At 49.9% G+C, this 57671-nt stretch carries 55 protein-coding genes and 1 pseudogene (2 of these 56 running past the window's edge); 28 read left to right on the plus strand and 28 right to left on the minus strand.

Translation table 11 applies throughout. The features are described from left to right. The 5 genes in view from AC6I8T_RS26125 to AC6I8T_RS26145 are tightly spaced (at most 42 nt apart) and all read left to right on the plus strand, a layout consistent with a single transcriptional unit that may run on beyond the window. Positions 1 to 50, plus strand: the 3' portion of a protein-coding gene (locus AC6I8T_RS26125) for a vWA domain-containing protein (protein WP_497834819.1). 1909 nt of this gene lie to the left of the window's left edge; 50 of the gene's 1959 nt are visible here — the last part of the coding sequence; the start codon falls outside the window, past its left edge; the stop codon is at positions 48 to 50. Next, complete coding sequence (locus AC6I8T_RS26130) at positions 50 to 778, plus strand: ABC transporter ATP-binding protein (protein ID WP_208726993.1); 729 nt, start codon at positions 50 to 52, stop codon at positions 776 to 778. The genes AC6I8T_RS26125 and AC6I8T_RS26130 overlap by 1 nt, the downstream gene beginning before the upstream one ends. Further along, entirely contained in the window at positions 768 to 1982 is a 1215-nt protein-coding gene (locus AC6I8T_RS26135) for an ABC transporter permease (protein ID WP_021184030.1), read from the plus strand. Before AC6I8T_RS26130 ends, AC6I8T_RS26135 begins: the two co-directional genes overlap by 11 nt. Positions 1983 to 2024: 42 nt before the next feature. Next, positions 2025 to 3608 carry an SUMF1/EgtB/PvdO family nonheme iron enzyme gene (locus AC6I8T_RS26140; protein WP_303464524.1) on the plus strand — a complete coding sequence of 528 codons (1584 nt, stop codon included), beginning with the start codon at positions 2025 to 2027 and terminating at the stop codon, positions 3606 to 3608. A 1-nt stretch (position 3609) separates the two neighbouring features. Further along, complete coding sequence (locus AC6I8T_RS26145) at positions 3610 to 4056, plus strand: IrmA family protein (protein WP_367617730.1); 447 nt, start codon at positions 3610 to 3612, stop codon at positions 4054 to 4056. Positions 4057 to 4175: 119 nt separating this feature from the next. On the opposite strand, the gene AC6I8T_RS26150 is transcribed toward AC6I8T_RS26145, so the two are convergent. From AC6I8T_RS26150 to AC6I8T_RS26170, 5 genes are all read right to left on the minus strand, one after another. Continuing rightward, entirely contained in the window at positions 4176 to 4526 is a 351-nt protein-coding gene (locus tag AC6I8T_RS26150; RefSeq protein WP_208726994.1) for a hypothetical protein, read from the minus strand. A gap of 350 nt (positions 4527 to 4876) precedes the next feature. After that, positions 4877 to 5653 carry a MipA/OmpV family protein gene (locus AC6I8T_RS26155; protein WP_021184033.1) on the minus strand — a complete coding sequence of 259 codons (777 nt, stop codon included), beginning with the start codon at positions 5651 to 5653 and terminating at the stop codon, positions 4877 to 4879. A gap of 81 nt (positions 5654 to 5734) precedes the next feature. Continuing rightward, positions 5735 to 7009, minus strand: coding sequence for a sensor histidine kinase (locus tag AC6I8T_RS26160; protein ID WP_208726995.1), 1275 nt, complete (start codon positions 7007 to 7009; stop codon positions 5735 to 5737). Between the two features lie 4 nt (positions 7010 to 7013). Next, on the minus strand, positions 7014 to 7718 hold the full coding sequence (locus AC6I8T_RS26165; RefSeq protein WP_208726996.1) for a response regulator: 705 nt from the start codon (positions 7716 to 7718) through the stop codon (positions 7014 to 7016). A gap of 135 nt (positions 7719 to 7853) precedes the next feature. After that, positions 7854 to 8195, minus strand: a complete 342-nt coding sequence (locus AC6I8T_RS26170) for a hypothetical protein (protein ID WP_208726997.1) — start codon at positions 8193 to 8195, stop codon at positions 7854 to 7856. A 342-nt stretch (positions 8196 to 8537) separates the two neighbouring features. On the opposite strand from AC6I8T_RS26170, the gene AC6I8T_RS26175 reads away from it, so the two are divergent. The 3 genes from AC6I8T_RS26175 to AC6I8T_RS26185 all read left to right on the plus strand — a co-directional run bounded on the left by AC6I8T_RS26175 (position 8538) and on the right by AC6I8T_RS26185 (position 16132). Next, the gene (locus AC6I8T_RS26175; RefSeq protein WP_497834857.1) at positions 8538 to 11750 is read left to right on the plus strand and encodes an autotransporter family protein; all 3213 of its coding nucleotides are present in this window, start codon (positions 8538 to 8540) and stop codon (positions 11748 to 11750) included. Between the two features lie 153 nt (positions 11751 to 11903). Then, positions 11904 to 14894 (plus strand): hypothetical protein, encoded by a 2991-nt coding sequence (locus tag AC6I8T_RS26180; RefSeq protein WP_497834820.1) that lies wholly within the window; start codon positions 11904 to 11906, stop codon positions 14892 to 14894. A 107-nt stretch (positions 14895 to 15001) separates the two neighbouring features. Next, complete coding sequence (locus tag AC6I8T_RS26185; protein ID WP_497834821.1) at positions 15002 to 16132, plus strand: hypothetical protein; 1131 nt, start codon at positions 15002 to 15004, stop codon at positions 16130 to 16132. A gap of 141 nt (positions 16133 to 16273) precedes the next feature. Here the strand turns inward: AC6I8T_RS26185 and AC6I8T_RS26190 are convergent, their stop codons facing one another. From AC6I8T_RS26190 to AC6I8T_RS26235, 10 genes are all read right to left on the minus strand, one after another. Next, positions 16274 to 16666, minus strand: a complete 393-nt coding sequence (locus tag AC6I8T_RS26190) for a nuclear transport factor 2 family protein (RefSeq protein ID WP_208727000.1) — start codon at positions 16664 to 16666, stop codon at positions 16274 to 16276. Between the two features lie 118 nt (positions 16667 to 16784). Next, positions 16785 to 18476: an ABC transporter ATP-binding protein/permease gene (locus tag AC6I8T_RS26195; RefSeq protein WP_497834822.1), complete on the minus strand. Its 1692-nt coding sequence runs from the start codon at positions 18474 to 18476 to the stop codon at positions 16785 to 16787. Continuing rightward, positions 18476 to 21247: a M16 family metallopeptidase gene (locus tag AC6I8T_RS26200; RefSeq protein ID WP_497834823.1), complete on the minus strand. Its 2772-nt coding sequence runs from the start codon at positions 21245 to 21247 to the stop codon at positions 18476 to 18478. The genes AC6I8T_RS26195 and AC6I8T_RS26200 overlap by 1 nt, the downstream gene beginning before the upstream one ends. A 93-nt stretch (positions 21248 to 21340) precedes the next feature. Further along, positions 21341 to 23863, minus strand: a complete 2523-nt coding sequence (locus AC6I8T_RS26205) for a TonB-dependent receptor plug domain-containing protein (protein WP_497834824.1) — start codon at positions 23861 to 23863, stop codon at positions 21341 to 21343. Between the two features lie 65 nt (positions 23864 to 23928). Beyond that, positions 23929 to 24741 carry a TonB family protein gene (locus tag AC6I8T_RS26210; RefSeq protein WP_497834825.1) on the minus strand — a complete coding sequence of 271 codons (813 nt, stop codon included), beginning with the start codon at positions 24739 to 24741 and terminating at the stop codon, positions 23929 to 23931. 533 nt (positions 24742 to 25274) lie between these two features. Beyond that, positions 25275 to 25490 (minus strand): YdgH/BhsA/McbA-like domain containing protein, encoded by a 216-nt coding sequence (locus AC6I8T_RS26215; protein WP_013508022.1) that lies wholly within the window; start codon positions 25488 to 25490, stop codon positions 25275 to 25277. A gap of 123 nt (positions 25491 to 25613) precedes the next feature. Then, positions 25614 to 25823 (minus strand): DUF1471 domain-containing protein, encoded by a 210-nt coding sequence (locus tag AC6I8T_RS26220; protein WP_497834826.1) that lies wholly within the window; start codon positions 25821 to 25823, stop codon positions 25614 to 25616. 520 nt (positions 25824 to 26343) lie between these two features. Beyond that, complete coding sequence (locus tag AC6I8T_RS26225) at positions 26344 to 27423, minus strand: Fic family protein (RefSeq protein ID WP_208727006.1); 1080 nt, start codon at positions 27421 to 27423, stop codon at positions 26344 to 26346. Between the two features lie 381 nt (positions 27424 to 27804). Then, positions 27805 to 28020, minus strand: coding sequence for a YdgH/BhsA/McbA-like domain containing protein (locus AC6I8T_RS26230; RefSeq protein ID WP_013508022.1), 216 nt, complete (start codon positions 28018 to 28020; stop codon positions 27805 to 27807). 123 nt (positions 28021 to 28143) lie between these two features. Beyond that, complete coding sequence (locus tag AC6I8T_RS26235) at positions 28144 to 28353, minus strand: DUF1471 domain-containing protein (RefSeq protein ID WP_497834827.1); 210 nt, start codon at positions 28351 to 28353, stop codon at positions 28144 to 28146. 538 nt (positions 28354 to 28891) lie between these two features. Between AC6I8T_RS26235 and AC6I8T_RS26240 the strand changes: the two genes are divergently transcribed. Further along, on the plus strand, positions 28892 to 31081 hold the full coding sequence (locus AC6I8T_RS26240; protein ID WP_497834828.1) for a hypothetical protein: 2190 nt from the start codon (positions 28892 to 28894) through the stop codon (positions 31079 to 31081). An 11-nt stretch (positions 31082 to 31092) separates the two neighbouring features. Beyond that, positions 31093 to 32799 (plus strand): LeoA/HP0731 family dynamin-like GTPase, encoded by a 1707-nt coding sequence (locus AC6I8T_RS26245; protein ID WP_497834829.1) that lies wholly within the window; start codon positions 31093 to 31095, stop codon positions 32797 to 32799. Between the two features lie 113 nt (positions 32800 to 32912). Here AC6I8T_RS26245 and AC6I8T_RS26250 read toward each other — a convergent pair whose 3' ends face one another. Continuing rightward, positions 32913 to 33809, minus strand: a complete 897-nt coding sequence (locus AC6I8T_RS26250; RefSeq protein WP_208727010.1) for a LysR family transcriptional regulator — start codon at positions 33807 to 33809, stop codon at positions 32913 to 32915. A 127-nt stretch (positions 33810 to 33936) separates the two neighbouring features. Between AC6I8T_RS26250 and AC6I8T_RS26255 the strand changes: the two genes are divergently transcribed. Together AC6I8T_RS26255 and AC6I8T_RS26260 are read left to right on the plus strand one after the other, a co-directional pair. Then, positions 33937 to 34689, plus strand: coding sequence for an SDR family NAD(P)-dependent oxidoreductase (locus tag AC6I8T_RS26255; protein WP_497834830.1), 753 nt, complete (start codon positions 33937 to 33939; stop codon positions 34687 to 34689). Between the two features lie 28 nt (positions 34690 to 34717). Next, entirely contained in the window at positions 34718 to 35182 is a 465-nt protein-coding gene (locus AC6I8T_RS26260) for an NUDIX hydrolase (protein WP_497834831.1), read from the plus strand. A 3-nt stretch (positions 35183 to 35185) separates the two neighbouring features. Here AC6I8T_RS26260 and AC6I8T_RS26265 read toward each other — a convergent pair whose 3' ends face one another. Continuing rightward, complete coding sequence (locus AC6I8T_RS26265; protein WP_497834832.1) at positions 35186 to 35668, minus strand: glutathione peroxidase; 483 nt, start codon at positions 35666 to 35668, stop codon at positions 35186 to 35188. 321 nt (positions 35669 to 35989) lie between these two features. Here AC6I8T_RS26265 and AC6I8T_RS26270 point away from each other — a divergent pair, with 321 nt between their 5' ends. The 4 genes from AC6I8T_RS26270 (at position 35990) to AC6I8T_RS26285 (ending at position 38847) form a co-directional block, all read left to right on the plus strand. Next, a complete protein-coding gene (locus tag AC6I8T_RS26270) occupies positions 35990 to 36427 on the plus strand; it encodes a VOC family protein (protein ID WP_208727070.1) in 438 nt (145 codons plus the stop codon). A gap of 725 nt (positions 36428 to 37152) precedes the next feature. Beyond that, positions 37153 to 37731, plus strand: coding sequence for an LOG family protein (locus AC6I8T_RS26275; RefSeq protein WP_497834833.1), 579 nt, complete (start codon positions 37153 to 37155; stop codon positions 37729 to 37731). Next, the gene (locus AC6I8T_RS26280) at positions 37628 to 37912 is read left to right on the plus strand and encodes an NUDIX domain-containing protein (RefSeq protein WP_208727014.1); all 285 of its coding nucleotides are present in this window, start codon (positions 37628 to 37630) and stop codon (positions 37910 to 37912) included. Before AC6I8T_RS26275 ends, AC6I8T_RS26280 begins: the two co-directional genes overlap by 104 nt. A 56-nt stretch (positions 37913 to 37968) precedes the next feature. Beyond that, a complete protein-coding gene (locus tag AC6I8T_RS26285) occupies positions 37969 to 38847 on the plus strand; it encodes an AEC family transporter (RefSeq protein ID WP_497834834.1) in 879 nt (292 codons plus the stop codon). A gap of 174 nt (positions 38848 to 39021) precedes the next feature. Here the strand turns inward: AC6I8T_RS26285 and rtcR are convergent, their stop codons facing one another. Then, positions 39022 to 40602 carry an RNA repair transcriptional activator RtcR gene (rtcR, locus tag AC6I8T_RS26290; RefSeq protein ID WP_497834835.1) on the minus strand — a complete coding sequence of 527 codons (1581 nt, stop codon included), beginning with the start codon at positions 40600 to 40602 and terminating at the stop codon, positions 39022 to 39024. Between the two features lie 186 nt (positions 40603 to 40788). On the opposite strand from rtcR, the gene AC6I8T_RS26295 reads away from it, so the two are divergent. The 3 genes and pseudogenes from AC6I8T_RS26295 (at position 40789) to AC6I8T_RS26305 (ending at position 44406) form a co-directional block, all read left to right on the plus strand. Continuing rightward, a complete protein-coding gene (locus AC6I8T_RS26295) occupies positions 40789 to 42012 on the plus strand; it encodes an RtcB family protein (protein ID WP_208727017.1) in 1224 nt (407 codons plus the stop codon). Positions 42013 to 42023: 11 nt separating this feature from the next. Further along, positions 42024 to 42829: pseudogene (locus AC6I8T_RS26300) on the plus strand (nucleotidyltransferase domain-containing protein). Further along, on the plus strand, positions 42826 to 44406 hold the full coding sequence (locus AC6I8T_RS26305; RefSeq protein WP_497834836.1) for a hypothetical protein: 1581 nt from the start codon (positions 42826 to 42828) through the stop codon (positions 44404 to 44406). The pseudogene AC6I8T_RS26300 and the gene AC6I8T_RS26305 overlap by 4 nt, the downstream one beginning before the upstream one ends. Positions 44407 to 44409: 3 nt before the next feature. Here AC6I8T_RS26305 and AC6I8T_RS26310 read toward each other — a convergent pair whose 3' ends face one another. Both AC6I8T_RS26310 and AC6I8T_RS26315 read right to left on the minus strand, forming a co-directional pair. Next, complete coding sequence (locus tag AC6I8T_RS26310; protein WP_036627874.1) at positions 44410 to 44760, minus strand: hypothetical protein; 351 nt, start codon at positions 44758 to 44760, stop codon at positions 44410 to 44412. 209 nt (positions 44761 to 44969) lie between these two features. Beyond that, positions 44970 to 45671 (minus strand): NADPH-dependent F420 reductase, encoded by a 702-nt coding sequence (locus tag AC6I8T_RS26315; RefSeq protein WP_208727019.1) that lies wholly within the window; start codon positions 45669 to 45671, stop codon positions 44970 to 44972. Positions 45672 to 45812: 141 nt separating this feature from the next. On the opposite strand from AC6I8T_RS26315, the gene AC6I8T_RS26320 reads away from it, so the two are divergent. The 5 genes from AC6I8T_RS26320 to AC6I8T_RS26340 all read left to right on the plus strand — a co-directional run bounded on the left by AC6I8T_RS26320 (position 45813) and on the right by AC6I8T_RS26340 (position 49444). After that, positions 45813 to 46493, plus strand: coding sequence for an O-methyltransferase (locus tag AC6I8T_RS26320; protein ID WP_497834837.1), 681 nt, complete (start codon positions 45813 to 45815; stop codon positions 46491 to 46493). A gap of 104 nt (positions 46494 to 46597) precedes the next feature. Next, positions 46598 to 47020 (plus strand): Rrf2 family transcriptional regulator, encoded by a 423-nt coding sequence (locus tag AC6I8T_RS26325; RefSeq protein WP_208727021.1) that lies wholly within the window; start codon positions 46598 to 46600, stop codon positions 47018 to 47020. A gap of 146 nt (positions 47021 to 47166) precedes the next feature. Further along, complete coding sequence (locus AC6I8T_RS26330; RefSeq protein ID WP_208727022.1) at positions 47167 to 47556, plus strand: DUF1360 domain-containing protein; 390 nt, start codon at positions 47167 to 47169, stop codon at positions 47554 to 47556. 211 nt (positions 47557 to 47767) lie between these two features. Continuing rightward, positions 47768 to 48886 (plus strand): aspartate-semialdehyde dehydrogenase, encoded by a 1119-nt coding sequence (gene asd / locus AC6I8T_RS26335; protein ID WP_497834838.1) that lies wholly within the window; start codon positions 47768 to 47770, stop codon positions 48884 to 48886. A 147-nt stretch (positions 48887 to 49033) separates the two neighbouring features. Continuing rightward, complete coding sequence (locus AC6I8T_RS26340) at positions 49034 to 49444, plus strand: ester cyclase (protein ID WP_497834839.1); 411 nt, start codon at positions 49034 to 49036, stop codon at positions 49442 to 49444. On the opposite strand, the gene AC6I8T_RS26345 is transcribed toward AC6I8T_RS26340, so the two are convergent. From AC6I8T_RS26345 to AC6I8T_RS26355, 3 genes are read right to left on the minus strand one after another with little or no spacing between them, the layout of a single operon-like run. Continuing rightward, positions 49441 to 49857 (minus strand): MarR family winged helix-turn-helix transcriptional regulator, encoded by a 417-nt coding sequence (locus AC6I8T_RS26345; protein WP_208727025.1) that lies wholly within the window; start codon positions 49855 to 49857, stop codon positions 49441 to 49443. The genes AC6I8T_RS26340 and AC6I8T_RS26345 overlap by 4 nt on opposite strands. 47 nt (positions 49858 to 49904) lie before the next feature. After that, positions 49905 to 50762, minus strand: coding sequence for an alpha/beta fold hydrolase (locus AC6I8T_RS26350; RefSeq protein ID WP_497834840.1), 858 nt, complete (start codon positions 50760 to 50762; stop codon positions 49905 to 49907). Positions 50763 to 50811: 49 nt separating this feature from the next. Beyond that, positions 50812 to 51792 carry an MBL fold metallo-hydrolase gene (locus AC6I8T_RS26355; RefSeq protein WP_497834841.1) on the minus strand — a complete coding sequence of 327 codons (981 nt, stop codon included), beginning with the start codon at positions 51790 to 51792 and terminating at the stop codon, positions 50812 to 50814. Positions 51793 to 51988: 196 nt separating this feature from the next. Between AC6I8T_RS26355 and AC6I8T_RS26360 the strand changes: the two genes are divergently transcribed. Further along, on the plus strand, positions 51989 to 52861 hold the full coding sequence (locus AC6I8T_RS26360) for a LysR family transcriptional regulator (protein ID WP_497834842.1): 873 nt from the start codon (positions 51989 to 51991) through the stop codon (positions 52859 to 52861). Between the two features lie 41 nt (positions 52862 to 52902). Here the strand turns inward: AC6I8T_RS26360 and AC6I8T_RS26365 are convergent, their stop codons facing one another. The 3 genes from AC6I8T_RS26365 to AC6I8T_RS26375 all read right to left on the minus strand — a co-directional run bounded on the left by AC6I8T_RS26365 (position 52903) and on the right by AC6I8T_RS26375 (position 54529). Beyond that, positions 52903 to 53235, minus strand: coding sequence for a hypothetical protein (locus AC6I8T_RS26365; protein ID WP_208727029.1), 333 nt, complete (start codon positions 53233 to 53235; stop codon positions 52903 to 52905). A gap of 125 nt (positions 53236 to 53360) precedes the next feature. Beyond that, the gene (locus AC6I8T_RS26370) at positions 53361 to 53849 is read right to left on the minus strand and encodes a thioredoxin domain-containing protein (RefSeq protein ID WP_208727030.1); all 489 of its coding nucleotides are present in this window, start codon (positions 53847 to 53849) and stop codon (positions 53361 to 53363) included. A gap of 176 nt (positions 53850 to 54025) precedes the next feature. Then, a complete protein-coding gene (locus AC6I8T_RS26375; protein ID WP_208727031.1) occupies positions 54026 to 54529 on the minus strand; it encodes a DUF2569 family protein in 504 nt (167 codons plus the stop codon). A 352-nt stretch (positions 54530 to 54881) separates the two neighbouring features. On the opposite strand from AC6I8T_RS26375, the gene AC6I8T_RS26380 reads away from it, so the two are divergent. Further along, positions 54882 to 55628, plus strand: coding sequence for a hypothetical protein (locus tag AC6I8T_RS26380; RefSeq protein WP_497834843.1), 747 nt, complete (start codon positions 54882 to 54884; stop codon positions 55626 to 55628). Next, entirely contained in the window at positions 55610 to 55894 is a 285-nt protein-coding gene (locus AC6I8T_RS26385) for a hypothetical protein (protein WP_244634105.1), read from the plus strand. The genes AC6I8T_RS26380 and AC6I8T_RS26385 overlap by 19 nt, the downstream gene beginning before the upstream one ends. 212 nt (positions 55895 to 56106) lie before the next feature. Here AC6I8T_RS26385 and AC6I8T_RS26390 read toward each other — a convergent pair whose 3' ends face one another. Next, positions 56107 to 56718, minus strand: a complete 612-nt coding sequence (locus AC6I8T_RS26390) for a hypothetical protein (RefSeq protein WP_497834844.1) — start codon at positions 56716 to 56718, stop codon at positions 56107 to 56109. A 31-nt stretch (positions 56719 to 56749) separates the two neighbouring features. Beyond that, positions 56750 to 57445, minus strand: a complete 696-nt coding sequence (locus AC6I8T_RS26395; RefSeq protein ID WP_497834845.1) for a helix-turn-helix transcriptional regulator — start codon at positions 57443 to 57445, stop codon at positions 56750 to 56752. Positions 57446 to 57535: 90 nt separating this feature from the next. On the opposite strand from AC6I8T_RS26395, the gene AC6I8T_RS26400 reads away from it, so the two are divergent. Then, a protein-coding gene (locus AC6I8T_RS26400) for a VOC family protein (protein ID WP_208727034.1) crosses the window boundary here: on the plus strand, positions 57536 to 57671 show its 5' portion. The gene runs 263 nt beyond the window's last position; the window shows 136 of its 399 coding nt (coding positions 1-136); the start codon lies at positions 57536 to 57538; the stop codon falls past the right edge of the window.

The following is a 57671-nucleotide window of genomic DNA, read 5'->3' on the forward strand; positions in this document are numbered from 1 at the left end:
GCGATCCGCGCGATCGCGTCTATCCGGTCCCACTGGAAATGATGCCCTGATGCTACACATAGACAACTTGTGTGTGGTGCGTGGTGAAGGGGATCACGCGCATCCTGTCTACCTGCCGCAGTTGAGGCTACGGCCAGGCCAGGTCATGGCGGTAACCGGCGAAAGTGGCTGTGGCAAAAGCACCCTTCTGGAAGCGATCGGCTTGTTGTTACGCCCGGCCAGCATTGGGCGTTTTATGCTGGATGGCGAAACGCCGCTGGATGTGGCTTCCTTACTTACTCACAACCAGCAAGCCGAACTGGCTGAGATACGCGCGCGCCATCTGGGCTTTGTGCTGCAAAATGGCGGGCTGCTTCCCTTTCTCAGCGTGCAGGACAACATCCAGCTTCCGTGCCAGTTGCTTGGCAAGTCAGCGGATAAAGCGATGTTGAACAGGGTCGTTGATGCGCTGAAACTTGGACCTCTGCTACATAAACAGCCAGCGCAATTGTCATTTGGTGAAAGGCAGCGCACCGCCTTTGCTCGTGCCATTCTGCATCGTCCTGCATTGGTGCTGGCCGATGAGCCTACCGCGGCACTGGATCCCCACAATGCACAGCAACTTTTTCGCCTGTTTATCGACCTGGTTGCTCAGGAAGGCATGATGGCATTGGTTGTCTGCCATGACTGGCCACTGGTGCAACGTTTCAATTTACCCTGTTTAGTTGCCCGGCCTGGTTCTGGTGCATCTGACCTGTCAGGGGAACAATCCCAAAGGGGAAGCCACTTTGTCCTGTAACCGTATCCTGTTGCTGGGACGCCTGGCACTGAAAGACCTGTGGCACGACCGCATCATCTCTTTCTGTATTACGTCATCTCTGGTTGCGGTAATCGCCCCACTCCTGCTGCTGTTCGGCTTAAGGTTTGGCATTGTCAGCCAATTGCAGGACGAGCTTGCCAATGATCCGCGCAATCTCGAAATCAGAATGTTGAGCAGCGGCAGCTATGACCCGGAATGGATAGCGCAGCTACGCCAACGTCCCGACGTGGGGTTTGCTATTGGGCAGACGCGGTCGCTCAATACGCTGACCGACTTACAAGTGGACAGCACCCATTTCATTGAAAATGCCGAAGTGATTCCGACCGATATCGGTGATCCGCTATTGGGTCATCTCAAAATCCAGCAGGAAAATGAGGTGGTGTTAACCCAGGAAGCCGCACGAAAACTGGCGGTTAAGGTCGGTGATAACGTGACTCTGCGTGTCAGCCGTCAACTGGATCAACGCCAGGAATGGGGGCGACGGAGCCTGGTGGTGGTCGGCATTTTACCCGCCATCTATTTCAACCGCGCAGCAATCTTTACCCAATCCTCCCTGCTGCTGATGCTTGAACATTTCAGAGACGGTTACGCGATCCCGGCCCTTGGCGTGAGCAGTGGGCAACCATTAAGTGACAAACCCACCCGCTATGCGCGTGCCAGATTATATGCACGGAGCATCGATGACGTTGCCAGCCTTGAACGCGATCTGCGCGCACAACGCATCGAAACCTCGAGTCGTCTCGCCGACATTGAAAACGTGAAAAGCATCAACCGCGTGCTGGGGCTAATCTTCAATACCATTGCCGCCACCGCCCTGATTGGCTGTATCGCCTCTCTTATTGGCTCATTTATCGCCAACGTCGATCGCAAACGCAAACATATTGCCGTGCTGCGGCTTTTGGGGTTTACCGGCCCTGCCGTGGGAGCCTATGTCATTGTGCAAGGATGCCTGCTCAGCCTGCTGGCCTATATCGGGGGCTACGGCATCTATCTGATCGCCAGTCAGATTTTTAACCGGGCGCTTGCCGGTAGCCAGGCGACCGATCAGATGTTATGCCGAATCACCTGGGCGCATAGCTTGCTGGCCATGACAATAACCGTTGTCGTGGCGGTAGTGGTTGCCAGTATCGGCGCTTATCGCGCCATTAATATTGAACCTGCGCAGAGTCTGCGTGAGGTGTGAATCCCCCCCTTTGAGTTATTTGATGATTAGCGGAGATTGTTTGTGACCTTAACGCCTTCCTCACTGCCTTACTGGTTAGTTCTTGGCTTGCTCGCCAATGTCTCTTCTGCGCTGGCGGAGCCCTGGACAGAAAATAGCTGGAACCCGAAACCGGATAGCGAAGATATTATTCTGCCCATGCCCTGCGAAGGCTCAATGGCGTTTCGTCGCGTCGAAATCCCGATGACAGGGCCACTCGATGACCTGCCGATTACGCTGGGCCAGGACAATGGGGATTGGGGGGTGATCGAACACAGTTATCCCGCTTTTATTGCGGGCAGTTTTACCGACAAAAAAGCCAGGGGGCGCTATTACCTGATGGCGAAGTATGAACTGACCACCCTGCAATATCAGGCGTTGACCGAAGGCACCTGCCCTGTGCCATCCCGCAAGCTTAGTTTGCCGGTGACAGGGATCAGTTGGTTCGATGCCGTGAGTACGGCTGATAAATACAATCAGTGGTTGCGCAGCCATGCTATGGATAAGTTGCCGCAGGAAGACGGTGATGCAGGCTTTTTACGCCTGCCGACAGAAGTAGAGTGGGAATTTGCCGCACGCGGCGGTCTGAAAGTGAATAGCGCTGAATTCCGCGACCAGCACTACCCGATGGACGATATGAAGAATTATGAGTGGTTCTCAGGTGCGCAATCTTCCAATGGCAGAGTGCAGCTTATTGGCCTGCTACAGCCCAATCCGCTGGGTTTGTATGACATGCTGGGCAATGTGTCAGAGATGATGTTCAATCCCTTTTACCTCAATAAGCTCAATCGTTTGCACGGCCAGGCTGGCGGCTTTGTGGTGCGGGGCGGTAACTTCCTCTCTGGCCCAACAGAAATTCGCAGCGCGACGCGTAAAGAGGTGAATTACTACGACCAGGCCACCCCTGCAAGTAGCAAAACGACCGGTCTGCGTCTGGTTCTGGTGGCACCAACCATCACCTCAACCGATAAAGTGAAACAGCTGGAAAAAAGCTGGGAAACACTTGGCGCGGACAGTCAGGCTAACGCTAAAAAAGACGATGACGCTAAAGACACGGTCAAAGCGCTGGGCAGCCTCGCATCAAAGGTTGATGACTCTGCCCTGAAGCAGAAATTGAAAGACCTGGAAAACCAGTTGCGAGCCAGCAACCAGAAACAGCAGGAAGAGCGTGACCAGTCGATTCGCGCCAGCCTGAATTTGGGTTCCTTCCTCTGTACCAAATTGCAGGATGATGGCCGTTTCCTCGACTTCTTAAACCATAACTACGAACTGCTGTGTAAAAATAAAGACGCCAGCGACGCCAACTGCGCCATTCGCAAAACCAAGCTGGGCGAGCAGTCCGACAGACTCCAGCAGCTGACAGGCTATTACGCCAGTAGCCTGGTTGATGCCGCCACCCTGTATGGTAAAGAGGGCCTGCAACATGAAGTCACGGTGTTTGATCAAATGCTCACGCTGAACAAGCGGCTTTCCGGGCTGAAGCCCTTCCTGGCCGCACACTGGCAGAATCAGCAGGCGTATCTGGCAAACGGCAAAATAGATACTGCGGGCTGGCTGGAAACCTGTAAACAGATCAACGCCCCTAAAGCTACCGCACAGGAGAAGTAACATGAACATGGGACGCTCAAGCAGACTTTTATTGGCAGCGGTATTACTCGGGTTGGGCTGGCAGTCGACCAGCCTTGCCGAAACACAGCGCTATATTAGTATTCGAAATACCGATAACGTGTGGATTCAAGGTGTTTGTTCGCTGGTATTCAGGCTGGATAATGGAGGTGCCGGAGAATTTAACGCACTGGCGCTAACCATCCAGCTGAAAGATAAAACAGGTCATCCCCTTGGCGAAGGCACGTTAAACGTGCCACCTTTTGGTGACAGTGACGCTACTCGCTCTGTAGACACCTCAACAGAGTTTGACTGCGAAGCTGTGCAAAACGCTGACTCAGTGAGCATTACTCAGGCCGAGGAATTATTGGGTAACAACACTAAAAAGCCTTTGCCCCTGTCCACGTTCGACCCGCAATACTATCAACCACTGAAAATAAGTATCAATTAGCCCTGAAGACCACGGGTGACAATGACGCTAACTGAAATCAGCACTAAAACACCTTGCGTCACCGCAAGGTGTTTTAGTGCAAGAATATGCTGTTGATTGCGTTGTCGCTGATACTGACGTTAAGGGGCGACAGTACTGCAATTGTTGCTGTTGAGCTTCAGACCAAGGCGTCCAGCAGCCAGCTCATTTTCGGTGTGCGTGGCAGCAAAAATAAACCCTTTTTTCAGCAACCCGGTTGTATAGTATTTATTGTACATAAAAGACCATATCAACATCATAAAGAAAGGCGCGATACCCATAGTAAGAAAGGCTAAAATAACCCAAACCACAAACACACCAATGAAAGTTATAAAATCTTTGCGAAATAAAGCTGGAAATGCACCGAATAAAAGCGTTGTCCATGAATATCCATAGAAACCAAAAACACTTTCACCCGTCTGAGGATTTTCCATCTTAATTTTAGTTGCCATGTGTAATCTCCATTTTTAAATAATTGATCTGACCAGATTTGACCAAATTTATCCTTTCCCAACCCAGAAAGTACGCATTGGTTGCCCTATTCACATCCATACAGGAACATGAGGATGCAGGATTTGCCTTACTTTGCGAATGGCAATCAACGCCTGGACTGTTATCGGCAACGATGAGTTTTTCTTTAGCTTTAATGACCAATCAGTTTGATAAAAACACCGCCGGTCATTCGCGTTACCTGGCAAGGCTGAGGAGAAAGACGCTGGCGTTCTCAGGGTGAGTGGAGCTGCATGGTAAGGGATTCGGTTATCAGATGACCTCAGTAAGTCGGTGTCACCCGCCAGGCTTATCAGAAACGCCAGGCCAATAATAAGGCATAACTCAGTTGCTGCTTCTCCTGAGTCAGCGGGCTGTCTGCGGCGTCACCTTCCAGACGTTGTGCCATGACACGGGCCGATACCCGCCAGGATGAGGTCAGGTCATAATCGGCCCCGACTTCCCATCCCATCTTCTCCAGCCCTGCGCCTGCGTCATAACGGGCTAAACCACTACGTGATGATTGTTGCGCGGAGACACCATGTTGTGTCTGCATATAATCGCTATCCGCCCAGCTCAGGCTTGGGCCAGTAAAGAGTCGCAGATCCTGCCAGGGACGCCACGACAGATTGGCGTAAGTTGTCAGCAGAAACCCCTGCTGATTTCCCCCCACATCCTGTGAAAGGATCAATCCGGCGTTGAGGATATCATTGCGGTAAATTGCTGAAGTAAATGCACGCGGCGAAGTTTTAATATCGCCCATGCCACGCAGATATTCGTCATCTGACTCATGGCGTGGCGAAAGATCTGCACCTGCTCCCAGGGCGAATGTCCAGTGTTCGGTTTTGGCAAACTGCCAACCGAACGCCGTCAGGGTATCGACGCCACCGATAAAAAACGGGCCGTAGTTCACTCTCACCGCAGGAAGAAAGGTTGTATCGTTCTTTTTGGCTCCTGAGTACTTCGGTTTTACACCGACGCCTCCACCAATAAATCCGCTGAAGGCGTTATCTGACTCCTCAGCGAGGGCGGGTAAAGCTGCCGACAGAATTAACAACAGCAGAGCAGACTTCACGGGAATGGAAAGCATGGTACTTCATCCTTTTCGTTACAGGGCTGGCGCAAGTGTTGGTCTCCATTACATCAGCCGCCTGTAACGCCTCTTTTTACCTCAGGTAAAGTTATGTAACAGCGGTATGCGTACTCTGAAGCTGGCACCTCCGCCACCGCGATTAATGACACTTACCTCGCCATCGTGATATTCGCTAATCGAACGCACCAGTGCTAACCCTAAACCTGTGCCATTTTCATTGCGACTCAGGCGGAAGAACGGCTCAAAAATGCGTGCCATTTCTGATGTAGGAATGCCTGGACCACGATCATCGACAGTCAGCAACAAATTATCCGGATCGCTACGGTATAAACGCATAACCACTTCTTGACCGGCATAGCGCAAGGCGTTTTCAATCAGATTGCGCATTAAACGGCGTATCAGGCGGGCATCAACCTGAGCAACAATATGTTCAGCAACCAAATCGATTTCAGCCCTGGCACACTCTTCCGCAGCCAGTGCCGTGACATCGGTGGCGGTAAATTCACCTGCGATGACCTTTTGCGCCATTTCCAGCCGACTCAGGGTAAGTATCTCTTCAACCAACGTGTCCAGTTCAGACACGCTGCGTTGCAATTCATGTTGCGCCTGAGCAGGTTCCCCCGCCAGGAGTGCTGAGGCCATTTGGATACGCATTAACGGTGAACGTAGTTCGTGTGACGCATTAGCCAACATGGTTTTCTGCGACTGCACCAGCGTTTCGATTTGCGCGGCCGACCGGTTGAAGCTGGCGGCCAGTTGACTGACTTCATCTTTCCCCGTCACCGGCACGCGTGCGGCCAGGTTTCCCCTCCCCAAAGCTTCAACACTTTGTTGCAGGGATTCCAGACGCGCCGTTAGTCGGCGAATCACCGGAAAAGCTATCAACGCGACAGTGACCGCCAATGCGAGCTGCATGATGATAAACAACCACGGACGTTCCCTGCGGTCAGAGCTGAACTCAATAACCAGCAGGCGTTTATCCTGCAATTGCCAGACGAAACGTGTTCCATACCCGTCATCAAAGAACCCCCCTCGCCTGGCTTGTTTCGGTAAAGGAATCTCTGGCGAAAGCGGTCGGCTCAGCAACTGACCATTGGCATCAAATAGCGCGAAGCGCGCATGAGTACGTTGCATCCAGTCATCTATTGCAGCTGACTGCACACTTTTTTGCGCCGATGCAGGAGGCAGATTTTGCTCGACCAGTTCGCTGAAGGTAGCAAATGCACTGAGATTACGGTTGTTATCGTCATTCCATAGCCAGAGGATAATGGTACAGAGTACGACCAACACGATGGCGCTTAGCACCGCAAAAAAGATCTGCAAATGCATGGGAAAATCTGCGATGCGTTTCATGGCATTAGCGTTCCGATAATGCAGAAAACACGTAACCCACTCCACGCACCGTGATAATGCGTTTTGGGGAGCGCGGATCGTCCTCAATCAACTGGCGGATACGCCCAATATGCACATCAATAGCGCGGTCAAAATTGTCATAGCTCTCCCCGCGTACCGTCTGCCATATTTGCTCGCGACTCAACACCCGTCCAGCCTGGCGAGCCAGTGAAACCAGCACATCGAATTGCAACGAGGTGAGCAGGCAGGGCTGTTGTCGTAGTGTGACGGTCCGTGCAGCAGTATCGATCTCCAGCTCACCCGACTGGATCACGCTGATGTCACCTCGTTGGGACGTCCCTGGACGCAAACGGCGAAGTACGGCGCGCATACGCGCCAGCAATTCACGCGGCTCAAAAGGCTTCGGCAGATAATCATCAGCGCCAACCTCCAGCCCGATGATCCGGTCCGCCGGGTCGCCTCGTCCGGTGACCATAATAATTGCCGGGTCGTTGTGAGACTCAGCCCTTATCTGGCGACATAATGCCAGGCCATCGGCATCTCCGAGCATCAGATCCAATAATACGACATCAAAATCCTTCATTTTCATGCGGGACTGCGCGTCTGAGGAGCTGGCGCTATGAAGTACATCAAACTCATATTGCTCCAGGTAAGGCACGATCATTTGCGCCAGACGGGTATCATCCTCAATGAGCAAAACTGTCGTCATGTCTTTAATATTCCTGTCAAAACGAAGCGGAGACATTTACAAAAGACAGCAGGAAAGGAGATGAGTTTCAGAAATTACAGGTGCAGGATAAAATCCCTGTATGTCAGATAGCTCAACGCGAGCAAGTCACAGACGTTAAATGTTGGTTGAAGGGTCGTACTCCCACTGCAATTCGTCACTATAAATCGTACCATCGTCATCCATTACCTGGGCGTTGAGATGCTTCGCAATTTCTAACATCTTTCTAAAAAGATATGTATCTGGCCATGTTGTATAAATATTACCTGCGCGCCAGTCAAGCCACGACTCATCATACAACGAGGGGCCAGACCACAATGAATGATATTCACCGTTTTTAATATCTCTTTTTAGTTCGTGATCGCTCTTAATATAACTAAGCCATTCGTCAGAAGTTATCTGTGCGTCATCGTTGTCGGCCCAAAACTCAGCTCTGGTTATGTGAAACTCAAGACCCATAATATTCTCCACTCACAATTTCAGCCTGTGATGTTGCCCAATGTATAGCAAGATTTGACTCTGGTGTTAGACCTGAATAGAAATCGATAAGATATCCACGACAACTCATTTAAATAAATTGGTGACACTTATAACTAAGCATACCACGCACACATAAGATGAATTAATAAACCACAGTAACTTTATGCCTACCCATGACACCTGGCAGATTTCTGCAATCCCGTGAATTGAAGGAAAAAAAGCCGCCACTCTCAGCTATCACTCGCCACACTTTCATGATATTTGTATTGAATAAGATTAATCTTAATTAATATAAAAAATATTCAATAATCAGGGTGAATGATGATGCGTTACGTTGAAAGGCTGCAACGGGCAGTGGGCTGGGTATTCACTTTTCTCATACTTTTCATATCCACGCTCACCTCCGCTTTTGCGCTCTCCACCGGTTGTACCGCACTCAACGCGCTGTCCGGTTCAACGTCACTGAATTACATAACAAATGCTTATCCTGCATCAGAGTTTGATGCTGGCGATACGCTATCGGTTTCCGTCACCGATAGCGGTGGCGCATATAATGGAGACCCATCTTCCTCCGATAGTTTTGGTATGACTGATTACGAGGAAACCTCATTCCAGAACTACTATGCCTCATCGTCAATCAGCAACTCTGCGCATACCGTGACGTTGAGTTATATGGCGGGAACCCTCTCAACCGATGGTGTTCGTCTGAGGCTGACCACATCACATGGTCAATTCAGCAATTTTGTTGTTACCTGCTCCGGTACGGCAGCAACTCCGTCCAGCGATGCAACATTGAGCAGCCTGGCACTTTCGGATGGTACACTTTCTCCCTCCTTCAGTGCCGGTACAACCAGCTATAGCGCATCCGTAGCGAACAGTGTCTCCACCATCACCGTTACCCCAACCACCACCGATTCCAATGCAACGGTCACGGTGAATGGCACCGCAGTGACATCAGGTTCTGCTTCTGCCGCCATCAGTCTGACAGCAGGTGCATCAACCGCCATTGCCATCGTTGTTACGGCCGAGGACGCCACAACCAAATCCTATACGCTGAATGTGACGCGAGCGGAAGCCGCTGTAGTGGCAAACAACAGTACCGCCACTGTCGCGGCGAACAGCGCAGATAACGTGATAACCCTCTCCACCAGTGGTGGCACAGCAACCTCTGTATCCGTTGCTTCGGCACCCGCACATGGCACAGCCACCGCGTCGGGAACCAGCATTACCTACACTCCGACCGCGGGATATTCTGGCAGCGACAGTTTCAGCTGGAACGCGACCAACAGCGCGGGAACATCGGCTAATGCCAGCGTGGACCTGACAGTCACGGCACCCACATTCACGTTCTCCCCTGCGGCCGGTGCGCTTCCCGCCGCCACGACAGACAGCGCATGGTCCCAGACATTAACGGCCACGGGCGGCACTGCCCCCTACAGCTGGAGCGCGACGGGATTGCCAACAGGGTTAACACTTAACAGCAGCACCGGTGTTATTTCTGGCACGCCGACTCAGACAGGAAGCTTCAGCATCCAGGTCACAGCAACGGACAGTAACAGTGCCAGCAGCACGGTTAACTACACTCTGAATGTCACCGCAGGTGGCACTGCGCCGGTTGCAAACGATGTCACAGCCACGGTCGATTCAGGCAGTAGCGACAACAGCATCACTCTGGCAATCGCCGGTGCAGTCACCAGCCTGCAAATTGTCCGTCAGGCCAGTCACGGTACGGCGCTGGTTGCAGGCACCAGCATCCGCTACACCCCAGTAAGTGGCTATTCCGGTAGCGACAGCTTCACCTACAGTGCAACCAACACATACGGTACCTCCCAGGAAGCAACGGTATCGCTGACGGTGACGGCCACCAGCCTGACAATGTCACCTGCCAGCGGCACATTGCCAACAGCGACGGCGGGAACCGCATACAGTCAGACCTTCAGCGTTTCAGGCGGCACGGCCCCTTACAGCTGGCAACTGAACGGGTCATTGCCCCAGGGACTGACTTTTGCGAATGGCGAGCTGAAAGGCACCCCAACTGCTGCGGGCAACGCTTCTTTTACCCTCATCGCAACTGACGCGAACGCGGCAACCGTGCAGTCAACCTATACGCTGACCGTTAACGCCGCTGTCCCTGTGGCTGCTGATCACAGCGCCTCGTTGTATGCCGGACAGTCAGTGAAGGTAAATCTGGTTGAGGGTGCCACCGGCGGGCCTTTCACCGGTGCGCGTTTGCTCGATCAACCACAAAGCAGCCTCGGTACAGCGACTATCCAGTCCTCGGGGGCAACGTATCAGCTACTGTTTACCGCTGCGGCTCAGGCGAGCGGTACCGTTGCACTTCGCTATGAACTGAGCAGCGCATCAGGCACTGCTCAGCCAGCAACCGTCACCCTGACCATTGCCGACCGGCCCAATCCGGCCAGCGATGCTGACGTGATTGGCCTGATCAGCGCACAGGTACAGGCAGCGCAGAATTTTGCCAAAGCACAGATCCGCAATTTTAACGATCGTCTGGAGCAGCTTCACAGCGGTGCCAGTCTCCCTTCCGGGCACAATGGCATCCATTTCTCCATGCCGACCAGTCGCTCCGAACGAGATACCGATAAAGACCTGTGGGCCAGCGCCTGGCAGCAACAGCGCCACTATCAGGATGACCGCGCACAACCGCAACCGCCAGCCACACCTTTCGCCCGTCAGAGTGAGGACAGCCGCCTGTCATGGTGGACCGGTGGTTACATCGATTTTGGCAGTGATAAAGACGATGCCGTGCGTTTCAGCCATACCCTGGTGGGTATTACCACCGGCAGCGACTATCGGTTCACGCCATCCTTTACCGCAGGCATGGGGATTGGCTTTGGCCGCGACGTTAGCGACGTAGGCGACTCCGGTTCTCGGCAAAACGGACGCTCAATCAGCTCCGCCCTGTATGGCAGCTGGCACCCGGATGCGTTCTTTATTGATGGGTTGCTGGGTTATAGCAGTCTTGAGTTCGACAGCAAACGTTATGTGAGTGAGTCAGATGCATTTGCGCGTGGCAGCCGCTCCGGCCGTCAGTTTTTCAGTTCGCTGACATCAGGTTACGAGTTCCGTACTGCCAGCAGCCTCATCTCACCCTATGCGCGCATTCAGTACTACCGTACCTGGCTTGATGGCTATGCCGAATCCGATGCCGGTGTATTTAACCTCGCCTACGCACCTCAGACGCTTGCACAGGTCGTGACGGGGGCCGGTCTGCGCGGCGAACACAGCGTGCCGACCCGTTGGGGCTTTGTGAAACTTCAGAGTCGTCTTGAGTATGCCAAACTGATGAATGACAACGGCAAAGCGCGCGTAGGCTATGCGGATGTGGGTAACGATACCTGGAGCATGTCGCTCTATCAGCAGAGCACCCAGACGCTGGCTCTGGGGTTCGGCATTGATTTTCTGCTCCCGCACGATATCACGCCAGGCATCGCCTACCAGGGCACACTCGGACTGGATGAGCAGCAGACACGTTCACAGATGATTATGGTGCGTGTGAATATCGGTTTCTGATTTACGCATAACATTTGCGTAGCGCTGCATACCCCTGCCCGGTGAATTCAGAGGCATGAAATCCAGGGCAGGATGTTATTGGAAATTTTACAGCGGAACTCTGTGTCAGAACTACAGAGGGTCTCACCACGTCATCATGGAGAAGCCGGGCTCATGCCTCAGGATACTAAGCAACCACAGACTCAGATCGAAAAAGATCAGCAAGCCGCTCTTGAGGGTGTGTTACGTCTTAAACAAGAACTCGGGATGAAAACGTCCGGTTCTTCCAAAGCCCTCAACACTGCGACATCGCATGAAGATGAAGCGATTGAATTAACACAACGAGAACTGAAGACGGAAATCGCCAGTAAGAAGCAATCTGTCGAACAGCGTGAAAAGGAAGCTAAAGACCGACGTTCGCAGCTTTTGAATGCCGTACGGGTGTCCGCACCGGAGATCAACAAACCCCTTGTTGAAACATTCGAACGTTTAAGTCTGGAAAAGCAACAATTTGCTCAGAAGGAACTCGTCCGACTCTTTAAAAACGACGCGCAACTCCAAAGTGCGACTGATTTCTTTGACCTCAACCTGGCACAAAGAGAAGATCTGCTTGACCGGATCGGTTTCTATAAAGGACTCATCATTGATCACAGCCTGTCAAACCCGGTTGAAACAGGATTCAGGGAAGTTCTGAAGCGCCACGATTCTGCAAATCCGGGGCCTTGTAAAGTCGCCACCCTCCTCTACCGTAAACCTAACTTTTCGGGCTATTTCGAGAATTACTACACCTCATCGGAATCCCTGCATCAGGTCCAGAAAAATGGGGTTACGAATATCTCAACTTCACTTAATGTTGCGGCTGGAACGGTGGCCACCGTGGGTGTTGGCATATCTGGTGCCTACCATAACGCGGAGTCACAAAACGGCGGCGTTAAAGGGCAAACGATCTATACAACCGCAAACTTCTTTCTGCCTAAAGTTGAACTCTCATTCGATGAGTCTGAACCCTGCGCCAGTGATGAATTCGAATATGCCTGTAACCAGGCTCTGCTTAAAGGTGGGGTCGCCGAGTGCTTCAAAGAATTAGTGAAAGTGCTGGGAAGTTTTGGCCACTTTGTTTCTACACAAACGCTCGTGGGTGGTCGATTGTTTGCTACTGATGTCAAGGAGCTAACCGGTACCGAAAAGGATGCATCAATGACCACAAGCTTCGCGGCGAAGGTCAAAGTCGGTGTGGAGACATGGTCAGCATCGGTGGAAGCAGGGGTTTCGGCAGATTATGGCAGACAGACTGACACCCGCAGTAAGGATGTTGATGAAACGCAAACATACACCATTCATGCGGTCGGCGGCGAAGGTACGGTCGTCGAACAAGCCGGTCGATGGGCTGAGTCCCTGTATGAATACCAAAGATGGGCTGCTGTGCAGCGTGAAAAACTCATCCCCAGTATTGAAGTATTGAGTGAGGAACTGAGCAAACGGGTATGGGACATGTTAAAACAGTATGTCTCAAGTAATACCACGTCGCACCTTACTGGCGAATGTAACGCCTACTTCCTCTTTTATGGTGCTTACCAGACTGAGGTGGGTTACCTCGCAAGACCTGATTATGTGATCATAAAAAATCTTGCCAGCCAGCATTGCCTCTCTCTCAAGGGCGAAACACCTCAGAATCCCGAATTGTCAGCAAAACTCTTTGACTGGACACGTCAGCAGCTGTGGCGGGTAACGCCAGAAGGCCATCTCGTCAGTGCTATACCGGTAAAAAGTGGATTCCCAGGCCATAAGAAGTCAGTAGAATTTGCCCTGAGCGTGCTTGAACCTGTTCCCTCTTCAGCACCTGGCCCGACCGTAAAGAAAGATAGTGGCAAAGACACTGATGAAATCCCGGCAGTGAAAATCGAACCGAAGAAAGAATCATTGTTGCTGGGCCTGAGTGAATTAGGCTCCTCTCCGTATCAACGGTGGGAATTCACCGGTCGCGGAGAAATACACAATATCGCTTATGGCGCTGATTATGTCCTCTCCTTACCATTGAATGGTAAACCTGAATTTCGCCTGCGCGGAAATACCCCATCAAGCACTGGCTTGTGGCGTGTTGATGAAGCAACACCCGACGACCTGAAAAATATTGATGCATACGAGTGTTATGGCAAGCTGGTTCATCCAACTGGCCTGGTGTTGTCGGTGGAAGGATGTGAAGACACGGGATACAGCTTTGGGCGTTCAGAACAACGCAGAGTTCTCCTGCAACCCGATATTGGTGGACGACATCAACTGTGGAATCGCAAACAAGACGGGACGATAGTCTCGGCCATCCGTATTGGTAGCGATAATCCAGCACAATCATCCGATGTGTATCTCACCCTTGATCCACAGAAGAATGTGATCGCACGGGGGAAAAGTCTTTCTGCAGAGGCACTCAAATGTGATACCGATGACATGTTCTACGCCGGAGAAGTGCCTGCGAATAAGTTTTATCTCTACGCTGCCGTCAGACCAGATGAGACAGGCCAACCCGTTAGTATGGACGCAAAGGATGCTCATATTATCCGATATCATGATGTCGCTGTCGGAATCGTTCCCGCCAGCTTCAGCTCTGTCACCCCTTCCGGGAATATGCAGAGCTGTGAAAAGGTTAAAACCGTCGATAAAAGAGAACTGAAAGTTGACGGTTATTTAACCGGGATAGAGTTCATTCTCGAAAAACGTGGTAAAGACCGTAAATTGGTCAGTGGTGAATACCATCGACTTAAAATGAAAATTTCCGCTCAGAGACTAAGTGGAAGTGCGACAGAGGTCTGGGAGGACGAACCAGATAAAGATAAGGAAGATCGTGATTTCTTACATGACTATGGTGAAGTCTGTGTTGACGACCGTTTCCTGATTCTTCCCGAAGATCCTATATACGCCATCAGGTTGCGTGTCCACGAAAGTCCAAAAAAACACCTCGCCTTTGAGTATCAACTGGTTGATAAAGGCCCCTGGTTCGGTTTGGCAGGAATGAGTGAGAGCGCCAGGACACTGAATATTGATGAAATTAAAGTGCCAGGTGGTATGGATGCGGAAGCAGCGAATAAGACCAAAATTCGAGGTGTCGCTCTGGATTACGATCCGGCAGCCAGAACGCTAAGGCCGAAGGTTCTGCGTCGAATCACGGGATAATTCATGTTGATATCTTTTGGGTACTAACTCGTCACTCATTCCAGCAAAATCAGCGCTGATCGTTCCCAAGCGCTGAAACTTGCGTACTTATATAGTTCGGGAGAAATATGCGATTCATAGAAAACACAGACCAATTTAGATATGAGAATGCTGAATTACAGCCTTTTCCCGAAAATTTGGATGATGATAAGAAAACGAATGGCTTTGCCCCTGCCGTAAGGGACCATTTTTTAAGTTTTTTACCTCAGGTAACCATTAATGAAGAGGTTGATGTTATTCTGTGCCCCTGGTGCCTTGAATTCACCGGTCATCATGCAACTCAAGTCGATCACATTATCCCAAAGCAAATCTTCCTTCGATATCAGCTTTATAAAAACAGAAACAGGCTGCATAGCAACACCAATATTAAATTAGAACTCGAAAAATATCTTCATGACACTGACAACCTGATAATTTGTTGCAATAAATGCAATAATGAGAAAGGTGATGATTTCCCGAAAAAATCCACAATGGATGATGCAATAGAATTTCATCGTCCGGCACTGTCAGACCTGTCTCATCTTGAACGGAAAACCCAACTGGCCTGGGAGATCATGTCAGTATATATGCCACAGGGAGACAAAAAACTCTTCAGCTATCTCGCGAAATGGAACGAGATGACGCTTTCTGAAGGGATTTTGACAAATAATTTATTGAATGAAGGTGAGAAGCAAATCCGTGCCTGGCGCGCGCCGGGATCAGGTATGCCATTCAAGGCACATCAGGTCTTCGAAGAGTTGGTAAACCATCAACTCCGAGCCGACTTAAATAACTGGACAGGCCGACTCTGCTTTTATTGCCTCGGTGTTTATCAGGATATGGCTTTTCAGATAGACCATATCGATTCCCGTTTGAAAGGACGTAACTGTCTAATAAATAATACAGATTACAACTTACTTGCAGTCTGCCGCGGATGTAATGGTGCAAAATCGGATAATATCATCACGGAAAGATTTTTAGTTTCACGTATTGAAGAACGAATTGAGAGAGGATGGCCTGGAATTGAAAGCGCAGGTTGGCACCCGACGTTAAGCAAGGAACAAACGATTCTCAGGGCGCATGATATACAGAAAAAATTACTCAACCTCCATCTCTACAAGCGACCAACAGAAGGTGAAATCAATAAATTCATCAAAGAATCTGAAGTCGCGATAAGAGCAAGAAAAAACAAAAGTAAGACGATGGAAATAGAAGAGTAACTAAGAGGTAAAGCGCTTCGCTTAATGCTCTGTTGCAAGGTTTTGTTCATAGCCCTGTCACATTTCCTGAGGGACTTTTATACGGCCCTCAGGGCATTATTTCTCAATGCATAGCGCTTAGGCAAAGTTTATGTTCAGGTATTAACTTCTGCTCCCCAGATCATGGTCCTGCTTATTTCCGCTGACCAGCCGGGTTAACTCGTCACAACGAATAATCCGATCTGATTCCAGGGTAAATCGTGCCATCACCTCTATTTCACTTTTTGTGTTGTCGCATTTTTCCACCTTCACGCGGTGGTGAGTGAACACCGTATCTCTTTCAGCAACAACGCTTAACAGCACCACCTCCATTTGCCTGGTCAGCGTTTTAAGCAATGCCATATGGCTGACAAAGCCCGGATAATCCAGGCATTTTCCGTCAACCTGCTGTTGATAGCTTGCGGCGAAATACGAGGCGATCATTTTCTCATCATGGCGTGGATTGCTCACAATCTCCTGCAAAGCATGAATGACGAGCTGACTTTGCTTATTCATATCCTTTCCTGCCTGATAAACACGGTTGTACCGACGCAGATTACAGGAAGCGCTGCGCGGTACAGTATCCGTAACAGGACAATGAATACCGATAACTGGCCATAACGATCAGCCGAGGTCAGCCACTCATTTTTTCTGCTCTGCTTACGCCTGCCACGCTATCCAGATTAAGGTGCTGACCAAAATGCTCATCGATTTCAGTCTGGTGTGTTACTGCAACCACGGTACAGTCCGGTAGCCAGATTTTCAGAAGTTGCAGCATCTCCCGCGCCGACTGTGCATCCAGATTGCTGGTCGCTTCATCCAGCCACAGGATGTCCGGTTTCAACAGCAACGCGCGGGCAAATGCGAGTCGTTGTTTCTGACCGCCTGACAGTACCTGCTCCCAGTTCAGCCGCTTATCAAGCGCCCCACTCCACTCACCAAGACCGGTCTTACTGAGATACCGCACCAGTTTTTCCGAGTCTGGATCGGCAGGCTGCGGATAGCAAAGAACATCTCGTAATGTCCCTTGTCCGATATAAGCGCGTTGTGGCAGCAAAAGACTTTTGCCTTGCTGGCTTTGCCAGTGCCCTTCAAACCACGGCCAGACCCCGGACAGGGTTCGTAGCAATGTTGATTTCCCGATACCGCTTCTGCCGGAAAGTTTGCTCCAGCTCCCGGCAGGAAAACCGAATTGCATGTCTGACAACAGGGCTTTTCCCTGCGGAGTGGCAACCGTGAGTTTATCCACCTGTGTCATTTCACCCGACACACTGAGGTCCCGGTTGTTCTGGCACTCCGCGATTGCCTGGGAGAACTGCTCCAGACGCGAAATACTCGCCGACAATTCTACCAGGGCCTTATAAACACGGATGAACCAGCTCAGTGCCCCGTGAACCTGACCAAAAGCGGAACGTACCTGCATCAAACCACCCAGGGTGATCGTTTTTGCCATAAACAGGGGTAACGCGGCAAACACCGGCACAATCAGGCTGATACGGGTATAACCGGTGGTAAAGAAGCCAAGGTTACGCTCCCCGTTCATCAAGGCACGCCAGTTTTGTACGATGGCACCAAAGGCGCGATTCAGATGCTGTTTCTCCCAGGACTCCCCCTGATACAGCGCGATCTGCTCAGCGTTATCGTGCTTACGCAACAGGGCTGCGCGAAAGTCGGCTTCGGCGCGTTGTTTCTGATAATTCAGGCCATGCAGTTTCTTGCCAATCAGATGGGTCACCAGACTGCCCACCAGCGTGTAAAGCAGCGCAACCCAGACAAGATAACCTTTAATCACCCACTCCTGTCCGAACAGGGTGAAGGTCTGAACGCCCGAAAGCTTCCACAGGATCCAGACAAACGAGAACAGCTGAGCGCTGGTGATCAGGAACGACACCAACAGGCTGATGGTCTTATCAACGAAGAAGTTGATGTCTTCGGCAATACGCTGATCCGGATTATCGACCTTTCCGGTGAGCGACATGTGGTAGTACGCCTGTTTCGCCAGCCAACTGTCCACAAGCTGGGCCGTCAGCGATTTACGCCAACGAATAATGAGCAGCCGGGTAAACCAATCCTGGTACACGAACACCCCGATATAAATCAGGATGAAGACGCAATATTCCTTAACCAGGCTGTAGACCTTTGAACCATCAAACTCACCCAACGCATCATAGAAGGATTTGCTCCAGTCGTTGATCAACACGTTCAGCCAGACGATCGATCCCCCCAGGCTCAGAATGACGGCCAGAATTAACCATGCACTCCAGCTCTGCTTGCCACCCCAGAACGCCTGGCTGAGTTGCCACATCGTGGCCAGTTTCTTCTTCATTATTTCGTCTCTTGCGGCAGAACCGTGTAAATCACCAGATTGTCCGGGTTGTAGATACGCGATGCCATCGCACGTACGCCGTCTGTCGTGATGGCTTTATCCAGTGATGACACGCGGGAGAGATAGCCTGGATTATCATAATGGCGATAACTCAGTATCAGACGTCGCTGTAGGGTGTAGTAATCATGCTGCCGTGAGGTCTCTGCACGCTGGAACGAAGCCTTCATTTCCTGCACGGTGCGATCATTTATCTGGCTGTCAGCATTCTTAAACGCTTTTTTGGCGATCTGAACCAGTTCCGCAGCACGTTCAGGAGAGGTACTGAAACGCAGTTCGGTTTCAATACGATTGGTTTTATCGTTGAGTACGGTTTCTAAACTCAGGCTGTAGATCCCACGGGCATCATCGCGTAAAACGTTCTTCAGATGACGGTTGACAAGATTTTTGGCGATGCTGACCTGGGCTGCCCGTTCCGGTGACCATACTTCGTTGCTGAAACTCCACAACCTCACCTCGGCTTTCGGCTCTTTGTTGAGTTGACTACGTCGTTCTCGATGTCCGGGCAAAGCGAGATAAGGTTCGGCAGGCAATCCGGCTCCGCGTTTAATGCCCGCCAGATACCGTTCAACAGCCTGTCTGAGGGTGGCTTCGGGAAGATTGGCCATCACAAAGTAAGTCACCGGTGCCGCGCTGATTTTTTGCCACTGCGTTGTCAGTTGCTCAGTATTAAGGGCCGACAGTTGTGTTGCATCTGGCAGTTCAAGTGCCGGGCCGCCATAGCGCAAATCCGTCACCTCTATTTGGCGGAGAGCAAACAACGAACCTTCCTGCATAAGCCGTCGGCGCGCCAACATCATTACGCTGCTTTTCAGCGAGGCAGCATTCATATGATTATCAGTATGAAGTAGCTGATACGCGTGCAACAGGCTGTCCAATCGCTTGTAAGGTGCACTTCCGGTCACTTCCAGTGTGTCCGGTTGCTGACTGATATTCAGCCAAAGCTCCTGATCCCGTTTCCATTGCGCATAACCGTCGTCGGTCCAGCCGGTCGGTGCACCAAATCCTGCCAGTTGTGCAGCCAATTGTGCCTGCCAGGCGTTCAGCCCACGGCCCAGATAGCCCGCCTCGCTTTGTGCCTGGAACCACACGCGGTCTTTGGCCAACGGGGTTTTCATCCAGACCACGCGGTCGCCATTACTGAGTCGCCACTCCTGCACCGACTCTGCCGGGAAATTTTTCACGGATGTGCGTTTACCCGAGGTATCGTGTTCAGGTAATGGGACTGAGACCGATGTTTTTTCCTTCGCTACCGGAGTTAATGGCTCACCGGCGATCGTCGTCACCATCCGCTGAATTTCAGAAGGCAACGGCACACTGTAGACATACCTTCCCGGTACGCTGAACTGCACCAGTTGATCCGTGGCCTGTAACCACGTATTCAGGCGAGTGTTGATGTCGGCCATGTCGATGGTTTTAAGTTCTGCCACCGCCCGGACTCCGCGCTGTTGCGCGTCGGCATACGGCTGGTTCTGCTGCCACGCAATAGCCAGGGTCTGCACCCACTCAGAGAAAGTCCGGTTTTCCGGTTTTTCTTCCAGGCGCTTTGCCGCATCGAGGATGTCGCTCTTCACCCGTGCAAAGTCATCGACACTCAGTCCATAACGCATTAAGCGTTCGCGCTCACGAATCAACGTTGCCAGGCCCAGTTGAAAGTCACCCGGCATCACATCAACAAACAGGCCAAACGCGACGGTAGAGCGGCCTGTTTCGGATTTCCGCGCAACAATATTGCCAATGGAGTCTGGCAAGGCACTTTGCTGACGTTTGAGCTGACGGCTCAGCATAGTGAGGGTGATTTGGTTGATGAGGCGATCCCGATACCCTTCGGTACCCTGCATCTGTTTTTCATCAAAACGGTTTACCCACGAGACCTGGCTACCACCACTTTCCGAGTCCTGTAGATGGATCACTCGAAACTGTTTTTTCAGCTGCTGGTTGTATTGGCTTTCCTGACGGACCGGCACGGCAATGGCGGGCAACCCGGCAAAATGTTTTGTAATCAGCGCTTTGACTTTCTCTGGTTCAAAATCGCCGATGATCAGCAGGCGCATATTGTCCGGGTGATACCAGCGCTGATAAAAGGCTTTCAACGTGGCTGCCGGGGTAAGCTCAATCGACTCAACTTTCCCGATGGTTGGTCGGTCGGGATAAGGGGAATCCGCACGCAAGGCCGCGATGCGTTGCTGGTTCATGCGGGCTGCCACTCCGAGTTTGCCACGCCACTCTTCGAGGATGACTTTACGTTCATCATCCAGATCAGGCTGCGTTATACGCGCATGTGCCGTCATCTGTGCCAGTGCCTGTAAGGCCAGATCTAACCCTTTTACACCATCAGGCGGGCTCATCATGAACTGCGTACGTTCGTAGTTGGTTACCGCGTTATAGTTAGCACCGCGTGACCACCCCTTCTTAGCCAGTGCCGCCGAAACGCCCTCAGGCCAGGCGTCACTGCCGCGAAAAACCAGATGTTCGACCATATGCGCCACGCCTGACTGATCGTCGGTTTCATCAAGCGACCCGGCTTCTACGCTCAGACGAATATCAATACGCCCGGCATCTGATTTAATCGGTGCCAGAGTGTACTGAAGCCCATTATCCAGTACGCCTTCAGTCACCACCGGCAGCGTTGTTTTTGCGTCTTCACTCAGTACGGGCTGGGATAAGACCAGCAGAAAGAGTGCGACCCCTGCCAATCCTCTGCGTTTACACATTTTTCTTCCTTATCAGACTCAGTGCTGCAACCGGCTGCCCGCGGTGCAGGCAGCACAAATCCCCCGGCATTCCGCCGGAGGTAAAGTGGAGGGTTACCAGTTATAAGCGACACCAAACCAGAACTGCCGTCCGGTTTTGTAGGTCACTGTTTTGGAGGTAGAACCGGTGGTTTGCGTCGCTTCAATGACGTTATCAAGAACGTTCAGTACATCGAGCGTCAGCTCAATTGATTGATTCTGGAACGTGGGCTGAGACCAGGCGAAGCGCCAGTCGTAGGTGATGTAGTCTTTGTATTTGGTTTTCTCATACAGACTGGCGCTGCCTTCGTAACTGCCGCAGGCGCTGTTGTCACCCGGACAAGCCACAGTACTGATGCTGTAACCGGAGTAGCCTGCCGTGTACCCGAGATTCTGGCTCCAGTTAAGATTAACTGCCTGAAAGAAGGTATTGACGTTAATAAAGGCAGTCCACGGCGTGTTGAAGTCCAGCGCATCCATCTCGCCTTTTTCCATCAACTTGCCGTTAAAGATCACCATATTCTCGTCAGAGGTGGACTGATCGTAATACGTCTGCGAGCTGGATTTATTTTTAACGATGCTGGCACCCAGCTCCCAGCTAATGTCGGCTACTGCGAAGTGATACGGACTGATTGGCTGCGCGGTCAGAGACCAGGTGTTACCTTCTGTTTTCGCGCTGTTCGTGAGGATGTAGTAGTTATTACCGTTCGTATCCGTGTATCTGTCACGACCAAACTGGTCACGTCCTTTACGGTTAACCCATTTCACGGTCCACACGGTATCCATCAGACGCTGAGAAATGCCGAGAGAGAGTTCATCGCTGTAAGGCGTTTTCAGATCGGAGATGTCGTAATCGTAAGTGCTGTATTTGGTAGTATCACCGACCCACGGGCTGTTGGCATCCGTACGGGTCTGGACAATATTGGCACTGATCCCTGAGCGCAGTTTGTATGTCAGCAGGTTCTGACCGTAGTAACGGTTGGCACCACCAAACAGGCGGGTGCTGCGGTCACCAAACACATCCAGTGAGGTGGCAAAGCGTGGTGCGACAGTCAGGTTTTTCAGGAAGTCATCATACTGAAGTCGTACCCCAGGGGTAACTTCAAGTCGCTTGTAAAGCATACTGTCCTGAAGATAGAGCGCATAGTTGGTGTAGTTCCCCTCAACCGTGCGCGCCGGGTAGACCGTTCTGCTTTTGAAATATTGCTCACCATCAATACAAAAGTCATCACCTGCCTGGCAGACAACGCTGGTGTCTATCGTCGCGACTCCACGGCTCAACGCGGCATCACCAAAACGACGATATCTCGCCTGATAGAGATCGGTTTGCCAGCCTGCATCGAGTTGATGAGTGATCCCAAGAGCAGAGAATGGCGTGAACTCAGCATCTTGTTTGAGGGTCGTCGTCGTTTTATCGGTACCAAAGGTACCGTAGCCGCCCAGATAACCTAACTGAGTACTTGAACCTGAAGTACTCCCCCAGGTAATCGCATCCGAGGTAAAGTTTCTACTGTTATTAAAATGGTACCAGCTTTGATAAGTACTGGCTTCTTGTTCGATTTTGTTTTGTTCAAACTGATAACCTGCCAGACTGGTAATTTTACCCCACGGGGCAAAATGCTCCCATTCTAAATTGGCACGATAACCACCACCATTGTTAGTAAAGCCACCATTCTTTACATCAACTTTATAATAAGTTGACTTATGCGGCGCATACATTCCGGTCATGCGGAAAATATCACCATTATCCGCAAACCAGGTACCTTTTAATAAATAGGTTTCCGAAATTCGCTCCTGGTTAGTCCACATATCCAGGTTGGAATGGTACATCGGAATCTTTGATTCCTGACGGTTGTAGGAAAAGATCAAACCTGCACTGTCATTCAGGGGCTGATTAACACTGACAGAATAAAAGTTCTTGGTGAACTTAGGTTGATTAGCTTGCGAAGTCGCTTCCTCAAAACTTTCACGTTTTGACTCATCAATATGATAACGCGTCCAGCTATCTCGGGTGCTGCGCCAGGACACACGACCAGATGCCCGTTCAAGGTTGGCATCTTTAAGACGTGCATCCACCACTCCTCCGGTGAAATCACCGTATTTGGCAGCGACGTTGCTGTCAAATACCTCGAGTTTGTCCACCAGCTCCGAGTTTATCCAGAATGATTGTGTACCACCCGATGGCAGGTCAATTGGGCTGTAACCATCTGGATCATCACTGAGGTCGCCGTTTTTGTTGCCGGGATTGACAGTGTTGTTGTTGGAAAGACCGTCAATCATAAAATTGTTGTTGTAAAACTTCTCGCCGTGAAATGAGACATTTTCGGGAGCAATTTCGCCAGGGTTATTACTGGAATCCGTATTATTGGCGAATCGTACATTCGGATTATGTTTCAGTAACTCGGTGATGGTGCCATTACCCGTGGGATAACGCGCGATCTGTGCGGCGTTAATAACCTGCGTCCCCATCGTCTGACTGGTAGGTGCAGAACGAACAATAATCGTATCACCGGAATCATCTATCTGCTCAGCAGCTGATTCTTCTGTGGTGGTGTTTACGTCCTGAATTACGGTATTGGTGTCCGCTACCGTTGGCATAGCAAAAATGCTAAGCGGTATAATTATACAGCCTGTTATTTTCATGATTTTCCCAGAAGTGAAATTCAGTTTATGACCTGAATACGCCCATCTAACTTATAAATAACGGTAACAATCTGGTTTTTAACTTCACCAGTAATGTCATATCGCCAGCGTGTAATATCCCGCCGCAGATCGCTGCTAAATACACCCGCAGGATCTTCAGCCAGAATTTGAATATTTTTTATTGTTCCGGACGCGCTAATGTCAAATTGCACCTTCACTCTGCCCTCAACCCCCATAGAGCGGGCACGAGCGGGATAATTGACGCGACGGTTCAGCGCCCGCACCCTTGGTGTCGTTTCATTCCCTGCACCCTTCGCGGCGTGACCAGAAGTACTCTCTCCACCAAGAGCCGCATTTCCACCGCTGCCAGAGTTAACAGGAGCGGAAGAAGAACTGGATAATGTTGTTTGTTGCGCATGTTCAGTCTGCTGAAGCTTATCGGGAGATACTGGCAGCAAGACTGGTTTAACCACCGGACGTGGCCTGACAGGTTGGCTGTCAGCCGTGGTCGCTTTTGTTACCGGCGGCTTCTGCGAGGTGACTTTCTTCCTTTCAACAACAATATCTGCCTTGTCGACGACGATCGTTTTGGGCAATACCCCTTGCTCTTCCGGCGATGAAGATACAGGCACCGCAACCGGCAGCATCGGCTGATTTAAATTTACGACAGAGATTTCATTTCCTGTCTTACCTGCCTCGTTAGTGAGCGGCAAGGGCGTATTTCGGAAACTCGCCAGTAACACCAACAGCAGGAGATGAACAGCAACAGAGAAGCAAACAGGGAATGTTTTGCGATACAAGGACCAGGGAGACTGAGTTACAAATCCAGCCATCCCTGTAGACTTCGCAGAGGATCCAAATGTAAGCAAAACCCTTCCCCACCCTTAAATGTACGGCGTTTACACCTGCCTCAGACAGTTTTTAACCGGTGACTCAATGCCAGGATCCCCGATACGTCCCCAGTTGCACTATGGCAGATGAAAGTTGTAAAAATTTGATACGAACACTAACAATAATGAGAGTGATTTACAATTTCATTATCAATTAAGTGTGAAAATTTTCTGATTCTTACAATTTTTGGGTAATGGTATCGCTCAGAACTGCCTGACTGGCGTCCCTGCCCACATAACGTGCAGGGAAAGCTGAATGGTGGTCGAGCATCAGAAAAGTAGTAAAAGTGAGTTTTGGAGTAAATGAGTATTCACCCAATCAGGATGGGGCACAGATGAAAAACAGGCACCTTTTACGGTGCTTTTTTGTCGCTGATTCGTAGCGGCGCGATTTATCGCGCAACTGCCCAGTCTCCAGATGCGAAAAAGGCCGCCTTGCGGCGACCTCTTCCGGCACGTCCCTGTACGACCATCCGTTATTTGTACAGTTCTGCGGTCATGTGAACACGGTTATTGGTGTTCGCTTCGGTGATTTTGTACTGTGCACCCTGCTGGGCGGCCTGTGCGGCGATTTTCGCTTCTGCACCGTCCAGCGTTGAAGAGGTAACAGAGATGCTTTGCGCGAAGCTGGCTGCTGACATCAGGGAAAGAGCGGCTACAGCGGCGATTGACAGTGCTTTGATAGTTTTCATGGTCTTAATCCTTAATGGGTCTGTTTGGAAGGCTGTGTGCCTTCGATGAAAGTAATAATAACCATAGTTATCGTTTCGTGATTTATAATTAGTGCGATAACTGTGATCGTGCTAATTATTACCTTATTTGGTCAGTTCAGCTGACAGGTAAGCACCGTTGTCCACGCGTGCGCCGGTGATTTTGTATGACGCACCTGCCTGTTTGGCCTGTGCCGCAATTTTGGCTTCTGCGCCATCAAGGGTAGAAGCGGAAGCAGTGATGCTCTGCGCAAAGCTACCGAAAGAAACCAGTGACAGGGTAGCAACTGCAACGAAAGTTTTGATAGATTTCATGGTCATTTCCTCAGAAGTTTATTTAATCGGTGAGGCGTTGTGCCTCGATGTGAGAGAGAATAGACCTGTCGGCGGGTGAGGAAAAGCTGAGGGATTTGCTGAAAGAATTCAAATATTTTGAATAAAAATCAAACAACCAGTCTGCTTCATCACATTAACGTTGCCAGGACTCAACGTAATCCCTCTGAACCCAATACTCCCACCAGCCATTCATCAAATACACGTATTTGGGTACATAGATGACGGTGAGATGAGTAGATGATGAAGATAAGATTTCAGTCTTCAAGTAGGAGAGCCTTGGCAGAGCCTGATTAGTCAACGAGATGAGCTGGATCAACCAATTGAGTCATTTCCCCCTGAGAAGGTTTTCAATCGATTGAATAGGCATGGTCACAACCCATCGTTGTCTGACATACAGCCAAGTCGTGGCATAGATCACCACGACCAATATGCAATTACCAAATTCGTTACTGTATCTTGGCAAGAGAGACGACTGCGGATTGAATGTATTTGTTCTTTGTCAGCTATGGGCAATCAGTAATTTGCACAAGGGCTCGTTGATGTAATAGTTAGCCCTACCAACTTTCTGTTTAATTAAAAATTTATGTTCAACCAGTTGTTCAAGATACTTAGTAGCCGTTATTCGTGTCACACCCAACTCTTCAACAATAAATTCAATTTTAGTATAGGGGTGATTGAAAAGATTGTTGAGTAAATCCTGACTGTATATTTTAGGCAACTGATCGCGGATGCCATGTTTCACACTCGCCATCAAGGATTTCATTTGCGTAATAAGGGATATAGTGTTTTTGGCCGTATCAATAACGCCCTCAAGCATAAATAGCAGCCAAGGTTCCCAATTACCTGTATTTCTTACCTCTTGTAAATTAGAATAATATGCAGCCTTATGATAAATAATGAAGCGACTCAGGTATAAAACAGGTAGGTTGAGCAAGTCCTTGATCACTAAGTACAGGATATTTAAGATACGTCCTGTCCTGCCATTACCATCGTAGAACGGATGTATACTTTCAAACTGATGGTGAATGATAGCCATCTTGACCAGAGGATCGGCATCACAAATGCTGTCATCATTGATAAAGGTGATGAGGTTGTCCATTAGCGATGAAATTTCATCAGCATGCTGGGGCGGCGTATAGATGATTTCACCAGTACTTGCGTTCTTCAGGTCTGTCCCAGGAAGCCTGCGAAGACCAGCATTATTACGCTCCAATTGCTGTTGCACGGCAAGAATGTCACCAAGACGAATCAGCTTGTTTTTACGGGCCATATGGAAGCCTTGCTTCAGAGCAAACGCATAGTCCTGCACCTCTTTAGTGGCTGGGTTTGTAATGGCTTCCTGAAACAAACTGGCCTTGTATAGTTCATCGTGCGTAGTGACGATGTTCTCTACTTCAGAACTGTCTTTAGCCTCTTGTAATGAGAGGGTATTAATCAAAATGGCTTCATTTGGGATACTGGCCGCAACGCCCTTCAGCTCCGCAAGATAACGATGAGCTTCAGCGGTCTTTTTGAGTACCGCACGCGTTTCCCACTTCTCAATATTCGCCAAGGGTAGATGAGTAAGAATCGCTGACATAGATAAAATTGTCTCTTTTATATATTTGAGATTGATGACGTATATAGATAATCGCAAAAATTATACATTAACCCCAACACATGTATAGTTTCTACCACTTTTTATACATGTTTCACCTGTCAGATTTCAGCGTAAAGGTACCAGACTCTGCCGATTAACGACTGATTTCTTGAAATTTTTCACATTTCTGTAGCGCCCTGTTGCTTTCAAAGAACACGGCGTAGGCTGAGGGTAGCCAGTGCGCAGTGATGGTCGGTTGATGCATTACATTCTCCTCAGAGGACTGAGAAAAAATGTCAACGCTATTCAGGACGGGTCACAGATACGAAAAAGGCCGCCCTTGCGGCGACCTTTCTCGGCACTTCCCTGTACGACCATCCGTTATTTGTACAGTTCTGCGGTCATGTGAACACGGTTATTGGTGTTCGCTTCGGTGATTTTGTACTGTGCACCCTGCTGTGCGGCCTGTGCAGCAATTTTCGCTTCTGCACCGTCCAGGGTTGAAGAGGTAACAGAGATGCTCTGCGCGAAGCTGGCTGCTGACATCAGGGAAAGAGCGGCTACAGCGGCGATAGACAGTGCTTTGATAGTTTTCATGGTCTTAATCCTTAATGGGTCTGTTTGGAAGGCTGTGTGCCTTCGATGAAAGTAATAATAACCATAGTTATCGTTTCATGATTGATAATTAGTGCGATAACTGTGATCGTGCTAATTATTACCTTATTTGGTCAGTTCAGCTGACAGGTAAGCACCGTTGTCCACGCGTGCGCCGGTGATTTTGTATGACGCGCCTGCCTGTTTGGCCTGCGCCGCGATTTTGGCTTCTGCGCCATCCAGGGTGGAAGCGGAAGCGGTGATGCTCTGCGCAAAGCTGCCGAAAGAGACCAGTGACAGGGCCGTAACTGCAACGAAAGTTTTGATAGATTTCATGGTCATTTCCTCAGAATTTTGTTTAATCGGTGAGGTGTTATGCCTCGATGTGAGAGAGAATAGACCTGTCGGCGGGTGAGCAAAAGCTGATTGATTTGCTGAAATAATTCAAAAAAATTGAATAATAGTTAATCGGTAAATTGGACCGTTACGATCAGCGGTCTGTTTGCTGGCTAACATCAAATGGAGGTTTCCCGACAGGCGAAAAGATGACGCTATTGGGTCCTGGATGATTTATCCAGGTTTGCCATCAATAACCAACAGAAATTCACAGTCAGTATCAGCCGGATGTAAAGATGTCGGCCCTCAATGCGAAACATCAGGATAACCGTCATTACGCCGGTTTCTTTTAAAGGCTACGTTGTTTACCCCTGGCAGAAAGCTGTTCAGCGACCTTCTTTCTCTCGCTGTAGCGGTGGGTAAGACAAGTGGCCCGACAACTAAAGTTTGATATACAAGTGCCGATAGCATTTTTCTATTCTGACGTGCATGTCCTGACTACGGATAAGCACCTCGCTTCATCAGTAAGGAAACTGCCATGACGACGGCTGAAGCCCTACCCGAAAGTCTTTACCAGCAGCTACTACAACATGTCAGCACCCTGCTCAAAAGCATTGCACAAGATAGTGAAGACCCAACGCTGGCCAGTGCGCAAAGCCAGGCTCGCGAGAATCTAAACGCCATCAACACGACAATCACTGATGCAATCAATGAGCTACGTCGCAATGCAGAACATAAGACCTTCACCATCGCTTTCTACGGCGAAACCAATGCAGGGAAATCCACCTTGATCGAAACCTTGCGCATTTTACTCCAGGAACGCAGCAAACAGACGCAGCGCGAACAGTTCACGGCATTGCAGCAGGCATCAGGACTGAGTGAGGAAGCGTTGCTGGCTCTGGAGGCAGAGATTCGAACACTTGGCGACCAACACGATCAGGTACTGAGTGATATCGCCCAGGCAACCACTCGCCATGACGAACGCCAACAATATCAACAGTTGCAAGAGACTGAATTGGCTGATCAGGTCGGGAAAATCAAGGCCCGGGCGAATTTTTTGCAGCGCCTGCTCAACTTACTTCGCAAACTGCCCGAAGAGATAGCGTTGCTCCAGCTGCAAGCCAGTTCAGCAGCATTGTCCAGCCAACGCCAAGCTGAACTCGCACCATTGCATCAATTGAGTGAGACGATTCAGGGCCAACTGACAGCCGTGAACCACCGTCATGCCACAACGTTAAACAACCTGCACCAGTTATCGGCTTATGAAGACGGCAGCATCATTGGTGACGGGCGTGCGGATTTCACCCGGCAAACCCAGGCATATGAATTCGAAATGAACGGGCAAGCCTTCAAACTGCTCGACGTACCGGGTATTGAGGGCGAAGAAAGTAAGGTCAGCGAACAAATCAACAATGCAGTTAAACGCGCCCATGCGGTGTTCTATGTCACCGCCAAGGCTGCACCACCGCAAACCGGAGATGCCGGCCGGAAGGGCACGCTGGAAAAAATCAAAGCACAGCTCGGGGATCAGACAGAAGTCTGGACGCTATACAACAAACGCATCACCAATCCCCTGGCACTGCAAAAGTCAGCTTTAGCCAGTACTGATGAGCAGACCAGCCTGGGTGATCTGGACCGCACCATGACCGAACATTTGGGGCAGCACTATCAGCGCAGCGTTGTCCTCAGTGCGTTACCCGCTTTTTACGCCGCCGCGATTTGCCTGGTACCGCGTTCACCAGCAGCCACCAGCCGTCAGAAATTCCTCGCGACACAGGCACCCGAGGTGCTGCTGGAGAAAACCGGTGTCAAACAGTTCTGTCAGTTTCTGACCCAGGACATGGTCACCAACGTCAGAGAGAAAATTCGCCGTTCCAATCTGAATAAGGTGCAGCAGGTTTTCCATCACGTTTGCTCACGAGTTAAAGCGCTACAGACTGAAAACTTCGCGCCGTTGGCAGCGAAACTGGACGAAGAAGCGCAAAGTGCCAGGCATCAGCTTGCCATAGCATTCAAAGCCCTCAATTCGCGCCTGGCTAACGCTGGGGAGCAGTCGATCGGTATTTTCGAAGATGCCGTACGCACACGCATCTATGACCGCATCAGCGATGACATCAGCAATGATCAGTTCAAAGCAACGCTCGAACAACTGCTGGAACAGGAAAGTGCAACATTACAACGTGAACTTCCTGTTGCGCTCGACAAGCAGATAAGACTCTTTCAGGGGAACGTCAGTGACATCATTAAACGCTTCGAAGCTCATGCAGCCGAGCTATTAGACGGCTACGCAAAGGTGGGTAAAACCCGGCTAGCCAGCGAATTTGATCTGAAAATTGATATCGACAATGGCATTAGCGTATGGGGGATCCTGGGAAGCCTGGCAGGGGCGGCAGCAATGATCTGGAATCCGGTGACCTGGCCCCTGATGGTGCTGGGAGCGGCAGGGATCTTAATCAACCTCGCTAAAGCAGTCTGGAGTTTCTTCGACTCTGACTACAAGAAAAGTCAGCAACGCAAATCCGCTGATGAAAACCTCGAAAAAGCCTGCGACACGCTTCGTGAAGGCTTTTCCAACACCCTGAAGCAAGCACTCCCGCCGCTGCAAAAGGTCATCGACCAACTCGACCACGCGCTTGGACAACCTGCCGTGCAAGCCCGCCACATTAACCAAACACTTGATGTCGCCCATCTCGGCCTGAAGAAGATGGCTCGCGACCTGACTGCCTGAGGAAACAGATAATGAAATCTACCCTTGACCTCTTTTTGAGCCAGAATAGCAAGGCCGTCGCATTACTTGGCAAGTTGCGTACCTTTCTTGAGCAAGGCATTGCGCTTGGCGTGAACATCGACCCTTCGCTGTTCGGTAAACTTGAACATGTGGGTGAGCATCTCGCCGACGGGAAACTCAAGATTGCCCTTATCGGTGGCTTTTCTGAAGGTAAAACCTCCATCGCCGCCGCCTGGATGGAACGCCTGGACAAGGCGAGTATGTATATCAGCCAGCAGGAATCTTCCAATGAAGTGAAAGTATACGAAGTCGGTGACAACTTCGTACTGATCGATACTCCGGGGTTGTTCGGCTTCAAGGAGCAATTCAACGCGGATTTGCAGGCGATGGAGAAGTACAAAGACATCACCCGCAAATATGTCAGCGAAGCCCATCTGGTGTTGTACGTGATGAATTCAACCAACCCGATCAAAGACAGCCACAAGGACGATCTCAACTGGTTATTCCGCACCCTTGACCTGCTACCACGTACCGTCTTCGTCCTTAGCCGTTTCGACGAAGTGGCAGATGTCGAAGACGAAGCCAGTTACGCGCAAAACCTCCAGGTCAAGCGCAACAATGTTGCAAGCCGCCTGCGTGAAGCCATTGGTGCCAGCGAAGCCGAGCTGGCAGCACTCAGTATCGTGGCTGTTGCGGCCAACCCGTTCGATATGGGTACCGACTATTGGCTTGAGCATCTTGACCAGTTTAAGGCGCTGTCGCACATCGACTCGTTGCAGCAGGCAACCGCTCTTAAGATCCAGACCAGCGGCGGTCCTGAGGCGATGGCTGAGCAGGCACGTAAAAGCGTCATTCTTGATGTGCTGCATAAGGAATTGCCATTGGCCGTAGAAAACGACCAACGCCTTGGAGCTGAAGTCGAGCGTTTAACGGTAATGAACCGCCACCTCACCCGCCAACTTGATGAAGCTAACCTGCAAATCCAGGAAGCACGCATCGGCTTACGTGATTTTATTGCCCGTTATTTTTCCGGCATGATCCTGCGTACTCAAGGTCTTACCCTGGAGACATTCGCTGAGTTCTTTGAACGCGAAATTGGCAAGGATGGTGTCATGGTGACCACTCGCTTGCAGAACGAGTTCGATCGCCAACTCAACGGCGTTAGCCAGGAGTTGAGCCGGATGCGTTTGAGTTTCGATGCAGAGATCGCCCATTACAACAGCACCGTGGTGAATTTCGGTAAACAAGGCGTCAGCTACGTTATCAAAGGTAACTTCATCAATAATGGTAGCGTGCTGGCGGCACGCGACGGCATTGTCACCGCGGCGAAAACGTTGGGGCTGGATTTAACCAAAGCACTTAAATTTAAGCCGTGGGGAGCGGTTAATCTGGCGAAAAATATCAATGGCGTGCTGGCGGTGGCTGGATTGGCTCTGGAGGCCTATGACTCCTGGAAACACCACGAACGCAAAGAAGCTGTTAACGAAGCCGTGAAAGATATGATTGCAAACTTCAATACGCAGCGCGAAGAGCTGCTGGCGATGGTTAATAGCGATACCTTCCAGGCAAACTTCTTCCCTGACTATGCCGCGTTAAAAGTGAATGCCAACGACGTTAACGATGCTATTAATACCCAAACGCAACTACGCTCCCAGTTCCAGGCGTGGCGTGAAAGCGGTGAATTGATTGAAGGGGAATTCACGCGTCTGGAAGCATGACCACAAGGGTAGCGGTGCCCACATGGCAAATCAACAAACGGCCAATGGGCACCACTTATAATGAGTTTTTGAGTAAATGAGTGTATGAGTTTCATTGCAAGGTCATACTGTCGTTAAGGTAATACCTTGCTCCACGTTTGAGTATTGCGTCGTTCGCCAAGCTCACTCCCGGTCTCAATCAGCCTGCGGGCATTCGGTGATAGCTGTCCACTGCGCCAGAGATAATGAATTTCGGTATACCCTACCTCACCGAGCGAATGGCTGCGTACATGCTGATGTCCTGGCAAGGTTTGTAATACGGAACGCAACACCCAGGCCGCCCCCATCCCTGCTGTCACGCAAGCCAGCATCGTATGGTATGACTCAATTTCCGTCACCGGCAGATGGCTGATGCGCGCTTCTGCCAGCCATCGATCCATGCGGAAGCGAAACGAGCAATCATGGCGAAATCCATAGAGTTCGGCACACTGGAGATCCGATGGCTTTCTGACCGCAGGATGATTGAGTTCCGTGATCAGCAACATTTCGTCGACAAAGGCCAGTCGGCTTTCAAGGGCCTTTGACTGTACCGGGCCATCAGTCAGGGCAATGTCGAGTGTTCCATCTGCCACATGTTGCACCAAAACCTCCGAGGCTTCGTGCCGGATATCGAGGCCAATACCGCTGTATCGTTTACGGAAGGTGCCAATCAATGCCGGCATAAAATCGACCAGAACCACATCCAGCGCGCCAATCACCAGTTTTCCTCCCAGATCCTCTTCTCGCATCAACAGACGGGTGCTGTCGGTGAGGTCCAGAATACGTTGCGCGTGGTCCAGCAGTAGCCGCCCGTTCTGCGAGAGGGACATCCCCTGGCGGTCGCGCAGAAAGAGTTCGCAGCCTAAATCCTGTTCAAGCTGCTGGATGCGTACCGTGATGCCTGAAGGAACGCGGTTTAACACCCGAGCCGCGCCTGAAATCGATCCGGTCTGCGCTACCGCACAGAAGGCCCTGAGTTGAGAAAGGTGCATTCGGCATTCTCATTTAATGAATGATAGGTTCTATTAATTTCATTTTTCAGAATGCTGGTCAAATCCTATATTGCTTCACAGATAACCATTATCCCGGCGGATGAAGCCCGGAAAACAGGAGAAAATTATGGATTTAGGCCTAAAGAATGCCAGAGTCATGCTAAGTGGTGGCACACGCGGTATTGGTCGAGCCATTGCCGAAGCATTTTTGTCAGAAGGGGCAAGCGTCGCTTTCTGTGCGAGGAAGGGCGAAGAAATTGACGCGGCTCAGGCCGCAATGGGCAACCAGGCATTCGGTTATAAAGTTGACGTGACAGAATCAGATCAGGTACGCGCCTGGGCTGAGGATGCTGCCGAAAAAATGGGTGGTATCGACATCGTTATTCCCAACGTCAGCGCACTGGCCGGGGGTTCCGACCCGGAAACATGGCGTCTGGCTTTCGAGACCGACCTGCTCGGTTCTGTGAGCATGGTAAACGCTGCGTTGCCCTGGCTCCGCCAGTCACAATCAGGTTCAGTGGTTCTTATTTCAAGCGTATCAGGTCGAGAAGTGGATATGTTTGCCGAGCCTTATGGGGTGTTAAAGAGCGCGTTGATTCATTATGGTAAAACCCTGTCGGCAAAACTGGCACCCGAGAAAATTCGGGTAAACACTGTGTCTCCGGGCAACGTTTACTTCGTAGATGGGGTTTGGGGGAAAATCGAGCGCGAAACGCCCGATCTCTTTGCCGAATGTCTGGCAATGAACCCAATGGGACGAATGGCTCGTCCGGATGAAGTGGCTAAAGCCGTGCTTTTTCTTGCCAGCTCCGCTGCCAGCTTCACGACGGGCACCAATCTCACTGTCGACGGTGGACTGACAAAAGGTGTTCAGTTCTGAGTAATTTACCGCATTAAAGGGGGGCTTTGTGCGCACTCGTCCATCATCCCGGTTGATCGTTCGTTCTCCGGCAAATCAGGTTCTGCTGTTTAAATTTTGCCATAAAGATGATGCGTTAAATGGCAGGACATACTGGGCAACACCGGGGGGCGGGCTGGAGCCGAATGAATCCTTTGAGCAGGCCGCCTTACGCGAATTGCGGGAGGAAACCGGGTTGCAAAGACATTCAGTTGGCATGTCGGTCGCATCCCGAACCTTCCCCATGATGCTGCCAAATGGGGAAACCGTTTATGCTGACGAACGTTTCTTTATCATTCACGCGGATAAAACAGATATCGATTGCTCAAGGTGGAGTAAGAATGAAAAGGAAGTCATTCGGGATCACCACTGGTGGACGTTAGAAGAACTCAGACATACTAACGAAACGATCTTCCCACATGATTTGATCATCGACATACTTGCAGACAACCTGGACAAGCTCCGCGCCGTTTAGTCCTTAGCTTTCAAGTGCAGTAAGGATTGATGCTTCCATTTTCTCCGGCGTGGTGAACGGTGCAAAACGCTTGAGTGGTTTACCGTCACGTCCAATCAGGAACTTAGTGAAGTTCCATTTGATCCGCCCACCCAGCACGCCGGGTAATTCATTCTTCAGATAACGAAACACCGGGTGCGCTGCGGTTCCGTTGACCTCAACTTTCGCGAAAATCGGGAAGTTCACACCGTAGTTAATGTGACATGTCTGCGCGATTTCCTCGGCGCCGCCAGGTTCCTGTTTACCGAACTGGTTGCAGGGGAAACCAAGCACCACGAAACCCCGGACGGCGTATTTCTTGTAGAGCGCTTCAAGGCCGCCGTATTGTGGCGTGAATCCACAATGGCTGGCGGTGTTAACGACCAGAACCACCTGACCAGCGTAGTCGGCCATAGAGATAAGCTGGCCGGAAAGACTGGTGGCGGTAAGTTGATAAAAGGTAGTCATCTCGGAATCCTCAAAGCATAACCCGTTCGGCCACGTAGCGCGTTGTTGCCGGGGCACAGGTCATGGGTCGTGGAGAAGCATGCCTGTTACTGATTGCGTGGCAGGTCTGGAATCTTGTGCAAAGATATCTTTGCAAAGTCGAACCAAAAGAACAACTAACAGGCGGCCCATCAGAGGGCTGTCATGAGCGAAAAGCGCACATTCGCAATTTATCGATAAAAGATGCAGGCTTGTAAAACGGTTGCGCATTTATCGTGTAGAAATAAAGCAGGCTTTTTATATAGTTGGATGATGAACTTTGAAAACTCAGCAGGTAATCGCATGATATTAAGTGTTAATCACGTTGGTTTTTCAGTTAAAAACATTGAAGACTCATTATTATTCTGGACTCAGATTCTTGGAGGTAAATTATTACGCGAAGGAAAAATGTCTGGACCTATAATCGATGAGGTAACAGGTGCAAGGGGAGCTGATGTACGAATGGCTTTGCTTGAACTGGCTGATATTCAAATTGAATTACTACAATACAATAACATTGAGCAGCCAGAAGCACCTTCAGCGCCCTATATTCCAGGCTACGCTCACCTTGCTTTTATAGTTGAGGATCTTGATACGCTCTTAGGCAAAGTATCGGACTACGGCTGGAAGACGCCCGGTAAACCTCAGACAGTGTTGTCAGGACCCATGCAGGGAACCCGAGTAATATATTTACAAAGCCCTGATGGTCAGACGCTTGAATTGATGGAACGCAGTCAATGAGGCTCACATATTATGACCTGTTATTCTCTAATTAAAACAGTGATGTCTGCCAAGTCCGCTCCTGGCACAGAGAAGACCTAATTGAGGAGAATCTCTGTTATCGAGCAGCCAGCATCTCATTTACCAAAGATGAGCCTTCAGCAATGGGATTAGGTTCTGCGATACTTGCAGAAGCCGACGTGGCTCCAGAATACAAAATGTGGTGCCAGGGCGTTTTAATTTGTTAAACGGATCTTTTTATAAGTGGATAAAGAATGAGCAGTGGTACCGATAGTAACCCACAAAACAGATATACAAAAATAAAAAAATTCCAGCTGGGGCCATTTACAGTGAAGAAATAACTCCACGTTTCTTTTTTCATTATCATTAGGCCCAATTTATTTGTGACAAATAAAGAATATGGGTACGTTACTGCACTTATAGATAAATAGATGGCAACATACGGAATATAGGGTATATATGCAGGGAAAATCAATCCATCATGTAGGTCTTTCAGAATACTGTAAACAAAATAGCCAAAACCAATCAAACCCCAAAAGCAGTGTCTAAAATAATATTTGCCAGTCATTTCATGTGGTTATTTTATGATATTTCGAGAAATTTTATTTGAAATAGATAATAATGGCAAGAACGTGTTCATCCACTCTCCCCGAGGTAACATGTTAAGATGAGTCTCGCTTGTTCTCCCCATTACGGGGATTTTTCCATTTGTTTGAGGAGAAAATATGCACACTGTAGGCATATTCTGTGGCTCTTCTGAAGGCTGTACACCCGCTTACATGGAGGCTGCTCGTCATGTTGGTAGGTGGTTGGCTGAACAGAGTATAAATATCGTTTATGGGGGTGGACGTGTTGGTTTAATGGGTGCCGTAGCCGACTCAGCTCTCGCATATGGTGGTCATGTAACGGGTATTATTCCAAAGTCCCTGCTGGAACGTGAAATTGCCCACACCGGGTTGTCTGAGCTACAGGTGGTGGATAACATGCATCAGAGAAAATCTGTGATGGCAGAATTATCATCCTGTTTTATCGCCTTACCGGGTGGCGCAGGAACTGCTGAGGAGATATTTGAACAGTGGACCTGGGCACAATTAGGCATACATGATAAACCCTGCGCGTTTCTGAACGTTAATCACTTTTACAACCCGCTTAAAGTGATGGTAAATCAGATGGTGAGTGAAGGTTTTATGAAACAGGATTATGCCGATATGCTTCTGTTTTCTGAAAATTTGCACGACATTATCGAGTATTTCAAAACCTATACGCCACCTGCTTCAAAGTGGACAACCCGGAGGGAAAATTGAGCCAGGAGAAGACGCTCATTCAGCATTGATTCGGGAATTCAGGGAAGAGCTTAATCTTGAACTATCACAAGAGGAGCTTACCCCGCCTGGCGAATTCACAGATGCACCGCTAACGTTAAACAAAAATGTCCCACACGTATGGCCATCGACATTCCAGGCAATCTGTTGCAGGGTTTGTTGAGAATCGGACAAGGTCGCGGGCTGTTGAGTTTTGTGAACACACGGTAAGGAAACACTGTGACGATATTTGTACCGCTGATTTATCTTTTTGCCGGCTGGCTGGTCGGTAAAACAGCCTGGGATTTAAAAGCAGCTGCCTCATGGGTATTAACCCGCGTAGCTATTCCGGTTGTCATCATCTTCAATATAGCCACGCGTTTTGGCAGTATGAGTACGATAATCATCGCGACAGCCATCAGCATGCTGATTATGCTGATGGCTTCCCGGTATTTCTTTCGCGATCCCATTAAAAGCCTGTGCTTCAGTTACCTGAATATCGGATGGCTGGGATTGCCTGTGGCGACGGCCCTCTTTGGCGATCAAGCCGCTACCATTGTTATCGCCGCCTATGTGGGCAGCTCAATCGTAGGCAATTCCGTCGGGGCTGGTATGCTCTCCGGCCACCATTTCAGACTGTTGAAATTAGTTCAGACTCCGCCTGTGCTGGCACTGATTGTCGGGGCCGCGCTCATTCCGTTCAGTCAGCAGATAACGCTGTGGTTTAACGATCTTTATGAAGTCGCAAAATTTCTGATGAGCTTTCTTGGTATGGCGGTGCTTGGCGTTTGGCTGTCAAAAACTGAGCTGACGCTTAAGGATCTCCGGCATGAATTTCGCCCATATCTGATTAAATCAGCAGCGATGTTGATGATGATTTGGCTGATGATAGGGCTTGCCAGAATTGTCGATTTCAGACTGATAACGGAAAATACGCCAACACTTTATCTCTTTTGTCTTCTGCCTCCGGCAGCAAATATCATCGTTCTTGAAACGCATTATCTGGGGACAGGTCGTTCGGCCAGGATTATTACCTGTGGAACCTGCATCAGTATTCTTGCGATGAGCCTCTTTGCAGCAGCTATCACGATCGGCAAAGCGATGGGCATCGTTTTCTGACGTTGTCAGCACTTAACAAACCGAGAATTATGGCCCCCGGTGCTGATGCACCGGCTATACAGCAAACTCTGCACTATTGAGCGATTGTGAAATACCCCCGAGGGAAAGTATGAGTCAATCGTTTTATTCGTCTGTATATGCCGGCTCAGGTTACTTGAGCGAATACAAAAAACCTCAACGAGTTTCCTTGTTCACATCCTCCCACTTCAGATCGAAGCGCAGCAGATATTTACGCAAACGATCCGCATCGTTGGGTTGTTTTTTTTGTTGTCGTGATACGGCAAACAGCCTGCGTCCGGCATCCGACAAAGATGTCGAAGTGCGACAAACATCAATCACCGCCTCAAGCTGCTTTTGGTCGAAAATATCGATTTCCTGATTGAGCGGAAACACCGTGGTTCCGCCCTGCTCTGTCTGCCATGCCCCCAACAGCCGGGTAATCTCTTCATCCACCAGCGTAAGATTAATGCGTCCGTTCTCAGCCAGTGTCGCCATGCGCGCAACACTGGCCCCCAGCTCACGAAAATTCCCTCTCCAGCTGGCCTTGTCGGAATAAGCGAAATGCAGATAACGTTCACGCGCTTCCTTATCAAAGCGCACCTGTTGTTGATGCTGACGCCCGTAACGGTGCAGTTCATATTCAACGTTAGGTTCAATATCTTCGCGCCGTTCCGCCAGTCCGGGTAAGCGGAACGTCCACATGTTGATACGTGCGTATAAGTCCTCCCTGAAACGTCCCTCACTCACCCAGCGCGGCATATCCCTGTGCGTACCCGCAATGAGCTGAAAATCACTGCTGACTTCACGGTCGGCACCGAAAGGAAAGAAACTTTTCTCTTCGATGGCACGCAGTAGCATGGCCTGCTCATCCAGTCCCAGTTCAGCTATCTCATCCAGAAAAAGAATGCCACCATCTGCTTCGCGGAGTAACCCACTGCGAGCAGTCAGCGCACCGGTAAAGGCCCCTTTAACATGGCCAAACAACGTCGACATGGCATTATCACCACGGAGTGTGGCGCAGTTAACCGCCACAAACTTTCCTTTTACCTGATGGCGTGACTGGCGCAGTTGATAAATTCGCTCGGCAAGAAACGACTTACCGGCACCGGTGGGGCCAGTCAGCAGCATGGGGGCATCCGAACGCTGCGCAACACGTTCAATTTGCTCAATCAATGCGTTAAAGGTGGGGTTACGTGTTTCAATGCCAGATTTCAGGAAAGATACCGAATTTGCCTGCTCGCGCTGGAAGCGACTGGTTAAGGTAGCGTAGCGGCTGAGATCCAGATCGATAATCGAATAGATCCCCTTTGGTGTGGTTTCATCCTGCGGCCCCGGCCCGGTCTGAAGAAGAGTGGCGGGCAGATAACGGGCTTCTGTCAGCAAAAACCAGCAGATCTGCGCGACGTGCGTCCCTGTAGTGATGTGCACCAGATACTCTTCATTTTCTGTATCGAAAGGATAACGGCTGACGAAATCCAGAAATGCGCTGTAGACCTCTTCGAAGTCCCAGGGATCATTCAGACTGACGGCGTGAGGAACCACCTGCGTTTGGGGTGATATCTGCGCGATATCCTCCGTAAGCTGATCGGCCATGCCGCGATTGCGCGGTTGATGAAGCAGCTCAAACCGATCAATCGGCAAATCTTCATGCTGGCACAGCGCAACGCTGGGACGCCATTTCGTCCAGCGATTCTGACGCTTACCCCGTCTGTCCAGCTGAGTCCCCAAAACACCAATCACCACCCTGCGCTTCATTTCTTATCCTGTAAGATAAATTCTATTTTTAAATATAAATAATTACAGACCTTCTGACTATCCCTCGTGTCGAGGGTTTATTTTTTAATGTTATTTATCAGATGGTTATTAATTTTTTATCGATATACTTTGTTTTGGCACGCCGTTCGCAATAACAAAACGACGCAAACAAAAAAGAGAACAAGCATGAAACCTCAATTTGACATTATTCACCCCGCCGCAGGCGCACCGATAAAAATGTGGACGCAGGGCGTACCTGTCGAGCCAGAAGCGAAAATGCAACTGCTGAAAACGGCCAGCATGCCATTTATTTTTAAACATATGGCGGTAATGCCCGATGTACATCTGGGTAAGGGTTCGACGATTGGTAGCGTCATTCCGACACGCGGCGCCATCATTCCGGCGGCAGTAGGCGTGGATATTGGCTGCGGCATGATCGCCGTACGCACATCGCTGATGGCGGGCGATTTGCCGGATAACCTGCAAGGACTGCGCAATGCCATTGAACAGGCCGTGCCGCATGGTCGGGTCACCGGGCGGGGTAAGCGTGATAAAGGTGCCTGGCAGGATACTCCCGATGACGTAAACGCCCATTGGGCGCATCTTGCACCGCGTTTCAGAAAGCTCACGGACAAGTATCCACAGCTCCTGAAAACCAATAACCACCAGCACCTGGGGACGCTGGGGACGGGTAATCACTTCATCGAGATCTGTCTTGACCAGCGTGAACGCGTATGGGTGATGCTGCACAGTGGTTCGCGTGGCGTAGGGAACGCCATCGGCACGCTGTTTATCAAACTGGCTCAACAAGATATGCAGCAACATCTGGCTAATCTCCCGGACCGGGATCTCGCTTACTTCAGCGAAGGCAGCCAGCATTATGACGATTATCTTGCTGGGGTGAGCTGGGCGCAGGATTACGCGCATCACAATCGGGAAGTGATGATGAATCGCGTGTTAGCAGCCCTGGCAACCTGTATTACCAAGCCATTTGCTACCCATCAGGAAGCCGTCAACTGCCACCACAACTACGTACAACTGGAGCAGCATTTTGGTGAGCAGATTCTGGTGACGCGTAAGGGGGCCGTATCGGCACAGAAGGGACAAATGGGCATCATCCCGGGTTCGATGGGTGCCAAAAGCTTTATCGTGCGCGGACTCGGCAATGAAGAAAGTTTCTGCTCGTGCAGCCACGGTGCGGGCCGCACCATGAGCCGTACCGCAGCCAAAAATCGTTTCACCATTGATGACCATATCCGTGCGACCGCCCATGTGGAATGTCGCAAGGACACTAACGTGATTGATGAAACACCGATGGCCTATAAAGACATAGATGCCGTGATGGCCGCGCAATCGTCGCTGGTGGAAATCGTGCACACGCTGCGCCAGGTCATCTGCGTTAAAGGATAAAGGAGAACACAATGGAGATAAAAACCGGACTGCATGGCGTTGATGAGGCCATGCGTGAACGCGTCCGTGGCGTGCTGAAGGAAATCGAGGCGGAACACGACGTACGCGTGTTGTTTGCCTGCGAGTCTGGCAGTCGGGGCTGGGGATTTGCCTCGCCAGACAGCGATTATGACGTGCGTTTTCTCTATGTACACAAGCCTGAGTGGTATTTGCGGGTGGAAGCCTCGCGGGATGTCATCGAAAAACCCATCGATGACGAGCTGGATGTCTGCGGCTGGGAGTGGCGCAAAGCATTGGGACTGCTGAAACGGGCTAACCCGACGCTTATCGACTGGCTGGACTCACCCGTTGTTTATCGGCAGGAAAGCAACGTCATGGCTCGCCTTAACACCCTGAGTGGTCGTTTTTTTCGGCGGATCGTGCCCGCTGGCACTACAAGGCGATGGCAGCCAAAAACTTCCGCCAGTATTTGCAGGAGGAAGAGGTGCGACTGAAGAAATATTTTTACGTGCTACGCCCGCTACTGGCTGTGCGTTGGATAGAGGAAAGAAACGGTGCGCCACCGATGCGTTTCGATCAACTGGTACGTGGAACGGTATCCGACACCCGATTATTGCGCGACATCGAAGAACTGCTGACCATAAAACAGCGTTCAGGCGAGGCACAGTATGGTTCGCGCCGTGAAGTGCTGCATGCGTTTATCGAAGCGGAGCTGACTCGCGACGAAATCCTCCTGCCCGCTGCACATGATAAGTCTGCTGATGCGCTGCTGGATCGGTTGCTGTTTGAAACCGTCATGAATGTGGAAAACGAATGATGAAAAGCTGGTTTGATCGTTTATTGGGTAAAAACACGGAAATGACCTTCCCTGTTGTTTGGGACGCTCAGCAACCGTCGATCTACGCATGTCTGGCTGAAAGCTATGCGCAGGCCGAACCGCTGCCTGCTGACGCCAGGGTGCTTGCCAACCAGCCGATGAGTGATTCCGATGAGATTTGCTGGGCACCGGGTGCGCTGGAAGGCACCATGATTTATCACTTTGGCGTGGGTAATGACGGCCCGGATGCCACGGAGATTCTGTCTGCCCTGCATCAGGTGCAGAAAAAGCCTGACACGAAGGCCATACATGCGCTCTATCAACTGATTAATCAGGGCTCGCCCGTGCACTACATTGACGAGCTGCTGAGCGCGATTCCGCAGTCTCAAAACCTGCGCGCAGAAGCGCTCTGTAAGCTGGTGGTCTGGCTCGCCACCGCCAGTCCGGATCGTAATGTGGTGAAGTTTGCTATGGCACTGATGGCGTACTTCCCACAGCAACGCACCGTGGAGATTCTTCAGGTACTGGCTCGCCATGATGAATTCACGCTTTACGCGGTGGTCGCGTTGCGAGCGATGCTGGAGCCGGAAGAATATGCACCAGTGTGGTATGGCATGGCGCAGCGCGTCACTGGCTGGGGGCGTATCCATTTGATGGAGCGCATGCCGGAACAGATGGATGATGAACTTCGCCGCTGGTTACTGCGCGAGGGGTTCTCCAACTCCGTGATGAATGAATACACCGCCGTTAACTGCGCAGTACGCGGTGGGTTGCTGGCTGCACTCGAAACAGAACATGACGACGCGTTGCTTATGGGTGCCGCTGAGATGCTTTATGCCATGCTGATGGGAGGTCCGGTTCCGGGTATTTCGGTTTACGATGATGCGCCCCTGAGCTGTATGCGCTATCTGGAGAAGGTGTTGGCTTGTAAGCCCCCTCACCCACTGCATTTTTTAACTGCCCGGCATATTGGGACATGGGTAGAGAGTGAAACCTCGCTCGACCCTGCCACTGCACAACACTTGGCTGAAAAGAGTAAGCAGGTCCAGGCGATGTCGCTGTGGGACGACCTTATCCCTCAGATCCTCGCCAGCGGTGAAGGTTATGTCTATTACCTGGCAATTCAGGTCAGCCGGGAGCGCAAACAGGATCCGTGGCCTTCCCTCTTTGAGCGCCAGTGTAAGGATTCAGCAGAAGATAACTGGTATCAACTGATGCAGACCGAAGATGCAGCTCAGGCACAGCAGGTATGTACCCTGGCACAGGCTCAGTTTGACCTGCCGGCGATCGCCTCGGGTCCTGCTCTCAGCAGCGGTGTGGGTCCAAACTGGAAGATGCATTCTAAACTTGACGCTGTCGTCCAGGAGTTGAAGCGCTTCCCGTCAATGGGATGGCCTTTACTGGAGGCCGCACTACAAAGCCCGGTGATCAGAAACCGTCAGATGGCGCTTAACGCTCTGGAAGCATGGCCAGCGCCAGTTCTGTCGGAGCATCGTGATTACCTGACGGCATGCGCGGAACGGGAACCGCATGAAGAGGTACAAGCTCGGCTGTGGGCTCTTTTAGCGGTAGATTAAGGCTCAGAACTCGCTCAGATCGTAACCAGACACCGTGGCACAATGTTCAAAAGTCGTAAACCACTCCTCCAGCGAGGCGCCTGCTTCACACAGCATACCGGCAAAATCTGCTGGAGGAATCAGCCAGATCCCGGTGCTGCCGATGTGCAGAAAGCGATCGAATGACTGATCATCAGAAACATAGCCAGCCCGAATAACGTTGGCACCCATGTGATCACGCCCAATGCAAAGCGCACTGATAAGCGCAAATTGATCCTCAAGCGGCCACAAGCTCAGAAATGCCTGTGCGTCATGGATGCGTCTGAAAGGGATCAGGGGCCTGGCAGCAAGTATCAGCTGCTGAATATCTGTCATACATAAACCTCAGTGACGTCAAGGCCCTGGGGGGACCACTGACTCGGCGGGGGCGGATTATGCCGTAGAAGCACCAAGAGTGGAAACACAAATCGTGAGGTTTGACTCACTGTCTTCATGTTAGCTCATCCTCTCTGTCAAAAAGATGAACATTTCATTGAACGCCAGCAAGCATTTCTTCGGTGATTCAGAATTATGCGTGGCTCCGATTAGCGGCTAATTGCCTGTTTTAACTCATCCGCCGTCATCGTTTGTAAAAACAAATCACTCCCAGGCTGAAACAGCGTGGCTTTGCTCAAATCGCCCACCACTACAGGGGCAAAACCAGCAGCTTTGGTTAATTGTATCACGGTATCCAGTGCCTTCCTGTCATCCCCTGCCAGAGGTACCGCCAGAGCGTCGCCGGTCCGATGTGCGTTAGATGCGAGACTGGATGCGGCGATTGAATTAAATCCGCGGACAACGCGTGCCTGCGGAAATAGACGGGCACTGTAGACACCACTCCCAACCTGTAATGCCTGGGTGGCAACATCACCGTCTCGTTGCGGATAGGGGTTGGCAACGTCCAGCACCACTTTGTCCTTCAGCGATTCCGCCAGGTTTTTTCCCAGAGCGGGCAGCGCACCGTAAGGGACTGCCATCACAACCACCTCCCCGAATTCAGCGGCCTGCTGGGGTGTACCCGCCTTTGCCAGCGGCCCGAGAGAGGCGATTAAAGGCTGCAATTCCTGCGGATGCCGGGAAGAAAAAAAGACCGGGTAGCCCGCCTTAACCCACAACCGCCCAAGCGTCCCACCCATCGATCCGGCACCGATAATGCCGATACGTGGCAGAGTTTCTGCCATCACGCTGGCGCTGGCACACAAAATAAAACAGCAAGACAGGCAAAATGCTTTCGCGATATTCAACATGGTTTTTCTCCTGTTACCCAATGCATTTTTGTGACTCAAGTCACAAAGAGTAGCTGAGAAAGACAGGATTAGTGTGAATGAGCAACTTCCCAACGGCGACTACACTTCTGATAAAAACCCTTCAAGGAGATAAGACCCACTATGCGACCCCCTGATTATCCTTCCAGTGACGCGGCAAAATGGTCACAAGTTGATGCCTGGTTGGCTGAAAAGCTTGTTTCCGAAGAACCAGACTTGAAACATACCCTCGCGAATAACGCAAATCATGGCTTACCCGCTATCGATGTATCCGCCTTGCAGGGCAAGATGCTGGCGCTTCTGGTCAAAATGACTCGCGCTGTTCGCGTTCTTGAAATTGGTACACTTGGCGGCTACAGCACGATTTGGATGGCGAAAGCGTTACCGCATAACGGGATCGTGACGACCATCGAGTTTAATCCGCATCATGCCGACGTTGCGCGCCAAAACATCGCTAATGCCGGGCTGACAGCACGCGTCGAGCTTCTTACCGGAGCGGCCCTTGATGTATTACCTGGGCTTAGCCCGCCCTTTGACCTTATTTTTATCGATGCGGATAAAGTAAATAACCCTCGTTATCTCGCATGGGCAATAAAACTGTCGCGGCAAGGAACGGTTATCGTCGGGGATAATGTGGTACGCGGCGGAGGGGTCATTGATCCCGAGAATCATGACCCGAACGTGCAAGGATTGAGAGACTTTATACAGATGATCGCAGAAGACGACCGACTGGAAGCGACGGCAATTCAGACTGTCGGTGAGAAAGGATGGGATGGCTTTGTCATGGCGCTGGTTAATACTTAATAACGTTTCATCTCGGTAACATCCTGCTTCCTGGAGTTCAGTATCATGATGTATTACGTTATGATCCAACACGATACTGAATATCCTGGTAGGCGGGAGGGCATTTGAGAAGCGACACACGATTATCGCGAGTTTTACACGTACTGGTTCATCTGGCCTGTGATTCAGGAATCTACACCTCCCAACAACTGGCTGAGATGCTGGACACCAATGCCGCGCTGGTACGCAGAACGATGGCAGGTTTACGTGAAGCCGGTTATGTCCGCTCCGAAAAAGGACACAATGGTGGCTGGTCATTAAGTTGTGACCCTGCTCAGGTGACTTTGCGGGATATCTACAAAGCGGTGGGAATAACCCATCTCTACAACCTTGGCATCAACAGGGATAATCCCCACTGCCTGATTGAAAATACCGTTAACGATGAGTTAGATGTTGCGTTAAAACAGGCTGAGTCACTGTTAATGGAACGTCTGAGCGAAATCACCCTCAGTCATTTGTGCAATAAGTTCAAAGAAAACAACAGTTAACCCAATTAACTGCTCGCAGCCCCTGTCACAGCGATGTAGCCATAAGTGCTTTAATTTTTAAGACCACAGAATCGTCGTGTTGATCTTGCACAAAATAGATCGTATCTTTTGTTGTTACATGAGTTAGACAAATCACAGGAGCCTCTGTGCAACAGGTTATTGAATTATCCGCTATCCAGTCATTGTGGACATGCATCGTGCTCAGCTTCGCTGCCGCCAGCATCTCTTTTACCATCACCCAGACAGAACTCTTTGTGCCGGTGCGAAACCTGGCCAATAAAATTGGTCATATGACTGGCTATTTGTTTCATTGTTTTTATTGTATGAGCCACTGGGTCGTACTGGCTGGCGTGATCATTTATCGTCCGGTCATTATCCGTAGCGGTAATATTTTTATCGATCTGGTTATTAGTACCTTTTTCACCATCACACTGACAACTTTTACTAATGGCCTGATGTTTCGCTGCTTTATTAATGCAATGGCAAAGAAGATGAAGGAAAAAGAACTTAAGGAAACAATGAGCAACAATAAATAGAAAACCCTGGTAGGTTATGTTCATCCAGTGTGAATCTAACCCGCCATCTAATTAACCCTACCCGCCGTCGCCACTCATCATTTTCTCTAATCGCTGATGAAACATTTTAATAATGGTCGAGAGAGTCATAATTCGTAATGACGCTATTTAAGGAATGAGATATAACACGCCATGACATTAACACATCCATAACATTCTTAAGGTTAAGAAAATGAAGCATGTCGGCATTATTGGCTGGAGAGGCATGGTTGGTTCAGTTTTGTTACAGCGCATGGTGGAAGAAGATGATTTCCATGACATTTCTGCGCATTTTTATAGTACCTCCAGTGCGGGCGATCCAGGTCCTGTCATTGGTGACGTCAGCTATACCCTCAAAGATGCTCATTCTATTGAAGCACTCGCGGAAATGGACATCATTATTACGTGCCAGGGCGGAGATTATACGAAATCAATCTATCCCGCATTGATTAATCATGGCTGGCAAGGCTATTGGATCGATGCAGCCTCAGCCCTGCGGATGGATGAAAAAGCCTGTATTATTCTCGATCCTGTTAATCGCGCAAATATTGACCGCGCGGTTGAAGACGGGATTAAGCTTTTTGTCGGTGGCAATTGTTCGATAACGCTCAGCCTGATGGGGCTTGCCGGGCTAATAAAAGCTGACCTGATTGAATGGATGAGTGTGATGACCTATCAGTCGGCATCTGGTGCCGGTGCGAAGCATGTACGGGAATTAATTGCCCAAAGTGCTTATATCAACCGTTATTTGTCTTCTGAAGAATTGGCAACATCAGGATCAGTACTTCCTCTGGTCAACAAAGTTAGTGAGTTAATTAACAGTACTGACATGCCAACCCAGAGCTTTGGCGCGCCTTTAATGGGTAGCATCATTCCCTGGATTGACAGTGACCTGGGGGATGGAAATAGCCGTGAAGAGTGGAAAGGTGAGGCAGAAACAAACAAAATTCTTGGTCTGCCGGCCAGAACGCTCCCGGTTAATGGCTTGTGTATTCGGGTTGGCGTGATCCGGTGCCACAGCGCTGCAATCACCCTGAAGCTCAGGCGCGAAGTTAACGAAGCAGAATTTGCAACGCTGATTACTGATGCCCACCCCTGGGTTAACTATGTGCCTAATAATAAGGAAGAAAGCGTCAGTAAGTTGACACCAGCTTATATCAGCGGCTCCCTACAAGTCGGGATAGGCCGTTACAAGAAAATGGCACTCAATAATGAACCAATATATTCGGTGCTGACGGTAGGCGACCAGCTATTGTGGGGGGCGGCGGAACCTTTGCGTCGCATGTTAAATATCCTGCTTGGCCGGGTGTGATTCATTCAGTTGAGGCCTGCAAAACGGGTACTTTGTGGGCCTTCCTTTCTGACTTTCCGGGCTGCTCACCGCACAACTTACCTATCACAATCCCACAATATCCTCTTAAATATATACAGTCTAACTGTATATATTTAAGGGACACCAATGTCAGAACAGAACAAAATCGTCGTACAACGCTTCAATCAACAGGTGATTGTCGAAGGAAATCGCCAGAGTTTTGACGAGTTGGTGGCTGAGAATTTCATTAACCGTTCTGCTCCCTCTGGCGCAGCTAATGATCGCGAAAGCCTTTGGCGTACCTTTGAGTTGATACTTCGGCCAGCGTTGGCTGACTTGCAGGTCAACATTGAAGATCAAATTGCGGAACGTGACTGGGTCACGACACGGAAAAGCCTGACGGGCGTGCACCAGGGGGAGCTATTGGGTGTTCCGGCTACAGGCCAAAACGTGACTATCACCGTGATTGATATGGTGCGTATTGAAGAGGGCAAATACGTTGAGCATTGGGGATTGAATACACTAATACAGGTAGTGAACCAACTCAGGCAGATTTAAAGCAACTTATGCAGAGCGGCCAGCCCTTTTTGCAGGTCGGCACGCCCGGCCTCATCGAGCTTGTTGGCAATCTGTGCAGCTATCCACTCGGTACGTTGCCTGCGGGCAGATGCCAGCAACAGGCATGCACTTTCACTCAAGACAATCAGCTGCGCACGCGCATCCTGCGGGCTTTTTTGCCGCTCGATCAAACCTTGCTGTTCCAGTTCATTGATCACCAAGCGCATGCTTTGATGTTTTACGCCACGCAGACGCGCAAGGTCTGCAATGGAAAGTTCCTTATGCGTATTGAGCAACTCCAGCGTTTCATGCTGCGAAGTGCGAACAGTAGCCGTTGCCACGCGTACATGGCGCACGAAAGCGCTGACAACGTGGCGTAATTCATCAGCCAGCATTTGAGTTTCGTTTGACAAAGTGACGGTTCCTGCAACTTGAAAGCACCACAGTATACAAGATACCGTCAGACGGAGCGCCAGCTGCTTAAGAAATTCATCAGCAGTTGATTTACTTTTTCAGGCTGCTCCTCCTGGGGCAAATGCCCACACTGTTCAATGGCGATGGCCTGCACGTCATCGGCCATTTCAGACCAGACACTTGCCATGTCGAACAGTTTTCCGACCGCATGAAAATCCGCTCCCCACAATGACATCACCGGGCAGGCAATTTTCAACTCTGCGTCTTCGAGGTCTTGCGCAATATCCTGTGCGTTGGCCCGATAATCCGCCATAGCTCCCCGGACAGCACCAGGCGCCTGATAAGACTTCACATAGGTATCAAACGCTTCTCCACTGATGGTAGAGGGATCATAAGTCCAGTCGGAGAAGAAGTGACGCAACCAGATGTGTTCACGACCGGCGATAAGCGCCTCCGGGAGATCAGGAACCAGGTGGAACAGGAAGAACCAGTACGCTTTGGCAATCGAAGCATTCAGATCACGCGCAACAATGCGAGTTGGAACGTTATCCATCACTACCAGGCGTTCAACAAGCTCCGGGTAATCCTTAGCAAAGCGGGTCGCCACGCGCGCACCACGGTCATGACCAACCAGGGCAACTTTATGGATGTCGAGTTCTCGCATCAACTCGCGAATATCAAGCGCCATGTTGCGCTTATCGTAGCCAGATGCTGGTTTATCCGTCTCACCGTAACCGCGAAGATCAGGTGCAATCACGCGAAACTGTTTAGATAAGACCGGAATTTGATGCCGCCACGCATAGTTTGTTTCCGGGAATCCATGCAGCAGAATAACAGGTGCTCCCTCCCCTTCCTCAACAACAAATTGCCGAATACCATTGGCCTGAACTGTATAGCTTTTCATAACTCACCCTTTTGGTTGAACACACTGATATTTAAGCGCTGACTACTCTTCACTTCAGCAAAGGAACGTCATCCGCGCGTTTATAGGGGCCATACAGAGCGGGTGCCCAATTGAATTTCTTACCTTCCTGCGTGACATGACCGATACCAGGGAATGGTAAGTGAGCGGCAGCCAACCATTCGCCATCTGATGCCAACTTTGAAAATTCCTTTTCGCGTGACTCTGTCGCCTTTTCAGGATCGACATCAAAACGAATGGCAACATCGGGATGATCAAACTGCACTGCGGCGTTATGGATTAAGTCGCCAATAAATGTGATTGCGGCCCCCCTGGACGTAAACCGATAAACAGCACTTCCAGGCGTATGACCAACAGCGTAAGAGGCCTCGACTTCCGGGATTGGCGATGCCGGCGGAACAAAGGTCTTCAGGTGCCCACTGGCTTTGTAAGGAGCAAGAGAATGTTGAGCAATATCGAAATATTCTCTGGCACGCTCTGGCGCAGAGGCTTTCTTCTGCGGGTCCAGCCAGTAATTGGCTTCCGCCTGGGACACGTAAACCGTCGCATTGGGGAACAGTGCTTTTCCGGACGCATCAACCAGACCACAAACATGATCCAAATGCAGGTGAGTCAGGAAGATAGTGTCGACCTGCGCTGGCTGGTAGCCAGAGGCCTGAATGTTAGGCACCAACTGCCCGGCCGTCTGTGGCACACACTGCCCGGCGCCACTATCAACCATCACCAGGTGCTTCCCGGTGTTAATCAGGAATGCATTAAATGTCGTTGGCATCCTGTCCGGACCAATTGCCTGACGTGCAAGAAGCGCACGAACCTTTTCCGCAGACAGCCCTTGCAACAAACCTGGGGACAGGTCATTGTAGCCGTCAAACAAAGCAGTGACCTCGTAATCCCCCACCGCCAGACGGTAGTACCCAGGAACCTGTTGGCGGATCTGGTCAGGCGCATTTGCCACGGCATGAGCAACAAAAGCCATGCCTGCAATACCCAGAACCTTTGCAAAACCTTTCATGAGAACCTCCATTCTATAAATTTCAGCATCAGTGCGCTGACCGACCGCGTTACGCTGCGAACAATCAGACGACACGGGACAGGATGGCCATCTCCCTCCAGGAGAGGTGGGCATGAATTGAGGTAAACTATGGCGCTATCACGAAAAATAGTGTAGAGGTGGAATCTGTTACGGCAATATAACGGAAAACGAGATAATGAAGCTTGAGGACATTGAGGTCTTTGTCGAAGCCGTGCAAATTGGCAGCCTCGCAGGCGCTGCCCGACGGCTCTCACTGAGTTCAATGGCGGCGTCCAGAAGCCTGAACAACCTCGAAACGGAGCTCAATGTAAGGCTGGTGCACCGCACCACGCGGGCACTCTCACTCACCAGCGACGGCGAGACATTTTACCCCCACGCACTGTCTTTACTGGAGGGACGAGCCAACGCGTTGGCCGATCTTCGACCGGCAGGGAGTGCCCTTACGGGACATCTACGGATAACGGCATCGGCAGCATTTGGCAGAAAGGTTGTAGCACCGATGCTTCCCACATTTATGCTTCAACATCCCTCATTACGTGTCGATTTAGTTACCACTGATGAACAGGTGGATATTGTTGGCAAAGGGATTGATGTTGCGATACGCATCGCTCCACTGCGCGATAATCGATTGGTCGCGCGACGACTGGCTGATAACCCGCGCGTGCTTTGCGCGTCACCGGCTTACCTGAGCGCATATGGTTCACCAAGGTCAGTCACTGATCTGATTGCTCATCATTGCCTGCCCACTATCGGCACATCGCATTGGGCCTTCCTGGGTGGTGAGAAGAATTTCAGGCAGAAGGTGTCTGGGCGCTTTTCAGCTAACTCGGTTGAAGCCATATACGAAGCCTGTGCGGGCGGCCTTGGCATCGCCAACCTCTCCCAATGGTACGTCGAACCCTTTATTGAGGCAGGCGTGATCCAGGAAGTAGTACTTGAAGATGCCAGGCCGGAACCGTTAGGTATCTGGGCCGTTTATCCAACTTCCCGGCTTGTTCCCTTAAAGGTGAGAATGTTTGTCGAAGCGCTGGAACATCACTTCACATAACGGTTCGGACATGAAGTCACATGTAATTTGGGATTCCCCACTTACATTTCCCAATGATCATCTACCCATGAAGCAGGGCAATCATCAATTTGTACTTCCCAAACTGCCGTTGGTAATGCAGATGTTAAATGAGTAAGAGCTTTCAGCCAGTAAATAACCGACTCAACTATTATCGTTTCATCACAATAAGGAAGTTTGGTTGCCCCCTCAAGTATGTATTCTTCTGATGGCTTCCGGTAAAATGATAGCGTTTCACCTTCATTTTTATAAGGAAAACCTTGATTAAACATGTCTGCAATGGCCAAGAGACTAACATTTTCAGCCGTTGTAATGGGTGAATTTCTTTTAGCTGAATAATAAATAGATACGCTCATACTTTCCCCACAGAAATTCATATGCTTGAATAAAAAACACAACCGCGATTTAAACCGACATCCTCAGCGGGAAATGTTCCCATTTTAAATTTCATCAGCAAATCTAATAATTTCATAATTACCATTCACTGACAATATTTTTCGTTCATCTCATTAAATGACCTAATCTGCAAGCGATACTCATCAACCAGGAACCTATCATCAATTGTGTATGCAATGGGGCGACGTGAGTATTTAACGTTTAATATCAGGTGATAGCGCTCTGAGGAGATAAATCTGACACCTATTTTTCGGTTGATTTTTGTTCGGCCAGAAATGATTCCGCACACATAATCCGCACCCTCAAAGCGATGAGTGCTTATCTGAGAGAATGATATTGGCTTAGAGAAATCAATATCACTATCGCAAAACCCTAACATCATTTTCTTATTTCGTTCATTTGAAATGTCTTTTGCAACAAGATCTTTGAATAAAGAGCAACTTTCCGAGGAGCTTGCTACCTTTTCAAGAAAGCCAATCACATATGGCTTAATGTTTTCATACTGGAGATTCTCCTGGCCATACGATAATGGAACGATAGCGAATAGAATCAATGCTGTTAGAAAAATTCTCATGGGCCTTCTTCCGTGAACAGATATCCATGTTACATCGGCAAAAAATCATCTAACTTTAACCACCCGTGAGCACCAGTCACTTCAGGCACCTGAATTGCATTGTGCCGCTCCGTTTTGATTATTGAGGGGCGCTGTATGTTTACTAATCAGCAACAGGAAACCGTCAATGTGGCTTCCTAACGGGTAAAAGTTCTTTTTACACGAACTGATGTGATGAAGTATGGAATCCAGATAAGAGCCGTTATCACATTTCTAAAAACAGGAACAAGCTCATTATATCCAATTTTAGCGCTGGGGATTAACCGGTAAAGCATATAGACATTCAGTGACATCGTCGCCACGACTGATATCAAAAAGAAAATGAAAAGCTTTGGCAGCAGCTTTTTTTTCTTTAAAAAAAACGAAAGAACAGTGACTGAGAACAAGAACTCCCCGATATAAATAGCAATGGAGAGTATGAAGAATATTTTTGCATTTGCATTCAGTTGCGCATAGTTTTCTGTCAAAAATTTAAACGCATCTGTCATTACAAACAGATAAGAAGCAGCAGTAACGATCAGTCCTATGAGGGGTAAAAACAGAAACCCGCCAATTTTCCTGAAGTGCTTTTCTTCACATTTATCGCAAAACTCTCTGTCCTGAGGTATTTCCACCCCACACTTTGTGCATCCCCATTCCATATATTGACCTTAGAAATATTTATATCGTTATTATTATATTATGCGATCAGTGTCGTGGGCGCAACCGCATCGAAAGTAATGCATGCAATACTGATCATATCAGAATAAATTTGAGTTAGGGTGAATATTCACAGTGTCGGTAATCATCTTGCCGAAGGCGCTCAGATACTCGTCACCTTCTGGCAACGCATTGTGCTAAATTTTTCGCTCCTCTTGCCGATTATGTTCCAGTACCCTGGGTGAAGCTCGTATGTTGGAAATAGCATGTGGATTAATGAAATTCATCCTTGTGTTAACACAACATTATTGATAAATAAAAGCCATCATAAATGTTTATAGAGGGAGTTATCTCATGTCACTTGAGGACAGTCTTCAACAGGAAGTTATTTCTTCTATAAAAAAATCATTAAGTTTTAATAGCTTTTATCAGAGAATCAGACCCGACATCACCGCATTTATTGCCGCAACGTCAAAACTTCCACTAAAAAAATTAGATGAGTGGGAGCGTCTTATCCGCTGGACAATTTACGCGTCGGCACAAGCATCTGCAAAGCGAAATGGCGATGCAAAAAACCAGCAATTTGGTTCTCTTTCCTGGCTGGATGTATGCAATGCTGATGGTTTCAAACGGGAGAGAGCATTACGGACATTAACAGGCGGCGCACCAAACAGTTTCGTGTTCGCGTTGGCAATACGACGGCTAAATGACTGGGTTACTCAGGTAAGGGCTGCGGCATGTGACAGGTTGCTGTTAATCGCTGAGTTAACAGATCCGGAAATCATCATAGACGTCTTATTCATTACATTTCCCTATTGGGATTCATGGGGAAGAATGGGGAGTACAGAAAAAGATATTCTGATGAAAATGGTGACATTGGAGAAAATAGCCGAATCACTAAAAAAACGGCTGATAACATCCCCTTCAGGACCTGTTGCTACCATATTCTCTCAGGCAGGACGTACTGAAGCGTTAGATTCTTTTCTGGGCGAAATTGCTGAGTTGTCAGTTCAACCCTCCCTGCGAGCAAAAGCATATCGTTGCCAGTTTGAAGGGAAGATTGTTTGGGTTGAAGGCATGGCATGGCATGGCAGTGGATAGACAAAGTATATGGAATACAACGCCTCACTCCGGTTTTGAATGAACGCAAGATTTCCCCAACCAGGCCTTTTCTTGAAAACTTAAAAATGGCAGCAACTGATCGCTCTCCAATGGTTCGACGCATCGCCGGTGAAATGCTAATCAGGGAGTCAAAAAATCTTGGCGAGGAGGCATGCATATTGGCAAAGATATTGGCATCCGACAGATCACCATCCGTCGCCGAGCGAGGTAAGTATGCATTAGCCGATTTAGAAAAGCAGGGATAATACTCTGTCTCGCTCCATGCCAGGCGTGTTCATGCGTTGTGCCAGACAATTTCATTCTGTCGTCCGGCAAGCGTCGTGTTGAAACATTTATGTGGTTCGGTAACCAAGATATTCAGTAAACTGTTTTACCGTCCGAGAGATTATGTTTCTGTTTCTGAAAGCCAGCCCGATACGGCGGTAAGGTGCTATGTCTATCTCCCGGGTAATAGCCTTTACTTATTAACGCCTGGAGTAGTCTCAGAATTTTCGACCTTTGCTTTTACGGCCATTAATGTCCTCTTGCGGATCCAACCACTTCCTGCACGGATTGCCAGCCAGTAAGCAGCCATTCTGCACTGCGTGGCCAGATCCGGACAGTAGATGAACGTTTCTGTACAAAGCTCATGCTGGCCTGCCATAAGCTGCCTAACCCGATAACGCAGCAGCAGCTTTGCGCTACCCGGTTCGACTGCCTGCTGATAAGCACAGGCATTCGGCACCGGTTCCAGGCCGAAATCTGCCCGCCAAAATTGCCCCCTTAAACCAAAGCACAGCTCAGATGCGGAGCTGACTAAAGGGGTAAAACTGTGCAGCCCAAAGCTGTTAAAGGCTTCATCAGGCGGATTAAATCGGAGCTTTTGCGGAAACTGTCGTACCAACATTAATGCCCGAATCACTCTATCCTGCCGAATATCAAATTCTGTCACTGCCGACAGGATTTTTTCCGGGACGGAAGTATGAATGACAGCCAGATGTTTTTCATGAAACTGGAATTCAGGCAGGTAAAAAGGAACATCTCGCCATTCAGCCAGCGCTTTACGTGTAACAAATCCCGTCTTTAACATGCTGAAATCCCTTTATTCCGCAATATCGGTACTACTTGGATCGTAATAACTTTGCTTCACGCCATTGTTCCCATCGAGCCCTGAGAACCGTTCTATCCATGCCTGCGTATTCATCCAGCCTAACCACACTGATTAAGCGGTCGGTACGAAAATGTCGAAAATCCTTTTTATTTTCACACCAGGCAATCAGAAGGCAATGAGTAAGATCATATCCAAGCACAACCGGCCAGACGACCCTTTTAGAGACCTTTCCTTCAGCCGAGCGGTACTCAAGCAGCAGTTTTTTACTGTCGCGAATGGCGGCCCGGATTTGGCGCGTGTCGGTTTTATTCGCGCCAGTTTCCACCGGTTTAACCGCCACCGCAGAATGATGTAAAAACTGCATCATCTTTCCGGGGATTACTGATGCTATCTTCGACAAAACATCGTTTGCATTGTTGGCAAGGGTGGCATCTGGTAATCGTTGCACCAACTGAACGCCAAGACAAACAGCTTCAAGTTCCTCTGCGGTGAACATTAACGGGGGGAGATCGTAATATTCACTGAGCCTGTATCCCGTGCCAGCCTCTCCTTCGACCGGTACACGTTGACCTGCCAAATCCGCTATATCCCGATAAATGGTGCGTTTAGAAACCTCAAGTTCCTCTGCAAGCCTGGCAGCGGTTACCGGAAGTTTTGTCCGTCGAAGTATCTGGATGATCTGAAAAAGCCGATCTGCACGCCGCATTTTTTTGTCCCTGTTGCCACCACGTTGTCAGCAGACCTGAACGATGATGCTCCCGGAGGCTGTACTTCTTGCAGCCAGGAGGGATCAACCGTGAAATTAGTATCAATACGTCTTATCGTACAAGACATCAAAGAAGTTGTTAATTTCTATGAAGTAGTTACGGGTTATCAGGCTGAATGGCATGCCCCGGTGTTCGCTGAAATCATCACTCCGGTGGCCGTTATCG

Source organism: Pantoea sp. X-Soil-OKNW-556 (assembly GCF_059730695.1).

What these genes read in the sequence shown, in the direction of transcription:
- AC6I8T_RS26145 (WP_367617730.1), top strand. Translation starts at nt 3,610, where the DNA reads ATGAACATGGGACGCTCAAGCAGACTTTTATTGGCAGCGGTATTACTC.
- AC6I8T_RS26235 (WP_497834827.1), bottom strand. Translation starts at nt 28,353, where the DNA reads ATGAAATCTATCAAAACTTTCGTTGCAGTTACGGCCCTGTCACTGGTC.
- AC6I8T_RS26380 (WP_497834843.1), top strand. Translation starts at nt 54,882, where the DNA reads ATGTCACTTGAGGACAGTCTTCAACAGGAAGTTATTTCTTCTATAAAA.
- AC6I8T_RS26365 (WP_208727029.1), bottom strand. Translation starts at nt 53,235, where the DNA reads ATGAGCGTATCTATTTATTATTCAGCTAAAAGAAATTCACCCATTACA.
- AC6I8T_RS26385 (WP_244634105.1), top strand. Translation starts at nt 55,610, where the DNA reads ATGGCATGGCAGTGGATAGACAAAGTATATGGAATACAACGCCTCACT.
- AC6I8T_RS26230 (WP_013508022.1), bottom strand. Translation starts at nt 28,020, where the DNA reads ATGAAAACTATCAAAGCACTGTCTATCGCCGCTGTAGCCGCTCTTTCC.
- AC6I8T_RS26340 (WP_497834839.1), top strand. Translation starts at nt 49,034, where the DNA reads ATGTCAGAACAGAACAAAATCGTCGTACAACGCTTCAATCAACAGGTG.
- AC6I8T_RS26315 (WP_208727019.1), bottom strand. Translation starts at nt 45,671, where the DNA reads ATGTTGAATATCGCGAAAGCATTTTGCCTGTCTTGCTGTTTTATTTTG.
- AC6I8T_RS26190 (WP_208727000.1), bottom strand. Translation starts at nt 16,666, where the DNA reads ATGAATAAGCAAAGTCAGCTCGTCATTCATGCTTTGCAGGAGATTGTG.
- AC6I8T_RS26305 (WP_497834836.1), top strand. Translation starts at nt 42,826, where the DNA reads ATGATGAAAAGCTGGTTTGATCGTTTATTGGGTAAAAACACGGAAATG.
- AC6I8T_RS26320 (WP_497834837.1), top strand. Translation starts at nt 45,813, where the DNA reads ATGCGACCCCCTGATTATCCTTCCAGTGACGCGGCAAAATGGTCACAA.
- AC6I8T_RS26150 (WP_208726994.1), bottom strand. Translation starts at nt 4,526, where the DNA reads ATGGCAACTAAAATTAAGATGGAAAATCCTCAGACGGGTGAAAGTGTT.
- AC6I8T_RS26225 (WP_208727006.1), bottom strand. Translation starts at nt 27,423, where the DNA reads ATGTCAGCGATTCTTACTCATCTACCCTTGGCGAATATTGAGAAGTGG.
- AC6I8T_RS26170 (WP_208726997.1), bottom strand. Translation starts at nt 8,195, where the DNA reads ATGGGTCTTGAGTTTCACATAACCAGAGCTGAGTTTTGGGCCGACAAC.
- AC6I8T_RS26205 (WP_497834824.1), bottom strand. Translation starts at nt 23,863, where the DNA reads ATGCCAACGGTAGCGGACACCAATACCGTAATTCAGGACGTAAACACC.
- AC6I8T_RS26245 (WP_497834829.1), top strand. Translation starts at nt 31,093, where the DNA reads ATGAAATCTACCCTTGACCTCTTTTTGAGCCAGAATAGCAAGGCCGTC.
- AC6I8T_RS26360 (WP_497834842.1), top strand. Translation starts at nt 51,989, where the DNA reads ATGAAGCTTGAGGACATTGAGGTCTTTGTCGAAGCCGTGCAAATTGGC.
- rtcR (WP_497834835.1), bottom strand. Translation starts at nt 40,602, where the DNA reads ATGAAGCGCAGGGTGGTGATTGGTGTTTTGGGGACTCAGCTGGACAGA.
- AC6I8T_RS26155 (WP_021184033.1), bottom strand. Translation starts at nt 5,653, where the DNA reads ATGCTTTCCATTCCCGTGAAGTCTGCTCTGCTGTTGTTAATTCTGTCG.
- AC6I8T_RS26195 (WP_497834822.1), bottom strand. Translation starts at nt 18,476, where the DNA reads ATGAAGAAGAAACTGGCCACGATGTGGCAACTCAGCCAGGCGTTCTGG.
- AC6I8T_RS26160 (WP_208726995.1), bottom strand. Translation starts at nt 7,009, where the DNA reads ATGAAACGCATCGCAGATTTTCCCATGCATTTGCAGATCTTTTTTGCG.
- AC6I8T_RS26200 (WP_497834823.1), bottom strand. Translation starts at nt 21,247, where the DNA reads ATGTGTAAACGCAGAGGATTGGCAGGGGTCGCACTCTTTCTGCTGGTC.
- AC6I8T_RS26215 (WP_013508022.1), bottom strand. Translation starts at nt 25,490, where the DNA reads ATGAAAACTATCAAAGCACTGTCAATCGCCGCTGTAGCCGCTCTTTCC.
- AC6I8T_RS26240 (WP_497834828.1), top strand. Translation starts at nt 28,892, where the DNA reads ATGACGACGGCTGAAGCCCTACCCGAAAGTCTTTACCAGCAGCTACTA.
- AC6I8T_RS26295 (WP_208727017.1), top strand. Translation starts at nt 40,789, where the DNA reads ATGAAACCTCAATTTGACATTATTCACCCCGCCGCAGGCGCACCGATA.
- AC6I8T_RS26130 (WP_208726993.1), top strand. Translation starts at nt 50, where the DNA reads ATGCTACACATAGACAACTTGTGTGTGGTGCGTGGTGAAGGGGATCAC.
- AC6I8T_RS26310 (WP_036627874.1), bottom strand. Translation starts at nt 44,760, where the DNA reads ATGACAGATATTCAGCAGCTGATACTTGCTGCCAGGCCCCTGATCCCT.
- AC6I8T_RS26265 (WP_497834832.1), bottom strand. Translation starts at nt 35,668, where the DNA reads ATGACTACCTTTTATCAACTTACCGCCACCAGTCTTTCCGGCCAGCTT.
- AC6I8T_RS26255 (WP_497834830.1), top strand. Translation starts at nt 33,937, where the DNA reads ATGGATTTAGGCCTAAAGAATGCCAGAGTCATGCTAAGTGGTGGCACA.
- AC6I8T_RS26370 (WP_208727030.1), bottom strand. Translation starts at nt 53,849, where the DNA reads ATGAGAATTTTTCTAACAGCATTGATTCTATTCGCTATCGTTCCATTA.
- AC6I8T_RS26275 (WP_497834833.1), top strand. Translation starts at nt 37,153, where the DNA reads ATGCACACTGTAGGCATATTCTGTGGCTCTTCTGAAGGCTGTACACCC.
- AC6I8T_RS26175 (WP_497834857.1), top strand. Translation starts at nt 8,538, where the DNA reads ATGATGCGTTACGTTGAAAGGCTGCAACGGGCAGTGGGCTGGGTATTC.
- AC6I8T_RS26220 (WP_497834826.1), bottom strand. Translation starts at nt 25,823, where the DNA reads ATGAAATCTATCAAAACTTTCGTTGCAGTTGCTACCCTGTCACTGGTT.
- AC6I8T_RS26165 (WP_208726996.1), bottom strand. Translation starts at nt 7,718, where the DNA reads ATGACGACAGTTTTGCTCATTGAGGATGATACCCGTCTGGCGCAAATG.
- AC6I8T_RS26270 (WP_208727070.1), top strand. Translation starts at nt 35,990, where the DNA reads ATGATATTAAGTGTTAATCACGTTGGTTTTTCAGTTAAAAACATTGAA.
- AC6I8T_RS26250 (WP_208727010.1), bottom strand. Translation starts at nt 33,809, where the DNA reads ATGCACCTTTCTCAACTCAGGGCCTTCTGTGCGGTAGCGCAGACCGGA.
- AC6I8T_RS26390 (WP_497834844.1), bottom strand. Translation starts at nt 56,718, where the DNA reads ATGTTAAAGACGGGATTTGTTACACGTAAAGCGCTGGCTGAATGGCGA.
- AC6I8T_RS26395 (WP_497834845.1), bottom strand. Translation starts at nt 57,445, where the DNA reads ATGCGGCGTGCAGATCGGCTTTTTCAGATCATCCAGATACTTCGACGG.
- AC6I8T_RS26280 (WP_208727014.1), top strand. Translation starts at nt 37,628, where the DNA reads ATGCCGATATGCTTCTGTTTTCTGAAAATTTGCACGACATTATCGAGT.
- AC6I8T_RS26210 (WP_497834825.1), bottom strand. Translation starts at nt 24,741, where the DNA reads ATGGCTGGATTTGTAACTCAGTCTCCCTGGTCCTTGTATCGCAAAACA.
- AC6I8T_RS26375 (WP_208727031.1), bottom strand. Translation starts at nt 54,529, where the DNA reads ATGGAATGGGGATGCACAAAGTGTGGGGTGGAAATACCTCAGGACAGA.
- AC6I8T_RS26180 (WP_497834820.1), top strand. Translation starts at nt 11,904, where the DNA reads ATGCCTCAGGATACTAAGCAACCACAGACTCAGATCGAAAAAGATCAG.
- AC6I8T_RS26350 (WP_497834840.1), bottom strand. Translation starts at nt 50,762, where the DNA reads ATGAAAAGCTATACAGTTCAGGCCAATGGTATTCGGCAATTTGTTGTT.
- AC6I8T_RS26185 (WP_497834821.1), top strand. Translation starts at nt 15,002, where the DNA reads ATGCGATTCATAGAAAACACAGACCAATTTAGATATGAGAATGCTGAA.
- AC6I8T_RS26355 (WP_497834841.1), bottom strand. Translation starts at nt 51,792, where the DNA reads ATGAAAGGTTTTGCAAAGGTTCTGGGTATTGCAGGCATGGCTTTTGTT.
- asd (WP_497834838.1), top strand. Translation starts at nt 47,768, where the DNA reads ATGAAGCATGTCGGCATTATTGGCTGGAGAGGCATGGTTGGTTCAGTT.